Consider the following 57,671-nt stretch of genomic DNA (forward strand, 5'->3'; position numbering starts at 1 on the left):
AAACGGTATTATTACGACTCACACGATCAGCTGAAGGCCCATCTCCATCGCTTTGTGATGGCTTATAACTTCGCCAAAAGACTAAAAGCTCTCAAAGGCCTAACACCCTATGAATACATCTGCAAAATCTGGAAAAATGAGCCAGATCGTTTTATCTTTGACCCATTCCAGCACACCGTGGGACTAAACAATTAGGCTTCCGCCAGTTCCTGATGCGGGGGATTCAAGTAACAGCTGGCGAATGGAAACTGGTTGGGTTGCTATGGCTTAGAACCTCAAACGGATACATGCAATGACAACAGGATAAGTAAAAATCCAAGGAACCCTTGTATTGACGAGAATTGAGCTTAAAAATAACGGTAAAGAGTATTCCGTTTTAGTTTTATTCAGAAGCGCCGAGAAAAACTTTGAACAGGTTCTGAGCACTTATAAATTCCTGTTGAAAGTGTAGTAGATATAATTCGCATGGTTTTTACTCCTTGAATTGACTAATAAGTGCTCAAGTTTAACACTCATCTCCTGCTCCTTTTACGGCAGGTTACCATCTTAATTTGCTGTCCGAAAATTGGGGCCACTATACTTCCGGATTTTATATCAATAGGTGGTAGCAAATAGCAGGTCAGCACAACCAGAAATTATTCTTTCAACCGGATATCAATTTTGCCGTCTGTAACCTGAATGTGTTCCACGCCTTCGGCGAAAGATTGCCAGAAACCAGGATCAACCCCGAATTCGCTAACCAGATCAATATTCTTCAATCCACCCAGCCAGGCATTAGGAATGGGGACCCCCATGATACTAACACCCTTGAGGACGATGACCGGCTTGTTATCCCGGTAAGCCATACCAAGACCAGCATTCAGACGCAGCGTTTTCCCGCCCAGCACCGGAAAATCCTCCTCCAGCGGTAACAGCAGCTTGGCACTGACAAGATCATTCGTAAAATCAATTGCTAGCTTCTGCGCCAGATCGGTATTTTTGGCTAGCAACGCATTTATTTCTCGCTCGGTAAAGCTAATTTCACGCTTTGCGCCCTGTTCAGAATATGCCTCCGGTTTCAGGAAACCCTCCTTGTATTTACTATTTTGGCTTGCTTTCGGTGATGAAAATGAAAAGTCATAACCGATTGACCGAAGCTTTTGCTGTAATGTCTTTTCTTCTCTTTGACTCAATTCAACTGGCTCAAAGGACGAAACGAAAATATACGTTCTGAGCACCCAGTAAGTACCCGCCACGGTCAGAACGATCGTGGCTAAAACAATCAGCAATACATGAGACCAATGTATAGCAGCTTTTTTGCCAATCTCCTCAGTTGAATTCATTTCTATCGCACAAGTTATCCAGCCGGGAATTATAGCCTGCTGCTTTATAAACCTGTAACCACTATGGAAAACAGATAATCCAGCCAGCAAAATCACTACAATGAACCATTTGCGTTAATCACAAAAAAATGGGTTTGTCATACTTTGAATATGGTACGGATATCGGGGTTATCGGTCGTGACGCACACGATCGAGACAACAACTACCTATAAGCTACCACCAATCGACACCATTCAAATATTGAGCACTGAAATTTATCTGATACGGTTATGTAGTAAATAAAAATCACCAGTTCAAATTACCAGATTCGATTGCGGATCTTCGTAAGATGAATTTAATCTATCCCAATTTATCAAAAACAGGATCCTTATGACGCTGGACTTGGGCACCACTTTAACGTTACTGCTAGTTATCGGCTTTCTGGCCCAATGGCTGGGCTGGCGCACTCACCTGCCGGCAATATTACCACTTTTGCTAATCGGCATTCTGCTGGGTCCGGTAACCGGCTGGTTTGATCCGGATGCAACACTTGGTCCTCTTTTATTCCCTGGGGTATCACTTGCCGTCGCTATTATCTTGTTTGAAGGTAGCCTGACGTTACGTTTTTCAGAATTGCATGGAATAGGTCGCGCTGTTCACGGCATGATCACTTACGGCGCAGCACTGGCTGTAATAATGCTAGCAGTAGCGGCACACTGGATTGCAGATCTTACCTGGGGGATCGCGTTTCTATTTGGTGCTCTAACGTGCGTAACCGGGCCAACAGTAATCCAACCGATGCTGCGCACCTTACGGCCCACAGCACACGTTGCTAATGCCTTGCGCTGGGAAGGGATTGTTCTGGATCCACTGGGAGCACTGTTCGCCGTACTGGTGTTTCAAGCCGTTCTGACGCAGCTACAAGACCATTCACCGGGCACGTTTCTAGTCATGGTAGCAGTCGGTGTAGTGGCCGGACTCGGTGCCGCCGCAATTTTGGCTACTCTGATCTATCAGCAGTGGATTCCAGAATATCTGCAGAACTATGCCACACTGGCTACCGTGCTGGGTATATTCACACTGTCAAACACACTGATCCATGAATCCGGCTTGCTCGCAGTTACCGTCATGGGCATTGTACTGGGCAACTTAAGAATCATTCACATCGACCATATCATGACTTTCAAGGAAGATTTGTCTACCTTGCTGGTTTCTGTACTGTTCGTGATATTGTCTGCACGCCTCCAATGGCCACTGCCCAATGGTGTGCTGTGGGCCGGCATTCTGATATTTCTGGCAGCACAAGTAATCATCCGTCCGATATCGATATTCGTTGCTACCCTGGGCAGCCAACTCAGTTGGCGTGAACGAGCCTTACTGAGTTTTGTTTCGCCGCGTGGAGTGGTTGCCGCTGCTATTTCCTCACTTTTTGCACTACACCTGGATGATTTGGGCATAGAGGGTGCTGACGCCTTGGTGCCGCTGGTATTTATTTTAATTATTGCCACCGTGGTATTACAAAGTGCCACGGCACACCACTTGGCACGCTGGCTTGGGGTACTCGCACCAGAACCCAAAGGAGTGTTGATTTTCGGCTCAGACACAGCTGCCCGAACGATTGCTACGGCACTCGATCAACAAAAAATTGACGTTATTCTTGCGGATGACAACTGGAATATGATCAGCCAGGCACGCATGGAGGGATTAAAAACATTTTTTGGCAATCCGACCTCAAGAACCGCTGAATTACATCTGGATCTGACTCCCATTGGTCATTTTTTGGCAATTTCCGGCCGGCGAGAACTCAATTATTTGGCATGTCTGCACTACCGCGAGGAGCTGGGACGCGAAGCGGTTTATCGCATGCGTGTTCTGAAGCCGGACGATACTACGGATCGTCAAACATTTGCTGGCAAACTGCGCAGCAAGGTGTTATTTAATCCCGACATGACGCAACTCAAATTCAACGAATTACTCTCGCAAGGATGGACGATCAAATCCAATGAGCTGACCAACGTATTTGGCTGGCCTGAATTTCTAGCACAACACGGTCAAGATGCTATTTTGCTCTTCGGCATTGATCCCACCGGACAATTAAAAATTGCCAATGACAAATATAAAACGGAACCACGAAATGGCTGGACCGTCATTGCGCTGGTACCACCTTCACACAACAAGGCAGATAACTCTGATGCACAGTGACGCAATTTATCTACGCTGCCCAGCTAATAAATCAGGTAGGGATCCAGAGATTATTACAGTTTTCGTTAACTGCTTTCCCTTTACTACTTATTCATAAAAATCATTACAATGAATGATTTACGCTTATCGCAAGAAGAAATGGGGTCTTCATATTTTGAGCATGATGCAAATATTGGAGTTATTGGAAATATGCACAAAGGATAATGCTGGAAATCAGATAGCGGGACTACCATTGTCTGCATGGTCCCGCACTTCAATAAATACATCCATCTGTTGCCCTACATAAACAGGCAATTGTTCTCGATCGAAGCTATAAAGCGCCTGTAATACCCGTGTATCGACCTGTTCGGTACTGTCGCCGGTAAGGGACTGTTTGGGGATAACGTAGGGCTCCACATAAGCTGGCGTTAGTTCAACGCTAAAGTTCCGGTTTCCCCGCAGATAAGCCATGGCCTTGCTATGTCGGTCGAATCGCCAGGCATCATTTTCGTCAATATCCACCCGCACATGCAACTGATCAAGATTACCCAACAGCATCAACGGCGTGGTCAGGAAACCCACCTGTGCAAATTCACCCGGGCGAATATTGACTTGCAGGATTTCGCCGCTCACTGGTGCCCGGACAACCAGCAGATCAAGCGTAGTCTGTGTGCTGGCCAGCAAGGCCTCCGCCTGCCGTACAGCGGTTTCCGCACTGCTCAGCCGAGCTTTGCTAATACGCAAGGTGTTGTGCCGCCTGAGCATTTCTTCGCTGCTGACGGCGCGCTGATCGGCAAGGGATTCAATCAGATCACTTAACGATTTGCTGTCCTCGAGCATGGCTCTGGCTTCCATAAGACCAGCTCTGGCCCTGGCAAGATCAGAATTTCTGATGGCGAGTTCCGCACGCGCTTCGCGATCATCCAGGTAAAAGAGCGGAGTGCCTACTTTAACTTTATCTCCCACTTCGACAGCAACTCGAGTAACCAGCCCAGACAGAGCGGTACCAACAGAAATATTCCGGCTTTTCGCCTCGATGATACCCGCTCCTGCAATAAATGATTCGTAAGGCGAGGCAGCTGGCTCTGCTGCAGCAAGGGCCACTGGGAGCGACTGGTTACTGCTGACGATCGTATAGGACGCGAACAGAAATCCACCAATTGCCAATATAGGCAAGGTATGTCCAATTTTCATGATGATTTTTTAGGGTACCTCTAAAAATTATTTTCCAGGTGAACCGCGGCATTACGCGATACTCACTACCTCGCCTATCCATTTGATATGTCTCATTGTTGCGCTTCATCCTGCACAACCGGATTTTCAGAGGTACAACACTTATGACAAACCAACATATATTCAATATGTTGCAGAGCTTTACATTATTTTCAGGATACGACCGTCATCCATCTTGGCAGTACGATCGGCAAAATCAAAAATCCGGGAATCGTGTGTAACAATAACCAATGCCCGGTTTGCTTGCAGAACGGTACTTTTGAGCAATTGCATGATCGTGTGCCCCGTTTCATGATCCAGCGCACTGGTCGGCTCATCACAGACAATCAGCCCAGGATCATGAATCAGCGCTCGGGCGATTGCCACGCGCTGCTGCTGTCCACCGGAAAGCTGTGCAGGTAGGGAAGTGGTACGATCACCGAGGCCGACCTCTTCGAGAATGCTATTTGCTCTGCGTTCAGCCTCGACACGCTTGACACCATTGATGAGTAACGGTACGGACACGTTTTCAGTCGCCGTGAGCGACGGCAGCAGATTGAAAGCCTGAAAAACAAAACCGATATGACTGGCTCGGAATGCTAATTTTTTCTGATCCGACATCGCAGCCAGATCTTTACCGAATACTTCGCAGCTCCCCTCATCCTGATCAAGAATACCGGCAATGACCGAAATCAAGGTGGTCTTCCCACACCCAGATGGGCCAACCAGCATCATCAACTCACCTGTTGCAATATCAAGATCAATACCATCAAGAGCGGTCACTTTTTGGCCACCAGTCTCATAGACTTTAACGATATTCCGGCAACGCACTGCCAGCGTATGTACGCTCATTAACTCTTGAAGACAACAGCAGGTTCCAGACGGATCACCTTGAGTATGCTGATGACCGCAGCAAATATACAGATAAGGCCAATTCCCACACCACTAAAAATCAGCAGTTGCCAAGTAAATTTGAATGCAAGTATGGTATCGTGCATGAAATAGCCAAACAACGCGGTTGAACCTACACCGAGCCCGTAACCGATGCTTCCCACCAGAATGGCCTGGAGCAAAATCATTTTTAGCAAAGTTCTATTACTGGTCCCCATGGCTTTCAGCACACCAAACTGGCGCAAGTTATCCAACGTGAAATTATAAAAAGTTTGCCCGGCAATGGCTGCGCCCACCATAAATCCCAACAGCACCGAAATCCCGAAATTAATCGGAATGCCCGTATTCTTCATGAAATAGTCGTAGGTCAGATCCATAAATTCCTGACGAGTGTAGGCAGCCAAGCCGGTGGATTCGCGTATGCGACGGGTTAGCATGGAAAAATCCTGTCCGGATTTTGCCTTGACCAGAATGAAGGAAAGCAGTTTTCGCTCTCGTGGCGCATAACTTTTTGCCCGCGAATACGTCGTATAAATAATAGGCTGCGCCTGGAAAGTGCGCGAGATTTTTGCAATACCGACGACGACCGCCCGGTGATCATTCACCTCCAAACTGTCACCGACTTTGATGGGCACTGATTTTCCGCCAGGTTCACGTGATGGCCTTGTAAGTTTATCCCGCACCCCATCAATATCAACGATGACGCCGTCACTGCGGCGCAAGTCCTCGATGTTGCCTTCCAGCATGATGGGTGGACCACCGATGAGCGTAGCATCATCCAACCCGACGACGAAACAGCTTTGAAATGTGCCATTAGCCAGACGAGCTCTCAATAGCCCCTTGTACATTGGCGTCGCCCATTCCACCCCGGAAACTCCCCGTACCCGGTAGAGCTCGGTATCCTGCAAAGGTTTGATGTCATCAACAAATTGTACTTTAGAGTCCATTACCCAGATATCGGGCAAGCTCACATCCGTTATGAAACTGTAGGTTCGGGTCATCAGTCCGAGAAAAATAGCAGGTTGCTGGGTCATGATCAGGGAAGCGAAAGTCAGCCCCATAATGATACCCAGATACTTTCCCCTGTCCCCCGTCAGCATTTTCAACGCGATGTGATACATGGATTGCCAGTGCTTGGCACGGCCCTATAAAAATAGTTAACTTCAAATCTTTCGAAGAGATCACCCGATGACATCACCTGAGCCGGTGATTGTCAAGCTGACCACAAAAATACCCGGGACACATAGTTTTTCAGCCCCGAAAACCATTGTGATCAGTTTACACAACTGACTTTTCACGGTACTGCAATCCCGGATAAACACTCTGAAAATTCTTGACAAAATCATCAAACGGCGCAAGATAAGAACACAGCACACAAGAGAGAAGTGAAGTTGTCAACTCTAGTAACGGGCTGAAACTGTCCGCTGCTAAACAAGTCTGCCGTATGAAAGGAGAATGCCATCATGAGTATTCGTAATATTCAGCCTGGTTTCCGTCAAGTCTCGTCACACTACACTATCTTTCAGGAACGCGTTGATGATGCCTACAAAATTAGAGGAAAACTGCCAGAACCAACAGTGTGTCCACAATGCAGCGCAGTATTCCAGAAAGGTCGCTGGCAATGGCTTGAAATGCCCGTAAAGGCACAGCAACATCTCTGTCCAGCTTGCCAGCGCATACTTGATCATTACCCGGCTGGTTATTTAACACTAGAAGGAGAATTTCTCCAGTCTCATCATGATGAAATTTTACGTCTTGTGCAGAATTTCGAGAAAATGAAAAAATCTCAACATCCACTACAACGTATTATCGCAACAGAAGAACAAAATAACAGCCTGCTGATTACGACCACAGACATCCATCTGGCACGTGGCATTGGTGAGGCGATTCATGATGCCTATCAAGGCGGCCTGGAACTTCAATATAACCAGGATGAAAACTTGTTGCGTGTGTACTGGTCCCGTTAAACCGTTAACCAATCAATCTGTTCTCAAAACACATACAGGAGACTGCCATGACTGTCAGTGAAATTTGCAACCGGGAAGTCAGAACCATTCAACGCGACGGATCTGTACTAGAAGCGGCCAGGATGATGCGCCAATATCATGTTGGCGCGCTTATTGTGATCGATAAAGTGAACGATCGTGTAATACCGGTCGGAGTCATCACTGATCGCGACCTTGTAGTGGAAGTTCTCGCCACCGGGCTAGATAAAGAAGCAATTACTGTCGACGATGTCATGACACAGGAACTGTTTGCCGTAAAAGAAAATACTGCCATACACGATGCCATTAATTTTATGCGCCGGAAAACTATCCGCCGTTTGCCGATTATTAACGATAACGGTGAGCTGGTCGGAATCCTCACAACAGACGATATTATGGAAATACTATCGGAAGAAGTGCTTGATCTTGCAAAATTGATCCGGTACGAGCATAAAAAAGAAATACGTCATCGCCCCTGACTAGTTTTACCAGAAGCTTGTCAATGGAACTGTCATAAACATGGCAGCTACAGGGCAGGTTTACGGCTTACTTCTCGCACGCTCTCTTGAAATTCCACTGAATCGCTCAATATTGAGACCAGTTAACAATTCCTGAGAGGAAACACCACATGGAACAATCCGCTGTAACCCCGTTTGAGCTGCCCGCCGATATCATCGCCCTGATACCGATGCGGAATGTCGTACTGTTTCCGCATGTCGTTATGCCTGTCACGGTTGGTCGGGCGCGATCGATTGCATCCATTCAGTATGTCCTGCAATCAAAAACACCGATCGGCATTGTGCTACAGAAAGATCCTGCAATTGAAGAACCTGGACTGGATGTACTTTACCCGGTAGGCACCCTCGCTAATGTCGTGCGCCACATCACATCCGAAGATGGCACGCATCATGCAATTTGTCTGGGCATTGAGCGCTTCCGGATCAAAGAACTGGTTGAAGGTTACCCCTTCATTGCCGCACGGATACAACGCATCCCGGAAACCATACCAGATACCACGCAAGTAGAAGCACTCACGTTGCAATTGCGTGAGCGTGCCATGGAAATTTTGTCACTGTTACCTGGTGTACCGGCTGAACTGGCGCATGCACTGCAGGCAACCCGCTCACCGTCTGATCTGGCAGATATTACTGCCAGTCTGCTCGATACTGAAGTAGCTGAAAAGCAGGCGCTGCTGGAAACAATTGATATTGAAGAACGTTTGCATAAAGTGCTGCAAATTCTGGCGCGGCGTATTGAGGTGCTGCGGCTCTCACAAGAAATAGGCGAGCGTACCAAGGAGCAAATGGAAGATCGCGAACGCAAGTTTTTGTTGCGCGAGCAACTGAAAGCAATCCAGAAAGAACTCGGCGAAGAGGGTGAAAATGAACAGGAAGTCGCCAAACTGGATGAAGCCATTACTGCTGCCGGCATGCCGGAAGATATCGAACAGCAAACCCGCAAAGAATTGCAGCGATTACAGCGGATGCCTGCTGCTTCCAGCGAATTTTCCATGCTGCATACCTACCTTGAATGGATAACAGAATTGCCCTGGAAGTTGCCGGAGGAAACACCGATAAACCTTGATGCTGCGCGCTCAATTCTTGAAGCTGACCATTTTGGATTGGAACGAATCAAACAGCGCATCATCGAATTTCTCGCTGTGCAAAAATTGAAACCACAAGGCCGCGCACCGATTCTCTGTTTCGTCGGTCCGCCTGGTGTCGGAAAAACTTCGCTCGGACAAAGCATTGCCCGCGCGTTACAACGTCCATTTGTCCGGGTATCGCTGGGTGGTATACATGATGAAGCGGAAATGCGTGGTCACCGCCGCACCTACGTTGGTGCCATGCCGGGCAATATTGTGCAGAATCTACGCAAGGCTGGTGCACGCAACTGCGTGATGATGCTGGATGAAATTGACAAAATGACCGCCAGCGCACATGGAGATCCCTCAGCAGCATTACTGGAAATCCTTGATCCGGAACAAAATGCAACATTCCGTGATAACTATCTGGGTGTCCCGTTCGATTTAAGCCGAGTGGTTTTCATCGCCACTGCCAATGTTATTGACCAAGTCTCACCGCCGGTCCGCGACCGTATGGAAATCATTGATCTACCTGGTTATACACCGGAAGAAAAACTGCAAATCGCACAACGTTATCTGGTGCAACGACAAAGCGAAGCCAACGGCTTGCAATTGGATCAATGCATATTGTTACCTGAAGCCTTGCAAAGCATTATTGCCAATTACACCCGTGAAGCGGGCGTACGCCAGTTCGAACGTGAAATCGGCCGGATCATGCGCCACGCTGCCCTGAAAATCGCGCAAGGTGAGCAGCAACAGGTACGAATTGATGCGAACAATCTGATGGATATCCTGGGCCCTGAAAAATATGAACATGAACTGGCACTTCGCACCAGTTTGTCGGGGGTGGCAACTGGCTTAGCCTGGACACCGGCCGGTGGAGATATCCTGTTTATAGAGGCTACGCGCGTTAGTGGCAGTGGCCGCCTGATCCTAACCGGGCAGCTTGGCGACGTGATGAAAGAAAGTGCACAGGCCGCTCTCACGCTGGTTAAGGCACGTGCGAGTGATTTGAATATTGCGGCTTCAATGTTTGACGGAATCGATGTGCATTTGCATGTGCCTGCCGGTGCCATTCCTAAAGATGGACCAAGTGCCGGGGTAGCAATGTTTACCGCACTAGCTTCGTTATTCACCAATCAACTGGTAAGGCACGATGTTGCAATGACGGGTGAAATCAGCCTGCGAGGCCTGGTCTTGCCGGTTGGCGGTATCAAGGAAAAAATACTGGCAGCACAACGCGCCGGTATTCAAACCGTGCTGCTGCCTGCCCGGAACCGGAAGGATCTGCATGATGTTCCCGAAGCAATACGCACAACCATGCAGTTTGTTTTTCTGGAAACGGCTGATGATGCTATTCGGGCAGCCTTGGATGTTTCTATTAACGCATCTGACAACAACGATCAGGAATCGTCCTGAAGACAAGAAGCCGCTGCCACCTACTTTTCTTGTAGCAGCGGCAATTTGTCGCATAGCCATTAAGTGTCATCCGAGTTATAGTTAAATTATCAGGCAGCTTTTTTTCATCTGCCATATTGCTGTCCGATCGCAGTCGCAATCCTGACACGTTCAACTCATACAAGGAGAAAACCTTATGGGAAACGAAGCACAGAACACGACAAGCACTTCCCCTTTCCACTACCAGAACAATTACTCATCCGTGTACGAAACAGGTCAGCTGCGGCGCGCAAAAATGCACGTTGCCCATTTGATCAGTCACTTTGGTAGCAAGGAAAATCTCCCACCAGCGTTACTTCAGTTACTCGAAACCAGCATCATCTTGAAGACAACTGATTCAAAAGTGCTCGCTCACTGGTTAAAACGAAAACAGGCTGCCATTCATGCCGATTTACAAAGAATACGCCATTTCCTCGCGGAAGAACCGGGATGATGACATTCCAAATTAGTTATCAGCACCCGTTCTGAAAGATCATGATTAGATCTGCAATGATCGACTATTGGATCGAGCATTGTTCTCAGCCTGATGGAACCCATGTACCATCTCATTCTTCTATTGATGCATTATCACGACTTATAATCCTTCAGTTTTACAAGAAAATGGAATAAAAAATGAAATTTCCTATCCTGATTTTATTATTGCTGGCTGCTCCTGTTTCATTTGCAGCCAGCGATCTATCCAATTTGCAGCGACAAACCAATACAGCTTATGAACAGATGAAACAGGCTGAAAGCAAAGCCAGTAAGGCAAAAAAGGAGATGCAGATCAAGCAGGACAATTTGCGTTACTACCAGGAAAAAGTAACTGAAACCAAGAAAGAATTCCAGGCTGCACAACAGGCTTCACAAAAAGCTGAAGAAAATCTGACAGCAGCCAAAAAAAGATGGAGTGACTATTCCGAAGAGCTTTACCAGAAATGGCATCAATAGGAATTAGGGAATAAGGCCATACGGGGAGATTGTCAGGCAGTGCCCACCAGCTCAGATTACGCTGCATTTATCCGAAAGGATGATGAAAAACGATTGTTTCTATTCGATCAGGACCGGTTGAAATCATCGATATGGGTGTCTGGCAGACTTCTTCTATACGTTTGAGGTAATTTTGTGCGGTCTTGGGAAGTTGATCAAAATCCTTGATTCCCGCCGTACATGCCTGCCATCCTGGCAATTCCTCATAAACTGGTTCAATATCAGCCAGATCATCCGCACCAAATGGCAAAGCATCATACAATCTGTCTGACTGTTTTGACTTATAACCCGTACAAATCTTTAATTTCTCCAAGCCATCAAGCACATCAAGCTTGGTAATACATAATCCTGAAACACCGTTGATCTGAATTGAACGTCTGGTAGCCACTGCATCAAACCAGCCACAACGGCGCGGGCGCCCGGTAGTGGAGCCAAATTCATTGCCTCGCTGTGCCAAGTATTCACCAGTCGTATCTGCCAACTCAGTAGGAAAAGGCCCCGAACCTACGCGAGTGGTGTAGGCTTTGGTAATACCCAGTACGTAACCCAGCAACTGTGGCCCGACACCGCTGCCTACTGAAGCTGCACCAGCAATACAATTACTGGAAGTAACAAAAGGATAGGTGCCATGGTCAATATCCAACAAAGCTCCCTGTGCACCCTCAAACAACAGATTGTTTCCAGCTTTGTTGGCTTCAAACAGCAGTTTAGGAACATCTGCGACCATTGGCTGAATTCTTTCAGCTTTTTTCAGACATTCATCCAGTATCTGGTCGTAGTCTACCGTTGCTGTATGGTAATAGTTCTTCAGCAAGAAATTATGGTAGTCGAGTACTTCTTTCAATTTGCTGGCAAATCGTTCTGGGTAAAACAGATCCTGCAGACGTATTGCGCGCCGCGCAATCTTGTCCTCGTAAGCCGGGCCAATCCCCCTGCCAGTTGTGCCAATCTTTTCCGGCCCTTTTGCCAGCTCACGAGCGCCATCTACTGCGATGTGATAGGGCAAAATTAACGGACAAGCCTCGCTGATACGTAGCCTGCCGGACACATCCACACCAGCCTGCTCCAGCATACTCATTTCGTCCAACAATGCACCAGGAGACAAAACCACACCGTTACCAATGTAACAAATAACATCCTTGCGCAATATTCCTGAAGGGATCAAATGCAGCACAGTTTTCTCACCATTTACTACCAGCGTATGCCCAGCATTGTGTCCTCCCTGGAAACGGATAACGCCTGCAGCCCGATCGGTCAGCCAGTCGACAATCTTGCCCTTACCCTCATCCCCCCACTGCGTTCCAATGACTACAACATTCCTGACCATACACTCATCGATCTCTCAGAAATTATTTCCAAAATAAAGCACCACGCTGTTTACAGCGTGGTGCTTTAGACATATTCTTCCAACAGCGCGGAGCCCTCTATCTTTAAAGAGAGATTCCCTACTACAGATGTCTGTTTACCCTGAAACAGGGCAAATTTCCCATTTGCCATTCCGTAAAACCAGATTTCTGTCACACCTGGCTACTTCTTTACTGTTCTCTCCAGGCAATTCTGTCACCACGATATGCCCTGCGATACGCAGCTGCTTGATCATTGCTGCAAGTTCATCATCCTGCGGCTTCCACGGTGCCAGTATTCCTCGGGGATAATCATTTATATCAGTCAGACGTGATAATTGTTTCAAATCAAGGCTGAATCCGGTTGCTGGTCTCGCTCTACCGAATGATTTACCGATTTCATCATAGCGCCCTCCCAATGCAATCGCGACAGGGCTTCCCTGTGTATATGCGGCAAACACCATCCCCGTGTGATAGTGATAACCTCGCAAGTCGGCCAGATCAAAAATTATCCTGTCAACATAAGGTTCAAGTGCCTTCGCAACATGCTCCAGTTGATCCAGAGCCTCCCTGATCTCCGGAAAATTCGGTAGGTATTTGCGTGCGCGTAAAAGAACAGTTTCATCTCCGTACAACTCCGGCAACAGCAGCAATGCTTCCCGAACCGTCTTATCCAAGTCATTCAGGCCAGTGTACACCAGCTCCCTAAGAGCACTCGTATCCTTGGCCCACAATGCAGCATAAAGCTCCATTTCAAACTCGGGCCTGATTCCTGAACCATAAATCAGACTGCGGAACACTCTGATATGTCCAAGATCAAGATGAATCGACTGGATACCGGAAACAGACAAGCATTCCAATAGCAAACGCTGGATTTCAAGATCACTCTCGATACCGGAATGCCCATATAATTCGGCCCCCACCTGAAATGGCTCTCGTGTGCGGGTAATTTCATCAGGTACCGTATGAACAACACTGCTGGCATAACAAAGCCGAGTCACACCATTGGTGTTCAGCAAATGTGCATCAATCCGGGCTGCCTGCGGTGTCATATCTGCCCGTAACCCCATCATCCTGCCGCTCAGTTGATCGACAACCTTGAACATACGCAGATTCATGCCACTGCCACTCCCGGCCAGCAGAGACTCCACATATTCCAACAGGGGTGGCATCACAAACTGATATCCATGAACAAACAGCTTGTCCATGACAAGACGACGAATCTTTTCTATACGATAAGCGTCACGCGGCAGTACATCTTCGATATATTCAGGAAGCAACCAGTTACGCATTTTTAATGTTGCCCAGAATGAATTAAACCTGGATCAATAACAGGAACAGTCAAAATTATCAGAGGAAAGATATCAATCAATCAACTAACCAGATAAAGAATAATGAGACCAGTAAGCATCGTGCTGAGACCCATAAATCTTATCTGGCCGTCATTCAGCTGCAGGAGTTTTTGAAAAACTTCTCGCCAGGCACCTGGAGACGAGAAAGGAAAGATACCTTCCAGAATCAGCATCAGTGCAATTGCCTTCAGAAAGGTATCCCACATATTAAATCCCAATCATTAATAAAATATTATTCTATATAAACAACTATTTATATCAGCCATCCTCCAATACCTGAAATGCTGATTTTTAGCATGATATTTCAACTCAAGGTATAGCTTTGCTTCCATTTTTATTTTTTATGGCCTGTCGGATCTTTCATATATTTAAAAAACTCCGAGTTTGGCTCCACAACAAGAATATCTTCCTTACTTCTAAAGGATTTTTCATACGCATCCAAGCTGCGGTAAAATCCATAGAATTTTGCATCCTTCTGGAAAGCTTCAGCATAAATTGCCGTAGCTTGAGCATCACCCTCCCCCATGATTTTTTGTGCGTCACGATAGGCCTCAGCCAAAATTACCTCGTGCTGACGATCAGCATCTGCCCGTATTTTCTCAGATTCCGCAAAACCTGTTGATCGCAGTTGGTTTGCCACTCGCTTACGCTCTGCCTCCATTCTGCGATAAACAGATTCACTGACTTCCTGAGGAAGATCCACGCGCTTAAGCCGTACATCCACAACCTCTACACCAATCTTTTCTGCATCTGTGTTTGCTTTCTGGCGCATGACCTCCATGATCTTGTCACGTTCGCCAGAAACCACATCATGCACCGTCCGATTACCAAATTCATCACGCATACTAGAATTTATTGTTTGTGCAAGACGTACTCGTGCTAACGTTTCATCCCCCTGCACACTAACGTAGTACTGCTTTACATCTACAATACGCCATTTGACGAATAGATCCACTAGAACGTTTTTCTTCTCTGAAGTGATATAACGTTCAGGTTCTTCTGAATCCATCGTCAAAATACGTGAATCAAAAAAACGAACATTCTGGACAAAAGGTATTTTTAAATATAAACCAGGAGATGTTTTTACCCCTACAACCTCCCCCAGCTGAAATAACAATGCCTGTTCACGTTGATCAACAATATAAACAGCAGAACTACCCACAACTGCCAAAACCAGCAAAAGTACAGCAAATATAGATGAAATCGCTTTCATTATCTCACCTCCCGTTCACGACTGCGAAAAGACTCACGCGAGCGCGAGCTTATATCTGAGGAAAAATCTTGATTTTCGTTTTGTTGTTTAATTGTCCCCGTAGATGATTTCGCCACCCCAGAATCAGCCTGAATCAATTTGTCCAATGGCAGATAAAGCAGATTCCCTCCTCCTTTTTCCTGATCAATCAGGATTTTGCTGGTACTAGATAATACGTGCTGAACCGTATCAATATACATACGCTCACGTGTTACTTCCGGCGCCTTGGCATATTCCACCAGCACCTGTTCAAAACGACTGGCATCACCCTCTGAGGCTGTGATTACCCTTTGTTTATATCCTTCGGCTTCCTCTAATAAACGGGCTGCAGCACCTCTGGCTCTCGGAATCACGTCATTTGCATAGGCCTGTCCCTCGTTTCTTTGCCGTTCTCTATCCTGATTGGCTTTGACCGCATCATCAAAAGCTGCCTGCACCTGCTCAGGTGGCTGTGCATTCTGCATAGTTACCCTGTTGATAGAAATACCAATCTGATAACGATCAAGAATTTTTTGCATTAATACAGTCGTTCTAGCAGCCACCTCTTCACGTCCTTCATAAAGGACAAAGTCCATTTTACTGGTACCAATCACTTCTCGAATAGCTGTTTCCGCTACCTGCAAAACGCTGTCTTCCGGCTCGCGATTAGTGAACAGAAAATCTTCGGGACTATTAAGTATATATTGCACAGCAAACTGAATATCAACGATATTCTCGTCATCTGTAAGAATTAATGATTCCTTTAGCACCTTGCTGCGTACATTATTACGATATCCAATTTCTACTGTACGCACCTGAGCTATATTGACATCCTCAACAGATTCAATTGGTGAAGGAACATGCCAGCGCAGCCCAGGCTGCGTTGTTTCTACATGTTTACCAAATCGCAGCACGACTCCTCGATGGCCTTCATCAACGATGTAGAATCCGCTTCCCGCCCACGCGACCAAGAGCAGGAACCCAATGATTCCAATACCTGTACTACTTGGTCCATCGGGATCCTTCCCATCAGAATCCCCGTTACTATCGCCTCTGCCCTTCCGACCAAAAAGCTCATTTATTTTTTGATTAAAGCTGCGCATAACTTCTTCAAGATCAGGAGGACCGGAATTACCTCTCCTTTTCCCCCATTGCGGATCATTCAAGCCCATGTTGATTTAGTCCTTTTCATTATTTATAGAAGTGGCACGGACATTGTCGTTCATGCTTACGGATGTTGCTGAATGCTGCTTAATTTATTCAAGTTTTGATCAAACGCTTCTACCAGCGCTTCATAGAGATAACCAAAACCTGCTCCCGTCCTTGCACTGAGATGAATTCTTGCGATTCTACCATACTCATCGCGCATGTAATTTTCTGACGAACCCTGCTCAATGAGGTCGATTTTATTCAAAATCAGGATTTGCGGTATAGTATCTGCCCCAATTTCCTGCAATAATTTATTAACCTCACTGATTTGCACATCCCGATTGGAACTGGATACATCAACCACATGCAAAAGCAGGTCGGCCTGTATGGTTTCTTCCAGTGTGGCACGGAACGCGGCGACAAGCGTATGCGGCAAATCCCGAATAAAACCAACTGTATCAGAAATTACGATCAAACCACGTTCTGGAAGAAAAAGTCTCCTGGTAGTCGTATCCAACGTAGCAAACAACTTGTCTGCAGCATATGCATCCGACCGAACAAGCCGGTTGAACAAAGTTGACTTACCAGCATTGGTATAACCCACAATGGAAACGGACATGATTTCAGAGCGTTTTCTCGCGCGCCGTTGCACATCTCGTTGCTGTTTAAGTTTAGCCAGCTTCTCCTTCAGGAATTTTACGCGCTTTGCTAGCAAGCGTCGGTCAGTTTCCAGCTGGGTCTCCCCGGGGCCACGCAGACCAATTCCACCTTTTTGGCGCTCCAGATGTGTCCATCCTCTCACCAGCCGTGTGGAAAGGTACTCCAGCTGAGCCAGCTCAACCTGTAGTTTACCTTCGTGGCTTTTGGCACGCTGCGCAAAGATATCCAGAATCAGACTGGTACGATCTATGATGCGACAGGCCAGTGCTGTGGAAAGATTTCTTTGCTGTATTGGAGACAGCTCGTGGTTGAATATCACCATTGCAGCTTGTGTTTGCACCACTATCTGGCTGATTTCCTCCACCTTGCCTTTTCCGATGAAAGTAGCAGGATCGGGCTGCTTTCGTGTTCCTTCGACCACCGCAACTATGGACAGTTGATCACTGTAAGCAAGCTCTTTCAGCTCATCCAGACTTTCCTTATCATTTTTGCCAAAATTGATATCTACTAATATTGCGGTATTATCCGCTGCCGTTCCGATGTCATGATTCATCTTACTCGGGCAGTGTTTCAGCTGGCACCGGAATTGAAACTGCCTTACCTGGTACTATAGTAGAAATAGCATGTTTATAAACCATCTGTGTAACAGAATTTCTCAATAAAACCACGTACTGATCAAAGGAATCAATATGTCCCTGCAACTTGATACCGTTGACCAGGTAGATGGAGACTGGAATATGTTCCTTACGCAAAACATTCAAAAATGGATCTTGCAATAACTGTCCTTTAACGCCCACTGTTTACCCTCCCTGGTTGAATTTCTAGTTATTTGGTTAAAGTAAGTACCCTCATGGGTAAACTGACTGGTTCTGGCAGTGTTTTTGCCAAGATCCTAAACCTGCCGCATCATCAGATCAACAAAAAAATTAGAATGCATAAAAATTCATCTTGTGGGTATTGACGCTGTCAAAATATGATGCGAAAAACCATAAGTCTAACACGGCTATAATGGTACTCGTGTAGCACTGTTTTTATGTTTTATCCAAAAAAGGAGTTTAAGGAGTGGAATAAAAACAACAGCGAGCTAATATCAGACGACATGGAACGTCGAACAAGTCCCTGACCAGAAAAGCTTACTCTACACACCCAGATATTACTCAGTCACATTTTCAGCAGGCAATACTCGGCTTTCAGGGAACCACATCCTAAAAATACTGCCTGCCCCAGGCTGACTGGTAATTTCCATACTCGCCTGATGGCGGTTCAGAACATGCTTGACGATAGCAAGTCCGAGACCGGTGCCACCGGTTTCGCGAGAACGACTACGATCCACCCGATAAAAACGTTCTGTCAACCGGGGAATATGATTCGGCTCAATGCCTATCCCGCTGTCCTGAACGTAAAACAATCCTTTCCCATTTTCCACCGTCCAGTTCAGGGAAATCACCCCATTTTCAGGGGTGTACCGCACAGCATTACTGATGAGGTTTTCAAATGCGCTGCGCAGCTCATCTTCACTGCCAAGCAGCATGGCATGGCTGGCAAGATCAAGGGAAATAGTATGGCGGCCAGCGCTTAATGATTGGGCTTCCTGATAAAGTCCCTGTAACAGCTTAACGATATCTACCTTTTCTTCAGCCAGATTATTTCCGGCATTCTCCAGTCGGGATAGCGTCAGCAAATCCTCTACCAGACGGCGCATGCGGGTAGCCTGGTCAAACATCAGTCGCAGTGCATTTTTCTCCATGTCACCGGATACCTTGTTTTCTTCCAGCAGCGTTTCAAGAAACCCTCCAATTACTGTCAAGGGTGTACGCAATTCATGCGAGACATTCGCGACAAAATCACGCCGCATAATTTCAAGTTTTTCAAAACGTGTTACATCCCGGCTGATCAGTAATTTTTCCCTGTCACCATAAGGCACTATCTGAATAGAAAGCAGCGTATCGCGAAAACGTGTCTGATTGAGTAGAAAAGGCTTGCTGAAATCTCCCGCATCAAGATAAGCCACAAATCGCACCTGACGTACCATGCGAGTAATATGCTGGCCGGCATCCATCCCAAGATTGAGGCCCAGGTGCAACTCGGCAGACGAATTGCACCACTCGATCTGATCTTTGTCGCCCAGGATGACAATTCCTTCCGGTAAAGCAGATGTCGCGCGCTGCAGTCGCTCCAGCGAGAGATTCAGTCCCAGGCGTTCCTTATCGCTACGCCTGACGAAACGTGCCAATCTGGCAAAAACGACTCCCCACAAACCAGATCTATCGGGCACTGTCGAATAGGAATAATCCGAGTGGCGTAACCATTGATCCAGGCAATATAATGTATAAAGATGATAAATAACAATCCCGAGCAGGATGACGCTGTACAGACCCAGTACGATTGCTATATCAAATATCATCCCCGTCAATGCAGCAATAATAGTCAGCCATAAAATGGGAGCAAGACTGAGCCAAAAGGTATTCACGTAATTATGAGCAGTGACAGGATTGATTTTTCAGTACAGCTCCAGCAGTATCCGTTTTTCCAACTTCAGCCTTCACCTTGGAATATTATCCGGATCTTATACAAGCGAGAAGAAATTTACGATGCGCTGCGGCAGCCAATCCAGTTTCCCCGGAAAAGCACCATACATAAAGCCAACATGCCCTCCTTGCCGCGGAAACTCCAGTGAAACGAAAGATGATACTTCAGATTTCTGTGGTAGCACACTTTCAGGCAGAAAAGGATCATTGCGCGCATTGATCAGCAGTGTTGGCACACGAACAGATCCAAGCCACGGCTTGCTGCTGGATTGGCGCCAGTAATCATCCGTATCCCGAAAACCATGCAACGGTGCTGTAACCAGGTTATCAAACTCATACAATGAATTGCAGGCCGCAACTGCCCTGGCATCCAGCAACCCAGGAAACTGTTTATTTTTTCTCAACGCCTTGCGTTTAAGGGTGATAAGAAAATGACGGGTATAAACCCGGTTAAAACCGAAATCGAGCACCTTTCCAGCTACTGCCAAGTCAAGCGGAACGGAAACTGCAACGGCACCTGCAATCAATCTGGCTGCCTGGGTACCTTGCTCACCCAGCCATTTCAACAACGCATTACCACCAAGCGATATGCCGACAACATAACAGGTAGTATTTTGTTTGTGCGAATCGTTCTGCTGCGTCACATAGCGCAACATACGATCAATATCTTGCGAATCACCCGCATGGTAAGCACGCGGCAAACGATTGGGGGATCCAGAACAACCACGAAAATGAATAACAACACCACGCCAGCGCAATGTTTTTAAGAATCGCATGATACTCAACGCATAATGGCTTTGTGAACTGCCCTCCAAACCATGAAACAGAACTACCAACGGTTTATCCGGCTCCCCCTCCAGCCAGTCAATATCAATAAAATCTCCATCACCCATCTCCCAGCGCTCACGCTGGTAACGAATTGTCGGATTCAGATTAACGAAATAAGGAAAAATGGTCTGCGCGTTTCCTCCGGGAAGCCATCCGGGGGCATGATAAGACTGAAGTAACCGGGATCCGAGCAAAGAGAAATGGGTAGTCATTATAAATAGTATTAAACCTTCTAAACAGGTAAATCCAGCAGATCAAGCCATTACAGAATAACCAGATTATCTCTGTGAACAAGTTCATATTCACCTACATAACCCAGTACAGCTTCGATCTGGCTGGAGGGGCGACGCATGATCTTGTGTGATTCACGTGCGCTGTAATTGGCCAGGCCACGGGCAATTTCGCGGCCACTGGTATTCAGGCAAGATATGGCCTCACCTCGTTCAAAATTTCCTCTCACCTCCACCACACCGATAGGCAGCAGGCTTTTGCCTCCAGACAGCAATGCTCTGCTGGCGCCATCATCTAATACTACGCTACCCCGCACCTGAAGATGATCGGCCAACCATAACTTACGCGCAACCTTCACCGGCATATCGGCCAGCAGACTGGTTCCAATTGCCTCTCCATTCGCCAGGCGAACCAGCACATTTTCCACCCTGCCTGATGCAATCACTGTATGAGCCCCACTGCGAGCAGCCCGTCTGGCCGCCATCACTTTACTCTGCATGCCACCACGACCGATACCACTGCTCGTTCCGCCAGCCATGGTCTCGATATGCGGATCACTGACACTGATCTCGGAAATCAGTGTTGCATCGGCATGCTTACGTGGATCCCCCGTAAACAGACCCTCCTGATCAGTCAGGATAACCAGCACCTCAGCTTCAATCAAATTGGCAACCAGTGCCGCCAGATTATCATTGTCACCGAACCGGATTTCATCAGAAACCACCGTATCGTTCTCGTTGATAATTGGAACAATATCCAGGTTCAACAATGTGAGAATCGTCGAACGGGCATTCAGATAGCGTTTACGACTCGATAAATCATCATGAGTCAGCAAAATCTGGGCAGTCAGCAATTTATATTCACTGAAACAATCTGCATAGGCCTGGGCAAGGTCCATCTGACCGACTGCCGCTGCCGCCTGCAGCTCGTAGAGCGCGGCGGGGCGCGTTTTCCAGCCCAGGCGCTGCATACCTTCAGCAACCGCTCCGGAGGAAACCAGCACGACTTCCTTGCCCATTTTTTTGAGTCGGGAAATTTGTCCAGCCCAGCCTCCAAGCACCTGACGATCAAGGCCGCTTCCTTCGTTTGTCACCAGACTGCTGCCAACCTTTACAATAATCCGGCGTGCAGATTGCAGAATTGATCGTGTCATAAAAATCAAGTTTCTTCGGTAACAGGCTGTAGTTGCTCCAGATATCCCATAATGGCATAGGTCAGCGCCTGGCACCCTCTCCCAGTTAGAGCAGAAATGGCAAACCAGCGATCTTCCCAGTCAAGCGCCTGCAGCAAATGCGTGCAAACAGCTTGCTGCTCATCCTCAGGCAGTAAATCTACCTTATTAAATATTAACCAGCGTGGTTTACGATAAAGCACTTCATCAAATTTGCGAAGCTCGTCTACTAGTGCCCTAGCTGATTGAACAGGATCAATATTCTCATCAAAAGGAGCCACATCAATAATATGCAGCAATAAATGAGTGCGGCTGAGGTGTTTAAGAAAACGGTGTCCGAGACCGGCCCCTTCCGCAGCACCTTCAATCAAGCCAGGAATATCCGCCATTATAAAACTGCGCCCGGCATCGACCCGCACCACCCCTAAATTGGGATAAAGCGTAGTAAACGGGTAATCAGCCACTTTCGGCCGCGCTGCAGAAACGGCACGGATCAAGGTTGATTTACCGGCATTCGGTAATCCAAGCAATCCTACATCAGCCAGCACCCTAAGCTCCAGCTTGAGTTCAAACTGTTCTCCTGCCTCACCATGAGTAAATTGCCGGGGGGCACGGTTAGTGCTGGATTTGAAATGGAGATTACCCAACCCTCCTTTACCGCCTTTGGCCAGCAGCACTTTCTGCTGATTTTGCTTGAGATCTGCCACAAGCTCGCCTGTCATATAGTCGGTTATGATTGTACCTACCGGCATACGCAATACAATATCTTCTGCTCCTTTGCCATAACAATCAGAGCCACGTCCGTTTTCTCCTCGTTTTGCGCGAAAAACTGGCGTAAAACGGTAATCGATCAATGTATTGAGGTTGTGATCCGCCAATGCATAGATACTGCCGCCACGGCCCCCATCTCCTCCATCCGGTCCACCTTTGGGAATAAACTTTTCACGGCGAAAGCTGGCAACACCGTTGCCGCCATCTCCTGCAAAGACCTGTATTTTTACTTCATCTATATATTTCATGAGTGCTCCGCAGCAACTATTTCGATTGCGATTGCAGACGGAAAAATTTATCCTGGTAAAAACTATACAAAATAAAAAGCCCCATTCAAGCAATGGGGCTTTTTTCCAGCTATCCGGTCCGATCAATCGGATCATCAGGAAGGAATAACTGCAACTGTTCTCCGATTCAGTCGACCTCTGATGGTAAAAACAATTTTACCATCCACTTTAGCAAACAGAGTGTGATCACGTCCGATTCCTACGTTATCACCCGGGTGGAACTGAGTACCACGCTGACGCACGATGATTCCACCCGCCCTGATCACTTCACCACCGTAGCGCTTCACACCCAGTCTCTTGGAATGAGAATCACGCCCGTTCCTGGAGCTTCCGCCCGCTTTTTTATGTGCCATGAATTAATCTCCTTATGCAGAAATACCTGTTATTTGGATCTCAGTGTAATTCTGACGATGTCCCTGTTGTTTCCGATAATGTTTGCGACGGCGCATTTTGAATATACGTATTTTGTCATGTCGCCCGTGGCTGATTACTGTTGCGCTAACTTTTGCCTGATCAAGTAACGGCGCACCCGTAGAAACAATTTCTCCATCTGCAACCATCAGCACCTGATCCAGCTGAATATCACTTCCTACTTCCACGGGCAGTGTTTCCACTTTCAATTTATTCCCGATCTGAACTCGGTACTGTTTACCACCTGTCTTGATTACTGCGTACATATTCCATCTCCCGTCCTAGAACCGCGCATTATAATAACATACGTGGATTTTGTGTAATAAATTCAATCGTGCCACGACATACAACATTTAAAATATGCACTCTTTCAAGTGTGCTTATTGCCTTTTTTATAGACAGAATCTGCCCATTCAGGTGCGGTGTTATAATCAGCCGGTTTATTTCCAAGTAATGGATCTCTCATGCCGGTACCCCATCTCACCAATACCCTGAATGCACCCACCTTTGATCTGGAAAAACGTATTCTGACAGCCAAGCCAACTATCGAACACTGGTTTCGCAAACAATGGCAACTCCATACCGTGCCTTTTTATTGTTCGGTAGATCTGCGCAACAGCGGTTTCAAACTGGCACCGGTTGATACCAACTTGTTTCCTGGTGGATTCAACAACCTTAATCCGACTTTCATCCCGCTATGCATTCAGGCGATGATGAATGCCGTCGAAAAAATCTGCCCGGACGCACATAATGTTTTGCTGATTCCAGAAAATCACACCCGCAATATTTTCTATCTGCAAAATATTGCCATGTTGCAGTCCATCATGCAGCAGGCTGGTATGAATATCCGCATCGGCTCACTATTGCCAGGAATTGATCATCCTGTATCCGTACCACTACCTGGCGGTGAGCCTTTGTTACTGGAGCCAGTACAGCGCAAGGGGAACAAACTGTTTGTTCAGGATTTTGACCCTTGTGCCATACTTCTGAATAACGATCTATCCAGCGGAGTACCTGAAATCCTGCAAAATCTGGATCAGACAATTATCCCACCTCTCCACGCAGGCTGGGCCACTCGCCGTAAATCCTGGCATTTCAGCGCCTACGACAACGTAGCACAGGATTTCGCAGAGCTGATTGATATTGATCCCTGGCTTATTAACCCGTATTTTACCGCTTGCGGAAAAGTTGATTTTCAAGAAAAAGAGGGACTGGATTGTGTCGCTGCAGCCGTAGATGAAATTCTGAACCAGATCAGGGAAAAATACACACAATATGGAATCAGTGAAGAGCCGTTTGTTATCGTCAAGGCTGATTCAGGCACTTACGGCATGGGAATCATGAGTATCAAAGATGGTACTGAAGTCTACAAACTTAACCGCAAACAGCGCAACAAAATGACGACAATCAAGGAGGGGCTGGTTGTGAAAAACGTACTGGTGCAAGAAGGAGTGCATACATTTGAGAACATTCACCAGGCCGTAGCGGAGCCCGTTATCTACATGATTGATCATCACGTAGTGGGAGGATTCTACCGGGTCCATACCAGTCGGGGTGTTAATGAAAACCTGAATGCACCAGGCATGCATTTTGTACCATTGGCATTTGATACCACCTGTATGCAGACCGATCCCTCCGCTCCTCCGGATGCAATCCCTAATCGTTTTTATACCTATGGTGTAATCGCCAGGCTGGCACTACTTGCCTCTGCCATCGAGCTGGAACGGTATATTCAAACCCCATTGTCCACACTGGCAATGGCCGAAACCCGATGAAACTGGCTTTTATTCTAGACCCGCTCGACAGTATCAAAATTGGCAAGGATTCAAGCTATGCCATGATGTGTGAAGCGGCGTCCCGTCACCATCAGCTGTATACCTTGCAACAAAGTGGCTTGGCCTGGAAAAATCACCAGGTAATTGGTTTCGCACGATCACTGACACTCATCGATCCTCCGGATAACCCCCATCGCTGGTATGAGGAAGGCGTTATAGAAGAAATTCCACTGACCGAATTTGATGCCGTGCTCATGCGCAAGGATCCTCCCTTCGACACCGAGTATATCTACAGCACCTATCTACTCGAACTGGCTGAACGTCAGGGTGCTTACGTTGTGAACAGCCCACGGGGCATTCGTGATCACAATGAGAAACTGGCAATCACAGAATTTCCACAATTTATACCCTCTTCACTGGTAACCAGCCAGGAACAGCTGATTCTCCAGTTTCTTGCCGAACATAAGGATATTATCCTGAAACCACTGGATGGCATGGGAGGTGCTGGTATTTTTCGCATGCAGAACACCGACCATAATATTGGCGTCATCATCGAAACGCTAACACGTTATGGCACTCGTACTATCATGGCACAACGCTTTCTACCGGAAATCCGCGAAGGAGACAAACGTATATTGCTAATTGCTGGAAAACCTGTCGATTATGCACTCGCACGCATCCCCAAACCGGGAGAAACGCGTGGCAATCTGGCGGTTGGTGGCACCGGTAAAGTACAACCGCTGTCAGCACGTGACAGGAAAATTTCTGAAGAACTCGGACAAATCCTTTATGCTCGCGGCTTGATGCTGATAGGCTTGGATGTCATCGGCAACCATCTAACGGAAATAAATGTCACCAGTCCAACCGGTATGCGGGAAATCTCTGATCAAACAGGAATAAATGTTGCAGGGCTAATGATTGATGCGCTGGAACAAAATATTCATTGAAATACTAAAGAAGTGGCTAAAAAAGGCCTGATTAACAGGCCTTTTTTATGTAAACAAAACGGATCAATAACCGCCTTTCCAGGCGTCACCCGATTTTTCTCTCGCTTGCTGAACAACCGCTACAGCATCGCCACATTTTACTCTGACGATTTTTCCATTTTCAACATCGGTATGGCTTTTCACGACATCAGTTGGTTTTTTATCTTTGCAAGCCAGATAATTCAACAGATCCTTAGCACTGATCGGTGCTAAGGAAGACTCCAAGTTACCACTTGCAAACGTTGCTGTGGAACCCAGTACAAAAATTGAAACGAAAGCTGCGACGATCACCTTGTTCATTTGCACTCCTCTTCAAATTTCCTAAAACAAATCTCTTACCTGATAACCTTTCAGGCCTCCCTGCGATCCGCCCCCTGATCAGTATTTCCCGGCCTGAAAAACCGGTTCAAATCATCGGCACAGATCACCAGCCGACACTTCATCCCTCTCATCGGCTATGGTTAATACAAACCGGCTACATTCTATCAAGTAATTCATTACTGTTGCATCTAAAAACGAACGGCTTGCTGTTTTTCCCTTACTCGCCATCCGCAACAAAAAAGAAAATGTGGTCGAGCAGTTTGTCGTCCATCATCCTTAAAGTACAACATAAAGCTACTTCTTTCGTTTTGCACATTTTTTTGCATCAGGTATGCTGCCATATACTGAAGACGCCGATTTAATTCGAATCCTGAATCTTCTCCATCCTGACAAACTGACTGAATCATCATGGATCACAACATTCATCGTCCACGCACATTAATTCTCCCGCCCGTACCCTACGCTGCAGCCATACTCGCCGGCTGGTGGATCGATCGTAACATTCAAGCACTCCACTGGGGCTGGAGTACGGCAACTCAACCACTCGGTTGGCTGGGCATAATCGCTGGATTGGCGCTGCTTACATGGACAGCCATCACACTCTGGCGCTATCGAACTACCGTCAACCCCTATAAAGCAGCCTCCAGCCTGTGCACTACCGGGCCATTCCGTTACAGCCGCAACCCGATTTATCTCGGCGACTGGTTAATTTTCATCGGCACCTCAATACTACTGTCAACCTGGTGGCCTCTATTCTTCGCACCGCTGATCTGGGCAATGTTACGCTACGGCGTCATCCGCCATGAAGAAGCGCACCTCGAAGCCAGATTCGGAGATGCCTATCGGGACTACAAAACCAGAGTACGACGCTGGCTCTAAGGTACCCTTAAAGCATATCTCCACCTCGACAAACTACACCCTTCCGGCTCACTTTTACACAAACACCTACTTCATCCTCACCCGCTGTACATAAAATCCCTGATATTGCGAACGTAAACGGCGCGAAGTAATCCAGAAACGATATTAACAGAATGTGTAAAGTCGCTTTCGTTCTTGCCGATATGGTGTCTCAGCGTCGCCACAGCTTAATTAACGATCTTGTGAACACAACAAGTGCACGGAGAAAAAAGCGCTGTCTTTACGAGATGACGCACTAAAGTAATCCAAAGGCAACAGGAAAATTGGCAATGGTAAAAATTGACGAAATAACACAGATCACACCAAGGGTATAGATTATGCTTTCATCACCAGGAATTGGTTCGGGGCTAGATATCAGTGGGATTATCAGCAAATTGATGCAGGTTGAACAGCGCCCGCTCACTCAGCTTAATACTAAGGAAGCCAAACAACAGGCACAGCTTTCTGCCTTTGGTAGTCTAAAAAGTGCCTTATCGTCGTTTCAAGAAAGTGTAAAGGCGCTGGCAAAACCCGCATTATTCACCGGCTTTAAGGCCACATTGACAGATACGACAGTGGCCACAGTAAGTACATCTGCCAAAGTAGCAGCAGGTGTGCACGAAATTGAAGTGCAATCACTGGCGCAGGCGCAAAAAATCAAATCAGAAGCTTTTGTCACGACAGATACGATAATCGGTAACGGTACGCTGACTATTGCATTCGGCACCTATAACGAAGACGATACGTTTACCGCCAATACAGAGAAGGCTGCTAAAACTATTACGATTGATCCAGCCAAATCCACACTAAGTGATATTCGCAACACGATCAATGAAGCAAATACCGGAGTAACGGCAAGCATCGTTAACGATGGCAACGGGAACCGACTGGTAATTGCTTCCAGAGATACCGGATTAACCAATGCACTGAAAATTACGGTAGACGATGCAGATGGCAATCACACCAATAACACCGGGTTATCAAAGCTGGCGTTTGATGCGTCATCTACTGGTGGCGTTACCAACATGGCCGAGGCGGTACCAGCAAAAAATGCGAAAATGAAGATTGATGGCATAGCGGTGGAAAAATCTTCCAACACTATTAATGATGCACTGGAAGGCGTAACGTTCAATCTGCTCAAGGCCAATCCAGGCACAAACATGACACTGACAGTGGAGCAGGATAAGGCCAGTGTAGAAACAGCGGTAAAGGCGTTTGTCACAGCATACAACGAACTGGAGAAAAGCATTGGTAATCTCTCTCGTTACGATACCGCCAACAAACAGGCCTCAGTATTAACCGGGGACTCCACTGTGAGAATGGTGCAAAACAGGGTACGAGCCATGCTGACCGGCAACCAATCAGCTGTCGGGGGAATCAATTCACTATCCGAACTAGGTATCAGCTTCCAAAAAGATGGCACATTAAAACTGGACAACGGCAAACTGAGCGCAGTATTGGTTGATCCGGACAAGAACGTGGCTGCATTTTTTTCCACACAGACAATGGAAGGAACAGAAGGTTTTGCTACCCAGCTGGATCAGCTGCTCGATGGCATGGCAAGAAGCGATGGCCTGATCAACAACCGCATGGACGGCATTAACAGCACAATCAAAGGCATCGGCAGACAGCGCGAGGCACTGGAACATCGTCTGGGGGAAGTAGAAAAACGCCTGCGAGCGCAATTCACCGCGCTGGATTCGATGGTTGCCAGCATGACTCAGACCAACAATTACCTGCAGCAGCAATTGGCAAATTTGCCCAAGATTGGCGACAAATAATCGCGCCAGATAACGATCATTAACCAATATTCTCATTTCGAAAAGGAGAAAACGATCATGTTCATTGAATCACCTGGCCGAGCGATCAAGAACTATCAGAGTGTCGGAGTTGAATCCGGCGTGGCATCTGCCGATCCACACAAGCTGATCGTGATGTTGTTTGAAGGCGCACGGCAGGCGTTAGATTGCGGCCGACTATACATGCAGCAACATAGAATTGCTGCCAAAGGGGAGATGATCTCCAAGGCGATTATGATTATCGATCACGGCCTGAAAGCCAGCCTGGACAAAACAGCAGGCGGAGAACTGGCCACGCGGCTCGATCAGCTCTACGACTACATGACCACCCGACTGCTTACCGCCAACCTTCAGAATGATCCGGCCATCATCGAAGAAGTCAGCCAGCTGCTGGGCGAATTGCAAGAAGCCTGGGCTTCCATTGAAAAGCAACCTGTAGGCAAAATAGATACAAAAGTAGCTGTCAACACGATGATTGAACAAACAGTTGAAACAGGTGCAACTATATGAATCTCAACAACTCATCCAAACCTCCACCGGATGACAGCAACGACGGTATGCAAATGATCACCGCGTATGAAGCAATCCTGACAATCACCAACCAGATGCTGCAAGCAGCAAAAAACAGCGACTGGGATAAACTGGTGGCACTGGAGCACGATTGTAAGTACCTGACCAATCGACTGATGGAACAGCACACCCGGCAGCCATTAAGTGAAACTCAACAGAAAAAAAAAATTGACCTTATCCAGCAGATACTCGCTCGTGATGCTGAAATCCGCACCATCACCGAACCTCGAATGACACACCTGCAAAATATGCTGACCAACCACGACCACAAACGAAAACTGGGACAGACTTACCAGACAGATACATAATGATATTCTGGATCACCACGTACATTTGGCTAAACAACAGATCCTTACGAAACAAGGACTCTATGGTCGAAAGCAGAAATAACAGGCAATAAGTGGAGAAGACGAGCCTGTAAAGCTTTTTGTGTAAACACCTTTGCCGGTTAATTACAGATGACCATTTAGTCAGTCACCAGATTCGATCATAAAGCGGTTTATGGCAGGCTTCCAATCCCGAATGGACGCATGGGGCTGAAATGAATACGGCTGACTGAAGAATATCCGTTTTATCGGGATCCTTCAGCCAGCCATAAAGAGCCGTAGTCAGAACACAAAATTACTGCCAGCAGTATATCTTTACTACTGCCGACACCAGGTTGCCAGATCAGATCAATGATCATGCTCTGTCTTTACATCTTTCAATTTTTTGATCTGTTCAGGCGTCAATATGCTGCGAATAGCTTTTCGCTCTTCAATATGGTGGGCAACCATTTCATTGAAGCTATCAACAAGATCCTGCCCCAGTTTGCGTAAAGTTTCTTCATCAACGGCGGGTTGAGCAACCGCTTTACGGAAAGCTTTCATGCTTTCTTTCATTTTCTTTTTAAGATGATCATGCACTTTAGGATCTTCTTTCAGATGAATGCGTACGATTTTGCCAAGCTGTTCATCGGAAAGACCAAGTGCTTCCGCTTGCCTCACAACATTATGTGCATAGCTGTGATGATGGTGCTCATGATCGGCCTTGTCTCCTCGATCATATCCTTCCTTATCTTTACTCTTATCTTTTCCCTTGCACTTTCCCTTTTCTTGTTTCGCCTGATCTCCCTGATTATGGCCATCATGATCTGAATGGCCTGCATCACTTCCGCCTTTTTCTCTACCCTTTCCTTGTTCTTCCTGGGCCCTACCTTCTCCTTCCTTGCTCTGGTTTTGTTGAGCTTGTGCCAGGATAAGGGTAACTGCTTCTCCTCGTTGGATTAATGTTTCAGCAACCGGAGAAACAGCTGTTGCCGTGGTAGCGGGAATGGCAAATAAAGCGCCGATGAGGATTGATAATCCGGTCAATCTGATATTCATATTACTTCTCCTGTTGTAAATAAAATTACAAATATTTAGACAATCTGTCTTGCGCAAAGTTTATGAAAAAACCCGGAAACTCTCTCCGCGCAATCTATTTCTATTATCCTACAACCGGGATTTTCCTATTCTACTCCCCTCACATGGTAATTCTTGACATGGAATCCGAAAAAATAATTGAAGAACGCCTGAAAGCATTACGTTCAACCATTGCGTTGCATGACTTTCATTACTACGTGCAGGATGCGCCAATTATTCCAGATGCAGATTACGACAAGCTTTTTCGCACCTTGCAACAACTGGAACAGCAATATCCGCATCTGATCACACCGGATTCACCTACCCAGCGGGTGGGTGCTCCCCCGCTAAAAGTATTTGCTCGGCTCACTCACCAGACACCCATGTTGTCACTGACCAATGCTTTTACAGAAGATGAGGCCATTGCCTTTGATAAGCGCATTCGTGAAGCGCTGAATGTGGATCAGGTTAACTACGCAGTTGAACCCAAATTTGATGGACTGGCTGTCAGCCTGGTTTATACAAATGGAATATTGACAAACGGAGCCACCCGGGGAGATGGTTATACCGGGGAAGATATCACACTGAATCTGCGCACAATTCCATCCATACCCTTGCGCCTGCAGACAGCCACTGTCACTGATCAGTTCGAGGTACGTGGCGAAGTGGTTATGTTGAAAGCAGACTTTGAGCATCTCAATGAACAACAGCGAAACAAGGGGGAGAAGCTCTTTGCCAATCCACGTAATGCCGCTGCCGGCTCGCTACGTCAGTTGGATTCCAATATCACCGCTGCACGCAAACTGACTTTCTTTGCTTATGATGCCGTGCTCTCTCATAAAGATCAGCCGTTTTTTTCCAAACATAGCGAAATACTAGATTATCTTAAATCACAACAGTTTCTGGTGGCGCAGCAAAATGGTACGACAACGGGCGTGGCTGGACTATTAACCTATTACCATGAAATGGGTGCCTTACGCTTATCCCTTCCCTATGAAATTGACGGTGTGGTGTACAAAGTCGATAATCTGACGCAACAGGAAACACTTGGTTATGTCTCACGTGCTCCCCGTTTTGCTATTGCACATAAATTCCCGGCGCAAGAAGCCAGTACCGAATTACTGACAATCGAAATCCAGGTGGGAAGAACCGGTGCCCTGACGCCGGTTGCACGCCTGGCCCCGGTATTTGTGGGGGGAGTAACAGTTACCAATGCCACTCTGCACAACGAAGATGAAGTTCAACGCAAACAGATCATGATCGGCGATACCGTCATCGTGCGCCGGGCGGGCGATGTCATCCCGGAAGTGGTGGCGGTAATACCGGAACAGCGCCCTGCGCACGCCCAACCGTTCATCATGCCGGATCATTGCCCGGTATGCGGATCAAAAGCGGCACGTCTACCAGGTGAAGCAGTGACCCGCTGTACCGGAGGTTTATATTGTCCAGCTCAGCGTAAACAGGCAATCTGGCATTTTGCTTCCCGCCGTGCCCTTGATATTGATGGATTGGGGGAAAAACTGATTGATCAATTAATTGACCGCGAACTGGTGCATACCCCTGCCGATCTGTATAAACTGAACATTGATACGCTCGCGAGCCTGGAACGCATGGCTGAAAAATCCGCACGCAACCTCGTTACCGCAATTGAACACAGCAAAAAAACTACGTTGCCGCGTTTTATTTATGCGCTGGGTATTCGTCATGTTGGTGAAGCGACTGCCAAGGCGCTTGCTAACCAGGCAAGCCATCTCGATCAGCTGATGACTCTGGATATTGAACAGTTACAACAAATCCCGGATGTCGGCCCGATAGTTGCGCAAAGTATTATAGATTTTTTTTCTGAAGCACATAACCGGGAAGTGATCAGACAACTGCTTGATAGCGGGTTGCAGTGGGAAATACCAAACCATGGCGTACAACAATCAGAACAAACCAATTCAGCTGTTTCCGGTAAAACCTTCGTTCTGACCGGAACTTTGCCAACCATGACGCGCGATCAGGCCAAAATCAAAATTGAACAACAAGGCGGCAAGGTAACCGGCAGCGTTTCATCTGCCACCAGTTATGTCGTTGCGGGATCAGATCCCGGCAGCAAGTACGCTAAAGCAATCGGGTTAGGCATTTCTGTACTGGATGAAGATCAGCTACTGTCACTGCTGCAAAATATCTCGACAGGTGCACAACAGTAAGGTAATTGATCAATAACAATCTTCTTGATTGCAGTTATCTTCTCTTGCACGCGTATTACGCGTACGTAGCCAGTTATAATATAAGTGTAAAAAAATAACTTATTACCATCAGGATCAATATGATTGCAATTATCGGCGGCAGACGTATGAACAAACTGGCCGGCCTAGAAGTTACCCATCGTCAGGTCATAAGGACCCCTTATGGAGAACCGTCCGGTTCATTGATTTTTGGCACGATCTGCGAGCACGAAGTTGTTTTTCTGTCCCGGCACGGCCATGGTATTACCATTCCGCCGCACATGGTCAACTATCGTGCCAACATCTGGGCACTGCATACCCAGCAAGTCAAAAAAATCATTGCTGTTACATCAGTTGGCAGTATCCGTAAAGATATGGAACCTGGAAAAATCGTCATTCCTGACCAGATTATTGATTACACCCATAGCCGGGAAGCTACTTTTCATGATCGATCTGACAAAGCCATCACCAATACAGATTTTACACAACCCTATTGCCCTATTGCACGCGACTGTCTCCTAAAGGCTGCACAGGATGCGGGTGAATCAGTTATTGATGGAGGTGTTTATGCTGCAACCGAGGGCCCCAGATTTGAAACAGCAGCAGAAATCAATCGTCTGGAACGTGATGGGGCAGATATAGTTGGGATGACGGGTATGCCGGAGGCAATTCTCACGCGGGAATTAGGTATTTCCTACGCGACCATTGCCGCCATTGCTAATCATGCAGCCGGACGCGGGGAAAGCAAACAAGCTATCCCGCTGCAAGCTGCGCACAAGGCACTGGAAGATGCGATGATGAATGTCAGAAATATATTGGAGCATCTGGTAAGGAATAATGATGATTAAACCCGTATTAAAAATGGGGGACCCACGCCTGTTGCAGCCTGCGCAGAGAATTGAGCAATTTGACACACCTGTACTCAAAGAATTATTGCAGGACATGCAAGATACGATGGCTGCACTCAATGGCGCCGGGCTCGCTGCCCCGCAAATCGGCATAAGCTTGCAAGTAGTCATCTTCGGGATAGAACACTCTCCGCGCTATCCGGATGTTGAAAGTGTGCCATTTACCGTGCTGATCAACCCCATACTCACCCCATTGACCGAAGAACAGGAAGAAGACTGGGAGGGTTGTCTGAGTATTCCGGGCATGCGCGGACTGGTTCCCCGCTACACTCACTTACGCTATCAGGGGGTGGATGAAACCGCTACTCCCATCGACAGAACAGTCGCCGGGTTTCATGCGCGCGTGGTACAGCATGAATGTGACCACCTGAATGGGATACTCTATCCTATGCGAATCAATGATCTGCGAAAATTCGGTTATACCGATACACTATTCCCAGGCCAGACAATCGCAGAAGACTGATTCATTCTTTGCACTACCTTGTTAATAAGGTTTGACCACAACCAAGATAACAATCGCAAACAGCGCCAGTACCGGCAATTCATTGAACCAGCGGTAGTAAACATGGCCATGCCGGTTACGATCATGCTTGAAATCGACCAGCAACTTCCCGCAGTAGAAATGGTAAGCGATCAGCAAAACCACCAGTACCAGCTTGGTGTGCAGCCACCCTCCAGAAAAACCGTAACCAAGCCATAACCACGAACCAAAAATGATCGTCAATAACCCACCTGGGGTCATAATGCCATAATAGAGCTTGCGCTCCATTACCTTGAACCGATCTATGCCCGCCTCATCCGTACACATGGCGTGATAAACAAACAACCTGGGCAAATAAAACAACCCGGCAAACCAGGTCACCATAGAAATGATATGTAACGATTTAATCCAGAGCATTGTGAAATATCAGGTTTAAAATCAGAAGAAGTCAGGGACCGGAAAAGTTTTAAGTAATCAGTACGATCGCTTGCCCTTGAATCCGGATAATTATTTTACACAAACAGAAACATTTCATATTTATCCAGAGATTTTTGATATGACCGTACACTCCAATAATTATAGAGAATTGTCTACCCGGCTACTGCAAAAGAACTGGATGTTTTAACGTTATAACCTGAATCTGAATCACTGAAATCTGCGGCAGATAACAGACACGAAATACCGGATAAAAACCCATGATAATCAGCCATAGCAGCAGACATTTATCCTTCAGCACAAAAGTACTGACTGTTCTCGTCCTACTTATCACTTATGGATCACTTTACCCAGGAAATTTCACACACGCCGCTCCTGGAGCACTTGAACAATTTTTTATAAATCCGGGATGGACAACGTCCATCGGTGACATATTAGGCAATATCGTACTATTTCTCCCGCTTGGCATTGCCGGAGAACGAGTAATCCACTCGCAAAACAAGATACCCGGTTTATTGTTATTAACCATAATCAGCTTTATATTCTCACTGATTCTACAAATCCTGCAAATATGGTTACCTACCCGATCCGCAGCATTAGTGGATGTATTCTGGAACATAACAGGCCTGTTCACAGGAATCGGAGTAAGTGTCCTGATAAAACAGATATCCTTATTATGGCCAGGCAGGCAGTCTTTCCCGGGTGGCAAGGCTGCCATCCCTTTAGCAATATTATTGCTCTGGTTATGCAGTGAATTATTACCTCTCGTTCCATCCCTGGACTGGCAAAAATTCAAGGATGCTGTCAAACCCCTGCAAACACTTGACTTCAGTTTCTCCTCTATCTGGATACATGCAGCAAGCATCATAACAGCCGGAAGCATACTTTCTTTACTGGCCCCAAAACCCCTAGTCTGGCTGACAGGAGCACTACTATTCATTCTGGCCGGAAAAATTACGATTGTAAATCAGCTCCTTGACACATCAACCATATCGGGGTTACTGGCGGGTTATCTGGCAAGCGTTTTGTTACTGAAAACCAGTCCACACACCAGGATAGTCGTCGCTTTCTGGTCGCTACTGACTGCTTGGACTATTCATGCCCTGACACCTTTCTCCTTCACGATAGGTGGCACTTTCAATTTTATCCCCTTCGCCACCATGCTTGAGGGCTCCATGCTTACCAATGCTATGGCATTGGTTCTGTCTCTTTACATCTATTCTGCCCTGTTATGGTTCGCTCCATATACCGGTGGAAATTTTCGTGGCATAGTCCTGGCACTGGTCTTCTGGTCGATAGTCATCGAACTGATTCAAATGGCGTTATTAGGGCGTAATGCAGATATTACCGAGCCACTACTGATCGGACTGATTGCATGGGGGTTGGGTGAATCCAGACAACTTGAGTGCCGTATTGAAATACCTCATCCCATAGCTAACCCTGTACCGGACAAGCCCATTCCATTCACACCCCACTCTCACCGGACTGATTCCCCTACAAATCTGTCTTTATTCAGTGCATGGATTCCCGTAATTCTTTTGTCAATGGGAGCTACAAGCCTGCTCTGGCTGATCTTGCACTTGCCCCAAATACCTTACAACCTCAAAGAGCTATTTCTGTTTGATGGCAATATATTATTTATATTCATTTTTATTCTGACACTACTATGGATCGGAGCAGGAGCCGCATGGATCAGCTCCAGAATACTTTCCAGCACCAGACCCTTTATAAGCTTGCCAGGATGGGTACTCACAGTCAGTCTTATCAGCCTGGGGTTACTTTCAATCAGCGTAACCCAGGAAAGTATTGCCGATATCACTGGATCGAACAATATTTACTGGTTCGTTATTAACAAAGACATCTGGGGGGAAGGCTGGCGACATATCTTTGAATGGCTTGGGCCAACATTGATTTCCACACTGGAAAGACCAGTTCGCTATACAGCGCTGTATGCACCCCTTGTCATCTTTCTGGCGCTGATTATCAGTTTCTTCAGCCTACGTAAACAGCGTGCACAAGTCACAAGAAAAATGCTTATTCTGGTTATCAGCGCGCTACCCTGGCTCTGGCTGGCCAAAACCATCACCTTTAGCTGGTCCTCAACTGACAACCTGAATGAGTTAATCGCCCGCACTGGTGCCATAGGTATGGGAGGAGGTTTTTATCTTTACGTTCTACTCTTTGTTCTCTGCGTTAACGCCATCATACTTGTCAATCTATCCGGTAACGTTATGGAATGGATCTTAGGGATAGTACTATCCCTCATAATGCTGCCAATAGGATGGTGGCTACTCTCTCTTGGGCTGGAGTCCGAAGTGCATAAATATGGATATATTTTTTCCGGCCCCCAATTTCTGCTTGGCCCTGATCGTAAGCAAATTCTGCCCGAAGCAGAATTATTTACCCGCTGGTGCCTGGTACAAACCGGTTTCATTATCATTATCAGCTCAGGCATACGCAGTTTCAGCAGAATAACCCGGCAATATATGTGATCACTTTCTTCTAATCACGATAAAGTGTTCCCCAATGAGGAATGAATTGGTATAATTGCCGCCTTCGGGTCGTTAGCTCAGCCGGTAGAGCAGCGGACTTTTAATCCGTTGGTCGCGCGTTCGAATCGCGCACGGCCTACCAGACACAGGCACTTGGTCAGAAAATGGGCAAGTGCCTTTTTTATTGTTCAGATTTATTCATGCTTCGAGGTAATCTGGTGCGGTATTCTTGCACTGATTGTTACAAACCGTAACCTCGTTCTCCACAACAAACCCATATCCCCCTGCCCATGTTTCTTATCGACTTCATTATCCATATTGATAGCCACCTGCGGGAGCTCGTCTTGGAATATGGAATATGGGTCAATGGCATTCTCTTTCTGATCATTTTTTGTGAAACCGGGCTGGTTGTATTTCCTTTTTTGCCTGGTGATTCCTTGCTGTTTGCTGCAGGATCACTCGCATCGATACAAGGATCACAGCTTAATCCCCATATCCTGTTTGCCGGGTTATGCCTGGCTGGTATTTTGGGTGACAGCCTTAATTACTGGATAGGTCAAGAATTCGGGCTAAAGGTTTTTACCCCGGAGAAGTTTCGCTTCCTTAAACAGGAGCATCTTGATAAGACGCATGCCTTTTATCTCAAATACGGTGGCAAAACGATTATCATCGCGCGCTTTATCCCTATCATCCGTACTTTTGCTCCATTTGTGGCCGGTATTGGCACTATGCCTTATCGCACCTTTCTTACTTACAACATCATTGGTGCTGCGCTGTGGGTCGGGATATTTGTTTACGCTGGATTTTATTTTGGGCAACTCCCATTTATACAAAGAAACTTCAAGCTGGTTATTGTTGCGATCATTATTTTATCGATCATCCCACCTGTAATTGAATACCTTAAACATCGCTACGGAAAGAACAAACCAGACCAAGGTTGACCTGCCCTGTTCAAACATGCCGGATAATGAGGACTTCATGATGCCATCCGTCGGCTGGAATTCCCCAGTAGAGAAGGCAGAATAACAAGCGTACAGATCAGGGTAAATGCCAGCCCGACGGTAAGCAACGTGCCCATGCTGGCCGTTCCTTTATGTGGTGAAAACATGAGGCTGGCAAAATCAACCAGCGCGGTCAACGCACTGTAAAAGATAGCTCGTACCGTACTGGTATGGATCAAAATTTCGCTGCCAACCTGGTTATCCATGCTGCGATGTACCATGTGCAAGCTGCTGTCAATCCCCAGACCCAACAAAAGTGGTAGAGCAATGATATTAGCGAAGTTGAATGGTGTATCCAGCAAGACAGTAAAAATGCCGATAAATATGCTGGATAACAACAGTGGAATCAATACCAGTACGGTATATTTTATGCTGCGCAGCATGAGCAGAAGCGCAATTACCACCCCCACAAAAGTCAGTGAGAATGCCTGAATAAATGCATCGATTACCGCATTGCCTGCTTCCAGACTGATTACAGGTATCCCGGTTACATGCGGTGCCACTTGCTGCACCGATCTGACAAAACGGCGCAATGACTCATTATCACCAATATCATCAGACGGATATACGGCAACAAGATATTCCCCTGTATGACTGTGCCAGCGACTGGCCAGTGGCACGGGCAGCTCCTGTTCACCGAAAGGAGTAGCTTCAATCAGATTGTATAAACGCTGAAGCGCAACAGACAGTGTGGACAGCAGGTTTTCTTCCAGCAACTGTAGTAATTTATCCTGCTCATCCGGATCTGCCTTGTTTAGCCGGTGAAGCAACGATCCCACTGAATTCCTGAGTGCCAATGCAGAAGCTAAAATGGAGGAATCTGGATAACCCACAGTAAAACGTTCTAACGTAGCATGCAGAGAGGCGAGCACCTGCTGTTGTTGTGATGCTGTTTGCTTAACCGCGGATGGCGTTGTCATTGACAGTTCCGGGCCGATGATAAGTGACATTTCTTCAATTGCAGCCAGCTTTTCTTCCTGCTCGGATGGCACAAAATCCTTAATTGAAACCACTTTACTTACTTCTGGCAGTTTGCTCAGATTTTCTTTCAACTGTTGAATTTCATTGCGATCTTCAGTTAGCACAACCGCATACCACGGTGAATGATCGGGTGATGCCAGCAATTCCCGGAAAGTCTGAACAGCCTCCCCCTTTGGATCCTGCATATTGAGCAGGTTATAGTCAAACCTGATTTGTGGCCACAATACTGCTGCCAACAACAACACTAAACAAACAAAAATGTGTGTCAATTTTCGCCACTTCAGCGAAACCTCAAGTACTTTACCCAACATTTTCCTGCCGTTGGGTTTAACAGCTGATTGCCCCGATAAATAGCGCAGCAGTGCCGATCCGACAATAAAAGTAACCACCAGACTGATCAGCATGCCCGTACCTGAGATAATCCCAAGCTCTGCCACTCCGCTGTAACTGGTGGGGATGAATGCATAAAAGCCAATGGCATTTGCAACCGTACAGGCAGTCAGCGCAACCCCGGCTTCGCCACCCGCCCGATATACAGCGGTTTTTGTGAGCAAACCACTTTCTTGCATTTCCCGATAACGAAGCAGAAAGTGAATAGCAAAATCTGCCCCCAGGCCGATATACAACACCGCAAAAGCAATGGAAATCACATTCAGCTGACCAATAGCAACCGTTGCGAACGCGGCTGTCAGCACTAAACCCGCCACCAGACAAATCAGTACAGCTATAGTCATACCAACCGTATACATAGCCGAATAAAGTACTGCACCCACCATGATGAATGTAACGACCCCGGCAATTTCCATCCCATCCAGCGAGCTCTTGAGTTCCTCATCAGCCAACGCCATGTCCCCGGTAATACGCAACTGAATTGGCCCGTCGTCGGTCAAACCTGCTTCTTCTGCGGCTGCGCGCACCGCCATAACAGGTTGCTTGCTCGGAAGCAGCTCTGAATAGTCCGGGATGGGTTTGACAATAATTATTTCCTGATAACTAGCCTTTAACGGTTCGCCACGAAATAATGTCTGCCATGATAGGGGGCGCGATTTGCCAGTAAGCTGTGCATCGATAGTCTCGCTCACTCCCTGGAAAACCGACTCCAACTCCAGGTGCTGGCCTTTGTTTAATTCATCAGTCGCTTGCGTGAGTAGCGTGATAAATGTGTGCAGTGTGGGGTTCCGGGTAATTTGCGCAATCAGCGGCTGAGCTTCAGCCAAATGATCCGTGATGCGTTCCAGTTGAGGAATATCTTCATAGAGCAATCCGTTACGCCCAAAAAAATCTTCTACGCCTGGCGCATAAACATCGGAAAAATTTTTGTTATCTTTTTTCAGGAGTGCTACCAGCCGGTGTGCTGTGGAATAAGCCTGCTCGGGGGTAGGAGCACTGAGTACCAACAACAGAATATTCGTGTCCTGAGGAAAAGCCTGGTCGTACTTTTCACTGTTGATACGAAACGGCAAATGCTCAGAAAGCATATCCGTTGTATCAGTATTCATGCCAAGATTACGAGTGGTATATACCGCGCTTATCGCAACAAAAATAAATGAGATTAATAAAACCCAGAGAGCATGGCGATAGCAGAAGCTGGTACAAGAGGCAAAGATCTTATAGGTTCTACTATGTGAAGATTCCATTATTTTCCGCTATTGCTCCAAATCAAATGCTGCATTTCATATCTTTCATACCGGGCGGTATTTTAGTGCAGTTTTGATAAACATACAGATTGATCCTGTCTTTTATCGGGGTTCAAAGTGAATATTGAATATTGAATATTGATAAGATGGATAGCAAATATTCAGTGGAAAAATATTTTCAGGAAAATGTGAGCCACATCCCAGACATCGTGGTCACGAGACACCCGCCCAGAGGGTGATACATCTAATTTGTACGGCGGCAAGGAAAGAAGAGGTGTTTTTGGCGTACCTTGTGGCAACGCCACTCCATCTTTTGAAATGAAGGAAAGCATTTTCGACAAGATGCCTCAGTTCATACAGCGCTTTATCATTAGACGTTTTTATCTTTCGATCCTTTTTGGGCGGGATAACAATTTCCATCTTCTGTTTTTTCGCCAGATCAATGATTGCATTACTATCATAGCCACGATCTGCCAACAGGTAATCTGCACCAACTTCTTCAATCAGGTACCTAACTTGCGTGCAATCAGTAGTGACACCTGGTGTAACAAGGATTTTGACCAGCATACCATGCGCATCCACGGCCAGATATATTTTGGTGTTGAGTCCCTTTTTGTCCAGCTCATATCCTGCCACCTCTGGCTCCGCTGGCATGTGGATGAACTTTACAGTGGCTAGCATCAATCATCAGCTATTCATAATCCAGATCATCCATCAGAATTTCCAGCAATTTTTCCCAAATATCTTCGTCACGCAACAGTTTTGATGAAATTGAGGAGTTCACACATACCGATATTCAGGCTGAAGTATTTGTACAGGGAGCCCCAAATAAATTTGGAGCTCTCTGTATTATTGAAAAGTGGCCCGCTTGGAAAAACCAGAGGCAAGCTTGTTTAGCCGTTGCTGTTGATAAGTAAATTGGGTGGAGGTCCCATCGGCTCGAATGTTTTTAACAAAGGAATATCTTCTTTGCTTATCCAGTGGATATCCGTATCAAACGTACCTTGTGGTCCCCAGCTACCGGTAAACTTCTTGCCATCGGGCGTAAAAGTCCAGCACATTTCTTCTCCCGAGGTATTGATAACATCACCAAGATTGACCGGCTCTTGCCACTCACCCTTTTCATCCTGATGAGCAATCCACATATCATGCCCGCCCCGCGAACCCAGATTTGTCCGCATACTGGTAAGAACCAGACTTTTGCCATCTTTTGACAAGCCAGTCCAGTGCATGTGGTCGCGCTGCGGAGAATTTATTTTCGATCCCAAGCTTACCGGCTTTTGCCATACACCATCTTTTTTCTCAACTTTCCAGATATCACTCTCCTGAGTTACCCCAGGCTGGCTGTAGTTAAAATAAATTAGACTATCAGAGGCAATAATCGGGCAGTGTTCTTCGCCAGTTGATGTATTGATACTGGGAAGCTCCGGCACATCATTCCAGTTTTTGGGTGCTTGCCATACGCCGTTCACTCTCTGAACAACATAAAGATCCCCCGACAACAGGTTGTCCGGCTCATATCTCGTAAAATAAATAACATTTCCGTCATCTGAAAGACTTGGCTCTAACTCCCAGGCTGTAGTATTGATATTAGGGCCTACAGTCGGATCAATATCGGGGCCAAGATGAACAGGTTCCTGCCATATACCATCTATATTATGAGACATCCATATATCAAAGTTATAGGCACTGCCCGGTGATTTGATACTACCTTCGCGCGTTGAAACGAAAATAGCTGTTTTGCCATCCGCACTGTAGGTTATCTCTATTTCAGTACCGGGCGAGTTAATAGGAGCCCCCATACTTTTTGATGCGGCTGGTGGCTCAGCTACACCTTCTGCTCCATGCATACCAGGCATGGCATAAGCCAGATTGCTGGCCAGCATTAGAATCGGTAGTGTGGAACAAAGTTTTATAACAGAGTTATCTCTCATTCTGCTTCTCCTCTCCGGACAAAAGTAAACCAATCGTTCTCTTTTTGAGATTAGGAGGGTATATGATGAATTACTGGAGTGTCAAGATAAAGAAATAGAACCGCTGTTCGCTCTATTTCTCCTCTTCAGATTAACACGCTAAACTTGCCAATATTATTTGAGAATACTTCTAAAGTTGGTTTTTTTAGGCAAAACAAGGCAGTGCACGGTAAGCACTGCCTTGAGTAACATCTCGTTGCTGAACTTCGCGCACCTTGTGCTTTCACTCTATACAACCGGATTTTAAAAACACTGTTAGACAAATTTATAGTGTGCGCACAACCAATCCTCGATATCTTATTTTCCGCTTAAAATATTTTGCAGCAGCAAATCATTCAATCGTCTGACGAAACTAGCTGGATCTTCGAGCTGCCCCCCTTCGGCCAGCAATGCCTGATCAAACAAAATATGGCTCCAGTCAGCAAATTTGGCTTCTTCATATTTCAGGCGCTGAACCATGGGATGATGCGGGTTGATTTCCAGAAACGGTTTACTATCCGGAACTTTCTGACCAGCAGATTTCAGTAGTCGTCCGAGATTACCACTCATATCGTGTGTATCAGCTACCAAACAGGCTGGCGATTCCGTCAAACGGTAGGTAATGCGGACATCCTTGACTAGCTCACCCAGCACTTCCTTCATTTTTGCTGTTAATTCCTGAAAATCTCCTGCTTCCTTTTCATGCTCTTGCTTTTCTACTTCATCTTCCAGCTTGCCTAGATCCAGATCACCTTTGGCAATAGATTGTAAAGATTTACCCGCATACTCATTTAGATTGGCTGTCAGCCATTCATCAATACGATCATGCAACAACAGAACCTCGATCCCTTTTTTACGGAATATTTCCAGATGTGGGCTGCTTTGGGCTGCCTTCAGACCATCTGCAGTAATGTAGTAAATTTTTTCCTGTTCTGGTTTCATCCGGGCGATGTAATCATCCAGCGAGACCGTCTGCTCTTCTTGTTCATCATGTGTTGAAGTAAATCTCAGCAATTTAGCGATACGTTCACGGTTGCTGTAATCTTCCGCAACTCCTTCTTTCAGTACCTGGCCAAATTCACGCCAGAAGATTTTAAATTTTTCCTGATCCTCGCTCTTATCACTCGTTGCAAGATCTTCAATCAACCCCAGTACTTTTTTCACCGAGCCGGCACGAATGCTGTCAATATCTTTCGATTCTTGCAGGATTTCACGGGAAACATTCAATGGTAAATCGTTTGAATCAATAATGCCGCGAACGAAACGCAAGTACCCTGGCAACAATTTCTCCGCATCATCCATGATAAACACACGTTTGATATAGAGTTTGAGGCCATGACGATGCTCGCGATCAAACAGGTCAAACGGCGCATGGGCGGGAATATATAACAACTGAATATACTCCTGCTTACCTTCAACTCTGGCATGTACATGAGCAAGCGGCGGCTCGAAATCATGCGCTACATGTTTATAAAATTCATCGTACTGTTCTTGCGTAATCTCATTTTTAGGCCGTGCCCAGATTGCACTGGCCTGATTGACTGTTTCTTCTTCATCACTTATTTTGTATGCCTTGCTCTCGTCATCCCATACCTCCTTCTTCATAATGATAGGAAGCGTGATGTGATCTGAATACTTGCGGATGATAGAACGCAGCTGAAAGCTGCTTAACAGCTCATCCTCGTCTTCACGCAGATGCAAAACAACCTCTGTACCCCGATCCCTTTTTTCCACGGTTTCCAGCGTGTATTCACCCTCACCACTGGATTCCCAGCGCACTCCATGCTCAGTAGTCAGGCCTGCACGGCGAGTAGTCAACGTTACTTTGTCCGCAACAATAAATGCCGAATAAAAACCTACGCCAAACTGTCCAATTAGGTTGGCATCCCTAGCTTGGTCACCTGTCAGCGAATCAATAAATTCCCGTGTACCAGATTTGGCAATAGTACCAATATTATCAATCACTTCCTGTCTGGACATACCGATACCATTATCGCTGATCGTGATAGTACGCGCCTCTTTATCGTAAGCAATACGGATTTTAAGATCCGGATCGGATTCATATAATGCCGTATCGGATAATCCTTCAAACCTCAGTTTGTCTGCGGCATCCGAAGCATTCGAAATCAACTCCCGTAGAAAAATTTCCTTATTACTGTAAAGGGAATGAATCATCAACCTCAAAAGCTGTTTCGCTTCAGCCTGAAAATTCAAGTGTTCGACGTTTTCTGCAGTTTGCATACTTTCCTCCTTAAAAAATGCGCTAACATTGTGGGATCAGGTTTCCCGATTTCAAGTTACTTCAATCTCGAAACCTCTATTTCTTAATTTTTACTTGTTCGATTGTATGAAATTCTTATCTTTTGTTTTTTCGGCATCGCTATGTGCAGTCACCTTCCAAGTTAATGCTCAAGAATTAGAGCTTCCACTTGATAAAATCAAGCTACCCTCCGGGTTTTCAATCAGTATTTGGGCACATGTACCGGATGCACAAGCCATGACATTAGGCGATAAAGGAACAGTATTCGTAGGTTCCAAATCGGCAGGTAATATCTATGCCATCACAGAAAACGAGGGAAAACGCCAAGTCCGCATTATTGCCAGCAAGCTCAAAATGCCCTCCGGAGTAGCGTTTCATGACGGTGCTTTATACGTATCATCGGTTAACAGAATCCTGCGTTTTGATGACATTGAAAATACGCTCGATCACCCAGCACCACCGCACATTATAACGACTGATTACCCTAAAGAAACCTATCACGGTTGGAGAAACATAGCGTTTGGTCCGGATGATTGGCTGTACGTTTCTGTTGGCTCGCCTTGCAATATCTGCGAAACGGATCTGGATCGTTTTGCTCTAATTTCACGCATAAAACCGGATGGTACAAACTATGAAGTATTCGCGAAAGGGGTACGTAACACGGAAGGATTTGACTGGCATCCCATCACAAAGGAATTGTGGTTCACCGATATCAGTCGGGCGTGGATGGGAGATAATCTTCCGCCAGATGAGTTGAATCATGCTCCAGAGAAAGGAATGCATTTCGGTTTCCCTTACTGCCATGGTCAAGAAGTAGCTGATCCCAAACTTGGGGCAAAACATGACTGCAATAAGTTTACTCCTCCTGCCGCTGAACTTGATCCTCACGTCACGCCAATGGGAATGCGATTTTATACCGGCACCATGTTCCCCGTTGAATACCATGGCAACATCTTTATTGCAGAGCATGGTTCGTGGAACCGCAGTACAAAAACAGGCTATCGTATTGAACGGGTACAGCTTGAGGCAAATAAGGTTACTAAAAAAGAATCTTTTGCGGAAGGCTGGCTGCAGGATAACGAAGCCTGGGGCAGACCGGTTGACATACTAATAACAGCGGATGGAGCGATGCTGATCACGGATGATATGGCAGGTGTGATTTATCGTATCAGCTATAATCAGCCATAACTCTCCCACCTGCCATGATTTTTACATGGAGTTTTGAATGGCAGACAGGCTCAAACCCATAAGTGCCTGAGGGAACATGCCCAGAAGTACTATGGCCAATCCGTTTGTGCTGATGAGTATCCTGACATCCGGTTTGAATAAAATCGGTCGAGTATCTTCCGGTGCATCAAAATATATAAACTTGACGATACGTAAATAATAAAAGGCACCAATTAGCGCCAGTATAACTGCAACAACCACTAACCAGACATACCCTGCCTCCAGGACAGCCTGGAAAACAGCTAGTTTTGCATAGAATCCAATCATGGGGGGAACTCCCGCCATAGAAAACATTATTAACAACATCATAAATGCAAGCCACGGGCTGCGTTGATTAAGACCTTTAAAATCACTGATCTTGTCCGCCTCAAATCCTTCCCGGGAGAGCAACATAATAATTCCAAATGCACCCAGCGTCATTAATACGTAAGCAATCACATAGAACATGGCTGAGCTGTAGCCGTTTTCTCCTATCGCAATAAAACCAAGCAAAACAAATCCTATGTGCGAAATTGTTGAATAAGCCAGCATCCGCTTAATATTTAGCTGAGCTATCGCTACAAAATTACCAACCGCCATCGAGGCCACTGACAGCAAGACCAGCATTCCCTGCCAATCAGTAGCCAGCTCTCCCAGGCCCTCCACCAGCAATCTCATAACAAAACCAAAAGCCGCCAGCTTAGGTGCTGACCCGATAAATAATGTTACTGCAGTAGGCGCTCCTTCATAAACATCTGGAGCCCACATATGAAATGGTACTGCGCTGAGTTTAAAGCTGATACCGGCAACAACGAAAACCAGACCGATGATAAAGATGTCATGATCTGCCGTACCTTGTTGGATGCTCTTCGTTAATTCCGAAATATGCAATGTTCCAGTTGCGCCATATAGCATTGACATGCCATAAAGCAAAAACCCGGAAGCCAGTGCGCCCAGAACAAAAAATTTGATGGCAGCTTCGGTAGCAACAGCCGATTCACGTTGCAACGCTACCATGGCATAAAGCGACAGGGATAACAGTTCAATTCCCAGATAAAGGGTAATAAGGTGGCTTGCAGAAACCATAACCATCATACCCAGTGTGGCGAACAATGTGAGACTGAAGAACTCCCCTTTCAATAGACCCCGGAGACTGATGTATGCGCGGGAATAGATCAACACAGCCGCAACAGTAGGATAAATCATCAGTTTTAGCGTATCTGACATTGCGTCACCGACAAACATGCCTGAGAAAGTATAACGAACTTCTGTGCTATATATGTCATACGTAATGAATGAACATCCGGCCAGTGTCAATAATGACAAATAAAATGACAGAAGCCGATTTTTTTCTCCTACAAACAAGTCAGCAAGCATGATCACGCAAATCATGAACAGCAGGAAAATTTCAGGGTAAGCTGGTGTGAAGTCAGGTAACAAAAAATCCATGAAAAATCCTTAATTTCCGATCAGGAAAGTATTTTTATTATCCAAAAATTTAGCTAAATATCTTAAAGCTTGGTACGTGCAACATGCTCCAGCAGATTATCAACCGTAACATGCATAACTTCGGTAAGTGGCAGCGGATAAATACCCAGAGCTAGAACTGCAACCGCCAGGATAGCCAAAACCAAAAATTCACGTGCGGAAATATCTTTCATTCCCTCGACATTGGGATTTGCCACGGCACCAAACACAACTTTTTTATATAGCCACAGACTGTAAGACGCCCCCAAAATCAATGTCAGCGCAGCAAAAAATGCATACCAGAAATTTACTTCCATGGACCCCATAATCACCATAAATTCACCTACGAAACCACTGGTGCCTGGAAGCCCGGAGTTAGCCATTGCAAACAACATAAAAAGAGCAGCAAAAACTGGCATTTTATTAACTACCCCACCATAATCTGCGATCATCCTAGTATGCAAGCGATCATATAAAACACCAACACATAGAAACAAAGCGCCAGAAATGAATCCATGCGAAATCATCTGCACCATGGCTCCTTCTATTCCAATAGGATTGAACAGGAAAAAGCCCAACGTAACAAATCCCATATGAGAAACTGAAGAATAGGCAATCAGCTTCTTCATATCACGCTGCATTAACGCAACGATGCCAATATATACAATGGCAATCAGCGATAAAGCGATCAATATCCATGACAACTCATGACTCGCATCTGGCGTAATTGGTAAAGAAAATCTGAGAAAACCGTATCCACCCAGTTTAAGCAGGATAGCTGCCAGTACTACCGAACCACCTGTAGGTGCTTCAACGTGCGCATCCGGCAACCAAGTATGCACTGGCCACATCGGCACCTTAACCGCGAAGGCGACCATAAATCCTATAAAAATAAGGATTTGTGCGGCCATCGGTATAGGAAGATGATGATAATCGAGAATTGAGAAGCTACCACCAGAAGCCTGATATAAATAAATCAGCGCCACCAGCATCAATAGAGATCCCAGAAATGTATAAAGAAAAAACTTTAGAGCTGCATAAATCCGGTTAGGCCCTCCCCAGACTCCAATAATGATAAACATTGGAACCAGTGATGCTTCCCAGAAAGAATAGAACAATATGGCATCCAGTGACGCGAACACCCCATTGAGAACACCGGACATGATCAAAAAAGCTCCCATATATTGGGAAACCTTTTCACGAATCACCTCCCATCCGGCAATCACGACCAGCGGGGTCGTAAAACTGTTCAATAAAATTAATGGCATTGATATGCCATCAACCCCCAAATAATAATAGACATTGAGGCGTTCAAACCATACATTCCGCTCGATAAACTGCATCGAACCCATGGATGTATCAAATCCACTATAAAGCGGAAGTGTTACGAGGAAACCGGCCACAGATCCAGCCAGAGCAACCCAGCGTACCGCTTGAGTATTCCGGTCACTCATCAAAAATACGATTAAACCAGAAACAATTGGTAACCAGATAATTAGACTTAACAGCGGAAATCCAAATAACATGTTTTTTTCGTCTTAAATCGCATTTCAATGCGTATTAGTTATCCCAGAGAACAGAAAGAAGTTCAGTCCGTTTTCAATTCCCTGAAGCCTAAAAAGGAAACAGCCATATACTCATCAGAACAAATACACCCACAATCATACTAAATGCATAATGGTAGATATACCCGGACTGAAAGCGACGTCCCACCATCGCAAACCAACCCATCGCTCTTGCCGTGCCATTAACCATCAAACCATCTATGACTTTCACATCTACATATTTCCACAGCACGGTACTTAGCGTACGTAAACCGCCCGCAAATAACCAGCTGTACAGCTCATCAATAAAATATTTTCGATCAAGCAGAACATAAACCGGATTAGCCAGTTTTTTAATTTTACCGGGTAATGCAGTTTGATAACGATACAAAAACCAGGCAGTAAAAATTCCTGACATCGCCAGCCAGAACGGAGGGGCAGTCAAAGCATGTATCATCATGCCGAATATTCCTGTATAGCTCTCGCCCATCTTGGCCATGACATCATGCTGCGCATCTATATAAATAGCCTCAGTGAAGAAACCTCCAAAAAGCATTGGATCAATCAGCCAGCCAGCCGCCACAGTAGGAATTGCCAATAAAACTAGTGGTACCGTCACTACCCAAGGGGATTCACGCAAATGATCACGTGTATGGCTATCCATACCTGGTTCGCCATAGAAAGTCATGAATATTAGCCGGAAGGTATACAGCGCAGTAACGAATACTGTACTTAACGCGCAGAAATAGGCGAATCCTGCCCCAGGAATTTCCGAGAGGAGAATTCCTTCAATAATCGCATCCTTAGAGAAAAAACCTGAAAAACCTGGCACTCCTGCACTGGCCAATGCAGCAACAAACATGGTGCCAAATGTAATCGGCATATATCGTTTAAGTCCACCCATCTTGCGCATATCCTGCTCGTGATGCATGGCGATAATGACGGACCCTGCACCCAGAAACAGCAATGCCTTGAAAAAGGCATGCGTCATAAGATGAAAGATAGCCGCTGAATAAGCAGATGCGCCCAGTGCTACCGTCATGTATCCGAGCTGGGATAGCGTTGAATACGCAACGACTCGCTTGATATCATTCTGTACTACCGCTACCAGCGCCATAAACAAGGTAGTAATTCCACCAATCACAAAAATAACCGAGTGCACTGTAACAGATAACTCAAACAGAGGAGACATGCGAGCTACCATGAAGATACCAGCTGTTACCATGGTTGCAGCATGAATCAGAGCCGAAATGGGTGTTGGCCCCTCCATTGAATCCGGTAACCAGACATGCAGGGGAAATTGAGCAGATTTACCCATCGCACCTATGAAAAGCAGCAAACATATTACTGTCATCAACATCCAGGATTCACCAGGCATGATTTCAATAGTACGGGATGCAAGGTATTCCGCATGGGTAAATACAAGCTCGTAATCCAAAGTGCCGACATTTGCCAGTATTAAAGCGATACCCAGCAGGAAGCCTATATCAGCGATCCGATTAACCAGAAATGCTTTGAGATTGGCATAAATTGCCGTCGGGCGAGTGTACCAAAAACCGATTAGCAAATAAGAGACCAGTCCGACTGCTTCCCAGCCAAAAAACAATTGCAGGAAATTGTTTGACATCACCAGCATCAGCATCGAAAACGTAAATAGCGATATATAGCTAAAAAATCGCTGATACCCTGGATCTCCCTGCATATAGCCGATAGTATAAATATGTACCATTAACGATACACCTGTTACTACCATCATCATCGTGGCTGACAACGTATCAATCAAAAATCCTATCTCAATTACAGTCTCGCCTGATGTCATCCAGGTATAGACACTACCGTTATAAAGATTTCCTTGTAATACATCGATAAAAATTACAACAGATGCAATAAATGACAGTGCCACTAACGCAATCGTCGCACGATGGCTCCCTATCAGACCAATCTGTCGCCCAAACAGCCCGGCAACGATTGCTCCTAACAAGGGTGCCGCTGGTACTAGTAAATAAAGATTTTCCATCTAAGGTATCAATTAACAATACTGTTTAACAAACTGACTGGATATAAAACTGCCTGCCGTTCAACCCTTAAGTCTATCCAAATCATCTACGTTGATAGTACGTATGTTTCTGAATAAAGCGACCAAAATCGCTAAACCAATAGCAGCCTCGGCTGCAGCCACAGTCAGAATAAAAAATACAAAAATCTGCCCAGCTATATCCTGTAAATAATATGAGAAAGCGACAAAATTTATATTAACTGCCAGTAGCATCAGCTCAATGGACATTAACAAAATAATGACATTTTTACGGTTGAGAAAAATACCTACAACCCCAATGGCAAACAGAACAGCGCCCAGCACAAGATAATGTGATAGTGATACCAAGATGATTACCCTTCAAATGAAAATATTTGAGATAGTTGAAATCCCTGGGGAAAAATCATTCTTTTTTTTCTGCAGGCATAGATATTACTTTTAACCGCTCGTTACGGCTAACAGCTATCTGCCTGGAGGCATTAGAAGATTTTTTATCGGTGCGATGGCGCAAGGTTATAGCTATAGCAGCAACCATTGCCACTAACAAAATGACTGCAGCTAATTCGAAAACATACACATATTCAGTGTAAATCAATCGACCCAATTCTTTAGTATTACTGTAATCAACTGATTTATATTCCGGAGTTTGTATGATTTCAGAACTAAATTGTTTGCTCATCAGTACCATACTCATCTCAACGGTCATAATAAAAGCCAATATTGCACCAAATGGAAACCACTTCCAGAATCCTTCCCGCATCTGATCTAAATTAATATCTAGCATCATAACCACAAACAGAAACAGCACCATGACGGCGCCTACATATACCACTACTAGAGCTATCGCTAAAAATTCCGCTTCGAGTAAAATCCATAATCCGGAAGATGTCACAAAAGCAAGTACCAATAGCAGCACCGAGTAAACGGGGTTACGTAATGTAATTACTCCTAGTGCAGAAATTATCACCACACTAGCCAGACTGTAAAAAACAAAATCCTGGAAAATCATAAATTTATATCTAAATGTTTAACGATAAGGAGCATCTGCTGCTCTGTCTTTGGCTATCTGCTCTTCATAACGGTCACCCACAGCCAGCAGCATTTCTTTGGTATAAGTCAGATCGCCACGAACTTCGCCGTGATACTCAAGCACACGTGTCTCGACAATTGCATCTACTGGACAAGCTTCTTCACAAAAACCACAAAAAATACACTTAATCAGATCAATATCGTAACGTGTGGTACGCCGTGTACCATCATCACGTTGTTCTGACTCAATAGTGATCGCCAACGCCGGACAAACTGCTTCACATAACTTACACGCTATACAGCGCTCCTCACCATTAGGATAACGACGCAAAGCATGTAACCCTCTAAAACGAGGTGATTGCGGCGTCTTCTCTTCCGGATAATGTACAGTAACCTTAGGCGCAAACAAATAGCGTCCAGTTACTTTCATTCCCTTTAACAACTCAAATAGCAAAAAGGATTTTAAAAACCGTTTAATGCGTTCCATTTTGAAATTCCTCTTGACTAGAACCAAAGATTCAATGGAAAGCTTTGCAATGCAGCTTCAGGCAATTGCATTACTGCGCCCAATAAAACAATCCAGATTAACGTAATTGGAATAAATACCTTCCACCCCAACCGCATAATTTGATCATAGCGATAACGAGGAAAAGTAGCACGGAACCAAAGAAAGAAAAACAACATGATGGCTATCTTTAACAACAACCAAACTACACCCGGGATCAGATTGAAGGGAATGATATCTACCGGGGGCAACCACCCTCCAAGGAACATGATACTGGCTAAGGTTGCAACCAGAATCATGTTTGCATACTCGGCAAGAAAAAATATGGTAAAAGCCATTCCCGAATAATCCACATGGAAACCAGCCACGATTTCCGATTCTCCTTCAGCCACATCAAAAGGTAATCGATTAGTTTCGGCTACTCCAGAGATAAAATAAACTAGAAACATCGGAAATAATGGAATCATGTACCAATTAAGAAAACTCCCTCCCTGTTGCCCCGCTACGATATCTCCCAAGTTGAGACTAGAGGACATCATCAACACACAAACCAAGGCAAATCCCATAGCTAATTCATATGAAATAACCTGTGCAGCAGAACGCATGGCACCCAAGAAAGCATATTTTGAATTAGATGCCCATCCAGCAATAATGACACCATAGACACCCAGAGATGTCATAGCCAGAATATATAGCAGTGCAGCATTGATATCAGCCAATACTAGTTCTGGTGAGAAGGGAACGACAGCCCATGCCGCTAATGCAGGCGTTATAGCAAGTATTGGCGCAAGGAGAAATAGAAATTTATTGGCACCGGTCGGAATAATGATTTCCTTCATGATAGCCTTAACCGCATCGGCAATAGGCTGCCCCCATCCACCCAACCAAGGAATACCAAAAAATGTTACCCGGTTTGGCCCTACTCTGACTTGCATGAATGCAATAATCTTTCTCTCTGCAAAAGTAAGATATGCGACTGCCAGCAATAATGGAATAATGATTGCCAGAATCAACAGCAGATTCTTTGCCAATAGAAAGAGGGAAACACCCCACTCGCTGCCAAATAATTGTTCAAATAATGGTTGAAAACTATCCATTGATCAGATTCCAAATCCAGGTTCTTATAATTTTTCCAGTTTGATTTCACCAAACATCGTTCCCAGTCTGGATATTTGCGGGTGAGCGCATGCCAAACGAATACAATCATCAGGCAAATTATCATCCACAGAAATCACCAACTGAATTTCCTCATTTTGTTGATCTATTCTGACTGTTTCACCCGCCAGAATTCCAGCTTTATTGAGTAGGGCAGAAGAAGCAAATGCAGTAGGTGGAGCAGCATCATGTGTCTTTTGCAAAGATACTGCACGCCTTACGATTGGATCAGCCTGATAAATTGGTACCTCACCAATCCTTTCTATCTCACTACCTTTCTGACTGAAATCTTTGATAGAAAGTACATCCAGTGAATTATTCAAATTTTGCACAAATTCCTCTTTATCAGAAATGATTTCTGCACGAACCTGTTCTGATGAGTCGTAATCAAATCCCTCCAGTTGCAGCAAATTTCCTAGTACACGCAATACTTTCCAAGCAGGACGCGTTTCGCCAAGAGGAGATACCACACCTTGAAAACTCTGTATTCTTCCTTCGGAGTTAACAAAAGTACCAGATGTCTCCGTAAAAGGAGAGACAGGCAGAATAACATCCGCATAATCGGGAACATTACCTTTATAACTACTCAAGGAAACCACAAACTCGGCACGATTTATTACCTGCGATGCTCGGCGCGTATCATAACTATCTAACTCCGGCTCAAGATTCAATAGTATATAGGCGCTACAGACAGATTCTTCCTCTGACGCACCCAGTCCTAACATCTGCCCCGCGTTCAGACCAGATTTCCTTGATTCAGTTTTATTAGCAGATTCCGCTCCGACATCCCACGGTACAACTCCGACAGAATAGGCACCCACACTATTTGCAGCCTCTCCCAAAACACCAAATCTTGCTTCCGTCATCTCTGAAATTGCCTGTACTGCACTGAATAAATCAGCATAATGGGGATGATGTTGAGCGAGATTACCCAAAAAAACAGCAGCTGGAGAATGCTCTATAAGACTACTTGCCATTCCTCGTGCGCTTTCTGAAACATTAACCTGATTTACTGCAGATGCAATCTGCTCAGATATGGGCATATTTTTAATTTCTGCAACTGCTTTAAGAACCTGTAATACCGCATTCAACATTGCTGATGGTGCAACAATAGTTTGATAAGCGAGCTTGGTAAACAGATCATCTCCAATTGGATTAATGACACTCAGCTGCGCACCTTGTTTTACTGCTTGACGCATCCGCTGAGCAAGCAGCGGATGATCTTTGCGTAATGTACTGCCAATAACCAATATTGATTTCAGTTGTGAAACCTCAGCAATTTGCATCCCCAGCCATGGAACTCCCTGCGACATGGTATCTACACGGAAATCAGATTGGCGTACCCGATGATCAATATTATGGCTACCCAATCTCCGCATCAATTTTTGCAATAAATAGAGCTCTTCCAGCGTACTATGAGCAGACCCCAAGGCACCGACACCCTGCGCACCATACTTATTAATTACATTTTTGATACCTTCCGCAGTAAAAGCCAATGCTTCTTGCCAGCCACAAGCTTGCCATTCTCCCGATTTTTTGATCATCGGGACAGTCAAACGATCTTCAGAATTCAATCCCTCATAAGAAAAACGATCCTTATCCGAGAGCCAACATTCGTTGATCGCTTCATTTTCACGTGGCAACACCCGCATAACCCGATTATTCTTCACTTGTACAACCAGATTACTTCCCAATCCGCAATGTGGACTGATTGATTTCCTGCGTGATAACTCCCAAGTTCTTGCCGAGTAACGAAAAGGCTTACTGACCAGAGCTCCCACCGGACACAAATCAATTACATTGCCCGATAGCTCTGAATCAACAGTTTTACCAACAAACGTCAAAATCTCAGAGTGTTCTCCACGGCCGGCCATCCCAAGTTCCATGATCCCGGCTATTTCCTGCCCAAAACGAACACATCGCGTGCAATGGATACAACGAGTCATATCTGTTGATATGAGTGGACCAAGATTTTTGTTGGTTACTGCTCGCTTGGCCTCCTGATAACGCGAACCACTTGAACCATATCCAACAGCCAAATCCTGTAACTGACATTCACCTCCTTGATCACAGATGGGGCAGTCTAGCGGATGATTAATAAGCAGAAACTCCATTACCCCTTTTTGTGCCGTGACAGCTTGCTGAGAGTGCGTTGAAACTTTCATACCTTCAGCAACTGGTGTCGCACAAGCAGGCAAAGGTTTAGGTGCTTTCTCGACCTCAACCAAGCACATCCGACAATTGGCAGCTATTGACAGTTTTTTGTGATAACAAAAATGTGGGATGTATATCCCAACCTGCTTGGCAGCATCCATTACGGTACTACCTTGTACAACGGCTACTTGCTTGCCATCAATTTCAATATTAATCATCAGCAATAATTCCCAAGATTATCGGGAGTTGGATAAATACAGCACTAAAACCATGGTTCACCTAGACCATGCACTTTTTATGCTCAATATGAAAAACAAATTCATCCCAGAAGTGATGCAACATAGCTCGTACTGGCATCGCAGCAGCATCACCTAACGCGCAGATAGTTCTTCCCTGGATATTATCTGCAAGATTGTTGAGTACATCCAGATCTTCAATCCTTCCTTTACCATGCTCAATCCGATTGATGATCCTGTAAAGCCACCCTGTTCCTTCTCGGCATGGAGTACATTGGCCACAAGATTCCTCATAATAGAAATAGGAAAGGCGTTCTAGTGCACGCACCATGCAAGTCGTATCGTCCATAATAATGACCGCCCCCGAACCCAACATGGAGCCTGCTTTTGCTATTGAATCATAATCCATGTCTGTTTCCATCATGATGCTGCCAGGTAAAACTGGCATGGATGAACCACCGGGGATACATCCTTTCAATTTCCGCCCCCCGCGCATTCCGCCGGCAAGTTCCAGCAACTTTGAAAACGGAGTGCCCATAGGCACTTCATAGTTACCCGGTTTATTTACATGACCGGAAACCGAAAATATCTTGGTACCTCCATTATTCGGTTTTCCCAGCTGCAAGTAACTTTCGCCCCCGTTACGCATAATCCAAGGAACTGAAGCAAACGTTTCTGTATTGTTGATCGTAGTTGGCTTGCCGTATAA

At 45.8% G+C, this 57,671-nt stretch carries 50 protein-coding genes, 1 tRNA gene and 2 pseudogenes (1 of these 53 running past the window's edge); 20 read left to right on the top strand and 33 right to left on the bottom strand.

The features are described 5' to 3' along the window. Positions 1-195 (top strand): annotated as a pseudogene (locus C8R14_RS13700) (IS481 family transposase); the annotation flags it as partial. A gap of 440 nt (positions 196-635) precedes the next feature. Here C8R14_RS13700 and C8R14_RS02785 read toward each other — a convergent pair. Beyond that, positions 636-1,322, bottom strand: a complete 687-nt coding sequence (locus C8R14_RS02785) for a hypothetical protein (protein ID WP_011634061.1) — start codon at positions 1,320-1,322, stop codon at positions 636-638. 369 nt (positions 1,323-1,691) lie between these two features. On the opposite strand from C8R14_RS02785, the gene C8R14_RS02790 reads away from it, so the two are divergent. Further along, on the top strand, positions 1,692-3,503 hold the full coding sequence (locus C8R14_RS02790) for a cation:proton antiporter (RefSeq protein WP_011634060.1): 1,812 nt from the start codon (positions 1,692-1,694) through the stop codon (positions 3,501-3,503). Between the two features lie 213 nt (positions 3,504-3,716). Here the strand turns inward: C8R14_RS02790 and C8R14_RS02795 are convergent, their stop codons facing one another. From C8R14_RS02795 to C8R14_RS02805, 3 genes are all read right to left on the bottom strand, one after another. Further along, positions 3,717-4,676: an efflux RND transporter periplasmic adaptor subunit gene (locus C8R14_RS02795; RefSeq protein ID WP_011634059.1), complete on the bottom strand. Its 960-nt coding sequence runs from the start codon at positions 4,674-4,676 to the stop codon at positions 3,717-3,719. Between the two features lie 180 nt (positions 4,677-4,856). After that, the gene (locus C8R14_RS02800; protein WP_011634058.1) at positions 4,857-5,546 is read right to left on the bottom strand and encodes an ABC transporter ATP-binding protein; all 690 of its coding nucleotides are present in this window, start codon (positions 5,544-5,546) and stop codon (positions 4,857-4,859) included. After that, entirely contained in the window at positions 5,546-6,706 is a 1,161-nt protein-coding gene (locus tag C8R14_RS02805) for an ABC transporter permease (protein ID WP_041353460.1), read from the bottom strand. Before C8R14_RS02805 ends, C8R14_RS02800 begins: the two co-directional genes overlap by 1 nt. Before the next feature lie 342 nt (positions 6,707-7,048). Between C8R14_RS02805 and C8R14_RS02810 the strand changes: the two genes are divergently transcribed. From C8R14_RS02810 to C8R14_RS02830, 5 genes are all read left to right on the top strand, one after another. Next, positions 7,049-7,552 (top strand): BCAM0308 family protein, encoded by a 504-nt coding sequence (locus tag C8R14_RS02810; RefSeq protein ID WP_011634056.1) that lies wholly within the window; start codon positions 7,049-7,051, stop codon positions 7,550-7,552. Between the two features lie 47 nt (positions 7,553-7,599). Continuing rightward, on the top strand, positions 7,600-8,049 hold the full coding sequence (locus C8R14_RS02815; RefSeq protein WP_011634055.1) for a CBS domain-containing protein: 450 nt from the start codon (positions 7,600-7,602) through the stop codon (positions 8,047-8,049). Positions 8,050-8,198: 149 nt separating this feature from the next. Further along, positions 8,199-10,574 carry an endopeptidase La gene (gene lon, locus C8R14_RS02820; RefSeq protein WP_011634054.1) on the top strand — a complete coding sequence of 792 codons (2,376 nt, stop codon included), beginning with the start codon at positions 8,199-8,201 and terminating at the stop codon, positions 10,572-10,574. Positions 10,575-10,749: 175 nt separating this feature from the next. Then, entirely contained in the window at positions 10,750-11,046 is a 297-nt protein-coding gene (locus tag C8R14_RS02825) for a hypothetical protein (protein WP_011634053.1), read from the top strand. A 179-nt stretch (positions 11,047-11,225) separates the two neighbouring features. Then, positions 11,226-11,543, top strand: coding sequence for a hypothetical protein (locus C8R14_RS02830; RefSeq protein ID WP_011634052.1), 318 nt, complete (start codon positions 11,226-11,228; stop codon positions 11,541-11,543). A gap of 67 nt (positions 11,544-11,610) precedes the next feature. On the opposite strand, the gene C8R14_RS02835 is transcribed toward C8R14_RS02830, so the two are convergent. The 13 genes from C8R14_RS02835 to rplU form a co-directional block, all read right to left on the bottom strand. Beyond that, complete coding sequence (locus C8R14_RS02835) at positions 11,611-12,909, bottom strand: adenylosuccinate synthase (protein ID WP_011634051.1); 1,299 nt, start codon at positions 12,907-12,909, stop codon at positions 11,611-11,613. Between the two features lie 135 nt (positions 12,910-13,044). Then, positions 13,045-14,217, bottom strand: coding sequence for an ATP phosphoribosyltransferase regulatory subunit (locus C8R14_RS02840; RefSeq protein WP_011634050.1), 1,173 nt, complete (start codon positions 14,215-14,217; stop codon positions 13,045-13,047). Between the two features lie 80 nt (positions 14,218-14,297). After that, complete coding sequence (locus tag C8R14_RS02845) at positions 14,298-14,483, bottom strand: DUF2065 domain-containing protein (RefSeq protein WP_011634049.1); 186 nt, start codon at positions 14,481-14,483, stop codon at positions 14,298-14,300. A 128-nt stretch (positions 14,484-14,611) separates the two neighbouring features. Beyond that, positions 14,612-15,490: a protease modulator HflC gene (gene hflC, locus C8R14_RS02850; RefSeq protein WP_011634048.1), complete on the bottom strand. Its 879-nt coding sequence runs from the start codon at positions 15,488-15,490 to the stop codon at positions 14,612-14,614. Then, positions 15,490-16,680: an FtsH protease activity modulator HflK gene (hflK, locus tag C8R14_RS02855; protein ID WP_011634047.1), complete on the bottom strand. Its 1,191-nt coding sequence runs from the start codon at positions 16,678-16,680 to the stop codon at positions 15,490-15,492. Before hflK ends, hflC begins: the two co-directional genes overlap by 1 nt. Positions 16,681-16,736: 56 nt before the next feature. Beyond that, complete coding sequence (hflX, locus tag C8R14_RS02860; protein ID WP_011634046.1) at positions 16,737-17,870, bottom strand: GTPase HflX; 1,134 nt, start codon at positions 17,868-17,870, stop codon at positions 16,737-16,739. A gap of 1 nt (position 17,871) precedes the next feature. Next, the gene (gene hfq / locus C8R14_RS02865) at positions 17,872-18,114 is read right to left on the bottom strand and encodes an RNA chaperone Hfq (protein ID WP_011634045.1); all 243 of its coding nucleotides are present in this window, start codon (positions 18,112-18,114) and stop codon (positions 17,872-17,874) included. 356 nt (positions 18,115-18,470) lie between these two features. Continuing rightward, positions 18,471-19,787, bottom strand: a complete 1,317-nt coding sequence (gene phoR, locus C8R14_RS02870; protein WP_011634044.1) for a phosphate regulon sensor histidine kinase PhoR — start codon at positions 19,785-19,787, stop codon at positions 18,471-18,473. 96 nt (positions 19,788-19,883) lie between these two features. Further along, positions 19,884-20,885 carry a hydrolase gene (locus tag C8R14_RS02875; RefSeq protein ID WP_011634043.1) on the bottom strand — a complete coding sequence of 334 codons (1,002 nt, stop codon included), beginning with the start codon at positions 20,883-20,885 and terminating at the stop codon, positions 19,884-19,886. 50 nt (positions 20,886-20,935) lie between these two features. Further along, entirely contained in the window at positions 20,936-22,057 is a 1,122-nt protein-coding gene (gene proB / locus C8R14_RS02880) for a glutamate 5-kinase (protein WP_011634042.1), read from the bottom strand. A gap of 5 nt (positions 22,058-22,062) precedes the next feature. Further along, positions 22,063-23,094, bottom strand: a complete 1,032-nt coding sequence (cgtA, locus tag C8R14_RS02885) for an Obg family GTPase CgtA (protein ID WP_011634041.1) — start codon at positions 23,092-23,094, stop codon at positions 22,063-22,065. 134 nt (positions 23,095-23,228) lie between these two features. Beyond that, a complete protein-coding gene (gene rpmA, locus C8R14_RS02890) occupies positions 23,229-23,486 on the bottom strand; it encodes a 50S ribosomal protein L27 (protein ID WP_011634040.1) in 258 nt (85 codons plus the stop codon). A gap of 12 nt (positions 23,487-23,498) precedes the next feature. Beyond that, a complete protein-coding gene (rplU, locus tag C8R14_RS02895) occupies positions 23,499-23,810 on the bottom strand; it encodes a 50S ribosomal protein L21 (protein WP_011634039.1) in 312 nt (103 codons plus the stop codon). Positions 23,811-24,008: 198 nt separating this feature from the next. Here rplU and gshA point away from each other — a divergent pair, with 198 nt between their 5' ends. Beyond that, positions 24,009-25,319, top strand: coding sequence for a glutamate--cysteine ligase (gene gshA / locus C8R14_RS02900; RefSeq protein WP_011634038.1), 1,311 nt, complete (start codon positions 24,009-24,011; stop codon positions 25,317-25,319). Continuing rightward, complete coding sequence (gene gshB, locus C8R14_RS02905; protein WP_011634037.1) at positions 25,316-26,266, top strand: glutathione synthase; 951 nt, start codon at positions 25,316-25,318, stop codon at positions 26,264-26,266. The genes gshA and gshB overlap by 4 nt, the downstream gene beginning before the upstream one ends. A gap of 63 nt (positions 26,267-26,329) precedes the next feature. Here the strand turns inward: gshB and C8R14_RS02910 are convergent, their stop codons facing one another. After that, on the bottom strand, positions 26,330-26,605 hold the full coding sequence (locus tag C8R14_RS02910; protein ID WP_011634036.1) for a hydroxylamine oxidoreductase: 276 nt from the start codon (positions 26,603-26,605) through the stop codon (positions 26,330-26,332). Positions 26,606-27,034: 429 nt separating this feature from the next. On the opposite strand from C8R14_RS02910, the gene C8R14_RS02915 reads away from it, so the two are divergent. From C8R14_RS02915 to C8R14_RS02930, 4 genes are all read left to right on the top strand, one after another. Further along, complete coding sequence (locus tag C8R14_RS02915) at positions 27,035-27,505, top strand: methyltransferase family protein (protein WP_011634035.1); 471 nt, start codon at positions 27,035-27,037, stop codon at positions 27,503-27,505. 356 nt (positions 27,506-27,861) lie between these two features. Beyond that, positions 27,862-29,304 carry a flagellar filament capping protein FliD gene (gene fliD / locus C8R14_RS02920; RefSeq protein ID WP_011634034.1) on the top strand — a complete coding sequence of 481 codons (1,443 nt, stop codon included), beginning with the start codon at positions 27,862-27,864 and terminating at the stop codon, positions 29,302-29,304. Positions 29,305-29,361: 57 nt separating this feature from the next. Beyond that, positions 29,362-29,832 (top strand): flagellar export chaperone FliS, encoded by a 471-nt coding sequence (gene fliS / locus C8R14_RS02925; protein ID WP_011634033.1) that lies wholly within the window; start codon positions 29,362-29,364, stop codon positions 29,830-29,832. Next, positions 29,829-30,200 (top strand): flagellar protein FliT, encoded by a 372-nt coding sequence (locus C8R14_RS02930; RefSeq protein WP_011634032.1) that lies wholly within the window; start codon positions 29,829-29,831, stop codon positions 30,198-30,200. The genes fliS and C8R14_RS02930 overlap by 4 nt, the downstream gene beginning before the upstream one ends. Before the next feature lie 366 nt (positions 30,201-30,566). Here the strand turns inward: C8R14_RS02930 and C8R14_RS02935 are convergent, their stop codons facing one another. Then, positions 30,567-31,256, bottom strand: a complete 690-nt coding sequence (locus C8R14_RS02935; protein WP_011634031.1) for a Spy/CpxP family protein refolding chaperone — start codon at positions 31,254-31,256, stop codon at positions 30,567-30,569. 158 nt (positions 31,257-31,414) lie between these two features. Between C8R14_RS02935 and ligA the strand changes: the two genes are divergently transcribed. The 3 genes from ligA to def all read left to right on the top strand — a co-directional run bounded on the left by ligA (position 31,415) and on the right by def (position 34,855). Then, positions 31,415-33,466, top strand: coding sequence for an NAD-dependent DNA ligase LigA (gene ligA, locus C8R14_RS02940; protein WP_041353458.1), 2,052 nt, complete (start codon positions 31,415-31,417; stop codon positions 33,464-33,466). 119 nt (positions 33,467-33,585) lie between these two features. After that, the gene (locus tag C8R14_RS02945) at positions 33,586-34,332 is read left to right on the top strand and encodes an S-methyl-5'-thioinosine phosphorylase (protein WP_011634029.1); all 747 of its coding nucleotides are present in this window, start codon (positions 33,586-33,588) and stop codon (positions 34,330-34,332) included. Next, positions 34,322-34,855: a peptide deformylase gene (def, locus tag C8R14_RS02950; protein WP_041353457.1), complete on the top strand. Its 534-nt coding sequence runs from the start codon at positions 34,322-34,324 to the stop codon at positions 34,853-34,855. The genes C8R14_RS02945 and def overlap by 11 nt, the downstream gene beginning before the upstream one ends. 21 nt (positions 34,856-34,876) lie before the next feature. On the opposite strand, the gene hemJ is transcribed toward def, so the two are convergent. Continuing rightward, the gene (gene hemJ / locus C8R14_RS02955; RefSeq protein ID WP_011634027.1) at positions 34,877-35,290 is read right to left on the bottom strand and encodes a protoporphyrinogen oxidase HemJ; all 414 of its coding nucleotides are present in this window, start codon (positions 35,288-35,290) and stop codon (positions 34,877-34,879) included. Between the two features lie 278 nt (positions 35,291-35,568). Between hemJ and C8R14_RS02960 the strand changes: the two genes are divergently transcribed. The 3 genes from C8R14_RS02960 to C8R14_RS02970 all read left to right on the top strand — a co-directional run bounded on the left by C8R14_RS02960 (position 35,569) and on the right by C8R14_RS02970 (position 38,741). Beyond that, positions 35,569-37,800: a VanZ family protein gene (locus tag C8R14_RS02960; RefSeq protein ID WP_011634026.1), complete on the top strand. Its 2,232-nt coding sequence runs from the start codon at positions 35,569-35,571 to the stop codon at positions 37,798-37,800. Positions 37,801-37,866: 66 nt separating this feature from the next. After that, positions 37,867-37,942: transfer RNA gene (locus tag C8R14_RS02965), tRNA-Lys, on the top strand. A 148-nt stretch (positions 37,943-38,090) separates the two neighbouring features. Further along, entirely contained in the window at positions 38,091-38,741 is a 651-nt protein-coding gene (locus tag C8R14_RS02970) for a DedA family protein (protein WP_011634025.1), read from the top strand. Between the two features lie 35 nt (positions 38,742-38,776). Here C8R14_RS02970 and C8R14_RS02975 read toward each other — a convergent pair whose 3' ends face one another. From C8R14_RS02975 to htpG, 4 genes and pseudogenes are all read right to left on the bottom strand, one after another. Continuing rightward, positions 38,777-41,419 (bottom strand): MMPL family transporter, encoded by a 2,643-nt coding sequence (locus C8R14_RS02975; RefSeq protein WP_011634024.1) that lies wholly within the window; start codon positions 41,417-41,419, stop codon positions 38,777-38,779. Between the two features lie 213 nt (positions 41,420-41,632). Continuing rightward, positions 41,633-42,173, bottom strand: a pseudogene (locus tag C8R14_RS02980) (IS5 family transposase); the annotation flags it as partial. 139 nt (positions 42,174-42,312) lie between these two features. Next, positions 42,313-43,353 carry a PD40 domain-containing protein gene (locus tag C8R14_RS02985; protein ID WP_011634022.1) on the bottom strand — a complete coding sequence of 347 codons (1,041 nt, stop codon included), beginning with the start codon at positions 43,351-43,353 and terminating at the stop codon, positions 42,313-42,315. Positions 43,354-43,689: 336 nt separating this feature from the next. Then, on the bottom strand, positions 43,690-45,612 hold the full coding sequence (gene htpG / locus C8R14_RS02990) for a molecular chaperone HtpG (RefSeq protein ID WP_011634021.1): 1,923 nt from the start codon (positions 45,610-45,612) through the stop codon (positions 43,690-43,692). Between the two features lie 106 nt (positions 45,613-45,718). On the opposite strand from htpG, the gene C8R14_RS02995 reads away from it, so the two are divergent. Next, positions 45,719-46,819 carry a PQQ-dependent sugar dehydrogenase gene (locus tag C8R14_RS02995; RefSeq protein WP_011634020.1) on the top strand — a complete coding sequence of 367 codons (1,101 nt, stop codon included), beginning with the start codon at positions 45,719-45,721 and terminating at the stop codon, positions 46,817-46,819. Between the two features lie 21 nt (positions 46,820-46,840). Here C8R14_RS02995 and nuoN read toward each other — a convergent pair whose 3' ends face one another. The 9 genes from nuoN to nuoF form a co-directional block, all read right to left on the bottom strand. After that, the gene (gene nuoN / locus C8R14_RS03000) at positions 46,841-48,286 is read right to left on the bottom strand and encodes an NADH-quinone oxidoreductase subunit NuoN (protein WP_011634019.1); all 1,446 of its coding nucleotides are present in this window, start codon (positions 48,284-48,286) and stop codon (positions 46,841-46,843) included. Between the two features lie 62 nt (positions 48,287-48,348). Continuing rightward, complete coding sequence (locus C8R14_RS03005) at positions 48,349-49,830, bottom strand: NADH-quinone oxidoreductase subunit M (protein WP_011634018.1); 1,482 nt, start codon at positions 49,828-49,830, stop codon at positions 48,349-48,351. 88 nt (positions 49,831-49,918) lie between these two features. Continuing rightward, a complete protein-coding gene (gene nuoL / locus C8R14_RS03010; protein ID WP_011634017.1) occupies positions 49,919-51,865 on the bottom strand; it encodes an NADH-quinone oxidoreductase subunit L in 1,947 nt (648 codons plus the stop codon). 60 nt (positions 51,866-51,925) lie between these two features. Continuing rightward, positions 51,926-52,231, bottom strand: coding sequence for an NADH-quinone oxidoreductase subunit NuoK (gene nuoK / locus C8R14_RS03015; protein ID WP_011634016.1), 306 nt, complete (start codon positions 52,229-52,231; stop codon positions 51,926-51,928). 55 nt (positions 52,232-52,286) lie between these two features. Next, the gene (locus tag C8R14_RS03020) at positions 52,287-52,892 is read right to left on the bottom strand and encodes an NADH-quinone oxidoreductase subunit J (protein WP_074685008.1); all 606 of its coding nucleotides are present in this window, start codon (positions 52,890-52,892) and stop codon (positions 52,287-52,289) included. Between the two features lie 18 nt (positions 52,893-52,910). Then, a complete protein-coding gene (gene nuoI, locus C8R14_RS03025; RefSeq protein WP_011634014.1) occupies positions 52,911-53,399 on the bottom strand; it encodes an NADH-quinone oxidoreductase subunit NuoI in 489 nt (162 codons plus the stop codon). Between the two features lie 17 nt (positions 53,400-53,416). Beyond that, a complete protein-coding gene (nuoH, locus tag C8R14_RS03030; RefSeq protein ID WP_011634013.1) occupies positions 53,417-54,514 on the bottom strand; it encodes an NADH-quinone oxidoreductase subunit NuoH in 1,098 nt (365 codons plus the stop codon). Positions 54,515-54,538: 24 nt separating this feature from the next. After that, the gene (gene nuoG, locus C8R14_RS03035; RefSeq protein WP_011634012.1) at positions 54,539-56,944 is read right to left on the bottom strand and encodes an NADH-quinone oxidoreductase subunit NuoG; all 2,406 of its coding nucleotides are present in this window, start codon (positions 56,942-56,944) and stop codon (positions 54,539-54,541) included. Between the two features lie 61 nt (positions 56,945-57,005). Further along, positions 57,006-57,671, bottom strand: the 3' portion of a protein-coding gene (gene nuoF, locus C8R14_RS03040; protein WP_011634011.1) for an NADH-quinone oxidoreductase subunit NuoF. The gene runs 612 nt beyond the window's last position; 666 of the gene's 1,278 nt are visible here — the last part of the coding sequence; its start codon lies off the right edge, out of view — the gene reads right to left on this strand; the stop codon is at positions 57,006-57,008.

This window comes from Nitrosomonas eutropha, assembly GCF_003201195.1.
Taxonomy (GTDB): domain Bacteria; phylum Pseudomonadota; class Gammaproteobacteria; order Burkholderiales; family Nitrosomonadaceae; genus Nitrosomonas; species Nitrosomonas eutropha.

What these genes read in the sequence shown, in the direction of transcription:
- gshB (WP_011634037.1), top strand. Translation starts at nt 25,316, where the DNA reads ATGAAACTGGCTTTTATTCTAGACCCGCTCGACAGTATCAAAATTGGC.
- C8R14_RS02840 (WP_011634050.1), bottom strand. Translation starts at nt 14,217, where the DNA reads ATGCGTAACTGGTTGCTTCCTGAATATATCGAAGATGTACTGCCGCGT.
- C8R14_RS03005 (WP_011634018.1), bottom strand. Translation starts at nt 49,830, where the DNA reads ATGTTATTTGGATTTCCGCTGTTAAGTCTAATTATCTGGTTACCAATT.
- hflC (WP_011634048.1), bottom strand. Translation starts at nt 15,490, where the DNA reads ATGAAAGCGATTTCATCTATATTTGCTGTACTTTTGCTGGTTTTGGCA.
- C8R14_RS02915 (WP_011634035.1), top strand. Translation starts at nt 27,035, where the DNA reads ATGGATCACAACATTCATCGTCCACGCACATTAATTCTCCCGCCCGTA.
- hflK (WP_011634047.1), bottom strand. Translation starts at nt 16,680, where the DNA reads ATGGGCTTGAATGATCCGCAATGGGGGAAAAGGAGAGGTAATTCCGGT.
- nuoH (WP_011634013.1), bottom strand. Translation starts at nt 54,514, where the DNA reads ATGGATAGTTTTCAACCATTATTTGAACAATTATTTGGCAGCGAGTGG.
- nuoG (WP_011634012.1), bottom strand. Translation starts at nt 56,944, where the DNA reads ATGATTAATATTGAAATTGATGGCAAGCAAGTAGCCGTTGTACAAGGT.
- C8R14_RS02830 (WP_011634052.1), top strand. Translation starts at nt 11,226, where the DNA reads ATGAAATTTCCTATCCTGATTTTATTATTGCTGGCTGCTCCTGTTTCA.
- lon (WP_011634054.1), top strand. Translation starts at nt 8,199, where the DNA reads ATGGAACAATCCGCTGTAACCCCGTTTGAGCTGCCCGCCGATATCATC.
- C8R14_RS02935 (WP_011634031.1), bottom strand. Translation starts at nt 31,256, where the DNA reads ATGAATATCAGATTGACCGGATTATCAATCCTCATCGGCGCTTTATTT.
- cgtA (WP_011634041.1), bottom strand. Translation starts at nt 23,094, where the DNA reads ATGAAATATATAGATGAAGTAAAAATACAGGTCTTTGCAGGAGATGGC.
- fliS (WP_011634033.1), top strand. Translation starts at nt 29,362, where the DNA reads ATGTTCATTGAATCACCTGGCCGAGCGATCAAGAACTATCAGAGTGTC.
- C8R14_RS02970 (WP_011634025.1), top strand. Translation starts at nt 38,091, where the DNA reads ATGTTTCTTATCGACTTCATTATCCATATTGATAGCCACCTGCGGGAG.
- C8R14_RS02795 (WP_011634059.1), bottom strand. Translation starts at nt 4,676, where the DNA reads ATGAAAATTGGACATACCTTGCCTATATTGGCAATTGGTGGATTTCTG.
- C8R14_RS02815 (WP_011634055.1), top strand. Translation starts at nt 7,600, where the DNA reads ATGACTGTCAGTGAAATTTGCAACCGGGAAGTCAGAACCATTCAACGC.
- C8R14_RS02945 (WP_011634029.1), top strand. Translation starts at nt 33,586, where the DNA reads ATGATTGCAATTATCGGCGGCAGACGTATGAACAAACTGGCCGGCCTA.
- hemJ (WP_011634027.1), bottom strand. Translation starts at nt 35,290, where the DNA reads ATGCTCTGGATTAAATCGTTACATATCATTTCTATGGTGACCTGGTTT.
- proB (WP_011634042.1), bottom strand. Translation starts at nt 22,057, where the DNA reads ATGACACGATCAATTCTGCAATCTGCACGCCGGATTATTGTAAAGGTT.
- C8R14_RS02800 (WP_011634058.1), bottom strand. Translation starts at nt 5,546, where the DNA reads ATGAGCGTACATACGCTGGCAGTGCGTTGCCGGAATATCGTTAAAGTC.
- C8R14_RS02930 (WP_011634032.1), top strand. Translation starts at nt 29,829, where the DNA reads ATGAATCTCAACAACTCATCCAAACCTCCACCGGATGACAGCAACGAC.
- rpmA (WP_011634040.1), bottom strand. Translation starts at nt 23,486, where the DNA reads ATGGCACATAAAAAAGCGGGCGGAAGCTCCAGGAACGGGCGTGATTCT.
- C8R14_RS02835 (WP_011634051.1), bottom strand. Translation starts at nt 12,909, where the DNA reads ATGGTCAGGAATGTTGTAGTCATTGGAACGCAGTGGGGGGATGAGGGT.
- nuoN (WP_011634019.1), bottom strand. Translation starts at nt 48,286, where the DNA reads ATGGATTTTTTGTTACCTGACTTCACACCAGCTTACCCTGAAATTTTC.
- ligA (WP_041353458.1), top strand. Translation starts at nt 31,415, where the DNA reads ATGGAATCCGAAAAAATAATTGAAGAACGCCTGAAAGCATTACGTTCA.
- def (WP_041353457.1), top strand. Translation starts at nt 34,322, where the DNA reads ATGATGATTAAACCCGTATTAAAAATGGGGGACCCACGCCTGTTGCAG.
- rplU (WP_011634039.1), bottom strand. Translation starts at nt 23,810, where the DNA reads ATGTACGCAGTAATCAAGACAGGTGGTAAACAGTACCGAGTTCAGATC.
- C8R14_RS02790 (WP_011634060.1), top strand. Translation starts at nt 1,692, where the DNA reads ATGACGCTGGACTTGGGCACCACTTTAACGTTACTGCTAGTTATCGGC.
- C8R14_RS02995 (WP_011634020.1), top strand. Translation starts at nt 45,719, where the DNA reads ATGAAATTCTTATCTTTTGTTTTTTCGGCATCGCTATGTGCAGTCACC.
- C8R14_RS02985 (WP_011634022.1), bottom strand. Translation starts at nt 43,353, where the DNA reads ATGAGAGATAACTCTGTTATAAAACTTTGTTCCACACTACCGATTCTA.
- nuoL (WP_011634017.1), bottom strand. Translation starts at nt 51,865, where the DNA reads ATGGAAAATCTTTATTTACTAGTACCAGCGGCACCCTTGTTAGGAGCA.
- htpG (WP_011634021.1), bottom strand. Translation starts at nt 45,612, where the DNA reads ATGCAAACTGCAGAAAACGTCGAACACTTGAATTTTCAGGCTGAAGCG.
- C8R14_RS02810 (WP_011634056.1), top strand. Translation starts at nt 7,049, where the DNA reads ATGAGTATTCGTAATATTCAGCCTGGTTTCCGTCAAGTCTCGTCACAC.
- C8R14_RS02960 (WP_011634026.1), top strand. Translation starts at nt 35,569, where the DNA reads ATGATAATCAGCCATAGCAGCAGACATTTATCCTTCAGCACAAAAGTA.
- nuoI (WP_011634014.1), bottom strand. Translation starts at nt 53,399, where the DNA reads ATGGAACGCATTAAACGGTTTTTAAAATCCTTTTTGCTATTTGAGTTG.
- fliD (WP_011634034.1), top strand. Translation starts at nt 27,862, where the DNA reads ATGCTTTCATCACCAGGAATTGGTTCGGGGCTAGATATCAGTGGGATT.
- hflX (WP_011634046.1), bottom strand. Translation starts at nt 17,870, where the DNA reads ATGAATCATGACATCGGAACGGCAGCGGATAATACCGCAATATTAGTA.
- C8R14_RS02875 (WP_011634043.1), bottom strand. Translation starts at nt 20,885, where the DNA reads ATGACTACCCATTTCTCTTTGCTCGGATCCCGGTTACTTCAGTCTTAT.
- gshA (WP_011634038.1), top strand. Translation starts at nt 24,009, where the DNA reads ATGCCGGTACCCCATCTCACCAATACCCTGAATGCACCCACCTTTGAT.
- C8R14_RS02910 (WP_011634036.1), bottom strand. Translation starts at nt 26,605, where the DNA reads ATGAACAAGGTGATCGTCGCAGCTTTCGTTTCAATTTTTGTACTGGGT.
- C8R14_RS02825 (WP_011634053.1), top strand. Translation starts at nt 10,750, where the DNA reads ATGGGAAACGAAGCACAGAACACGACAAGCACTTCCCCTTTCCACTAC.
- C8R14_RS02785 (WP_011634061.1), bottom strand. Translation starts at nt 1,322, where the DNA reads ATGAATTCAACTGAGGAGATTGGCAAAAAAGCTGCTATACATTGGTCT.
- C8R14_RS02845 (WP_011634049.1), bottom strand. Translation starts at nt 14,483, where the DNA reads ATGTGGGATACCTTTCTGAAGGCAATTGCACTGATGCTGATTCTGGAA.
- C8R14_RS03020 (WP_074685008.1), bottom strand. Translation starts at nt 52,892, where the DNA reads ATGATTTTCCAGGATTTTGTTTTTTACAGTCTGGCTAGTGTGGTGATA.
- C8R14_RS02805 (WP_041353460.1), bottom strand. Translation starts at nt 6,706, where the DNA reads ATGTATCACATCGCGTTGAAAATGCTGACGGGGGACAGGGGAAAGTAT.
- C8R14_RS02975 (WP_011634024.1), bottom strand. Translation starts at nt 41,419, where the DNA reads ATGGAATCTTCACATAGTAGAACCTATAAGATCTTTGCCTCTTGTACC.